This window comes from Embleya sp. NPDC008237 (assembly GCF_042956465.1).
Classification (GTDB): Bacteria; Actinomycetota; Actinomycetes; order Streptomycetales; family Streptomycetaceae; genus Embleya.
The window spans coordinates 115,344-173,014 of record NZ_JBIBGL010000001.1 but is presented as its reverse complement, the minus strand read 5'-3'; the positions used below and the strand labels follow the sequence as shown (position 1 = coordinate 173,014).

48 protein-coding genes and 1 pseudogene (2 of these 49 cut by a window edge) are annotated in these 57,671 nt (G+C 70.3%); 19 read left to right on the top strand and 30 right to left on the bottom strand.

Translation table 11 applies throughout. From position 1 onward, the window contains the following. Both meaB and ACFZBU_RS00675 read right to left on the bottom strand, forming a co-directional pair. Window positions 1-881 carry the 5' portion of a methylmalonyl Co-A mutase-associated GTPase MeaB gene (meaB, locus tag ACFZBU_RS00680; protein ID WP_391581265.1) on the bottom strand. 70 nt of this gene lie to the left of the window's left edge, so 881 of the gene's 951 nt are visible here — the first part of the coding sequence; its start codon is at window positions 879-881; the stop codon falls past the left edge of the window. A 191-nt stretch (window positions 882-1,072) separates the two neighbouring features. Beyond that, on the bottom strand, window positions 1,073-2,260 hold the full coding sequence (locus ACFZBU_RS00675) for an acetyl-CoA C-acetyltransferase (protein WP_391581264.1): 1,188 nt from the start codon (window positions 2,258-2,260) through the stop codon (window positions 1,073-1,075). A gap of 261 nt (window positions 2,261-2,521) precedes the next feature. On the opposite strand from ACFZBU_RS00675, the gene mce reads away from it, so the two are divergent. The 12 genes from mce (at window position 2,522) to ACFZBU_RS00615 (ending at window position 18,416) form a co-directional block, all read left to right on the top strand. Continuing rightward, on the top strand, window positions 2,522-2,962 hold the full coding sequence (mce, locus tag ACFZBU_RS00670) for a methylmalonyl-CoA epimerase (protein WP_391581776.1): 441 nt from the start codon (window positions 2,522-2,524) through the stop codon (window positions 2,960-2,962). Between the two features lie 248 nt (window positions 2,963-3,210). Beyond that, on the top strand, window positions 3,211-4,548 hold the full coding sequence (gene ccrA, locus ACFZBU_RS00665) for a crotonyl-CoA carboxylase/reductase (protein WP_391581263.1): 1,338 nt from the start codon (window positions 3,211-3,213) through the stop codon (window positions 4,546-4,548). Window positions 4,549-4,705: 157 nt separating this feature from the next. Further along, window positions 4,706-9,313: a hypothetical protein gene (locus ACFZBU_RS00660; protein WP_391581262.1), complete on the top strand. Its 4,608-nt coding sequence runs from the start codon at window positions 4,706-4,708 to the stop codon at window positions 9,311-9,313. Between the two features lie 109 nt (window positions 9,314-9,422). Beyond that, on the top strand, window positions 9,423-10,364 hold the full coding sequence (locus tag ACFZBU_RS00655; protein ID WP_391581261.1) for a cellulose-binding protein: 942 nt from the start codon (window positions 9,423-9,425) through the stop codon (window positions 10,362-10,364). A 187-nt stretch (window positions 10,365-10,551) separates the two neighbouring features. Then, entirely contained in the window at window positions 10,552-12,051 is a 1,500-nt protein-coding gene (locus ACFZBU_RS00650; RefSeq protein ID WP_391581260.1) for an AI-2E family transporter, read from the top strand. 167 nt (window positions 12,052-12,218) lie between these two features. Beyond that, a complete protein-coding gene (locus ACFZBU_RS00645; protein WP_391581259.1) occupies window positions 12,219-13,334 on the top strand; it encodes an ATP-binding cassette domain-containing protein in 1,116 nt (371 codons plus the stop codon). 27 nt (window positions 13,335-13,361) lie between these two features. Next, on the top strand, window positions 13,362-14,282 hold the full coding sequence (locus tag ACFZBU_RS00640; protein WP_391581258.1) for an ABC transporter permease: 921 nt from the start codon (window positions 13,362-13,364) through the stop codon (window positions 14,280-14,282). 315 nt (window positions 14,283-14,597) lie between these two features. Further along, complete coding sequence (locus ACFZBU_RS00635) at window positions 14,598-16,421, top strand: sensor histidine kinase (RefSeq protein ID WP_391581257.1); 1,824 nt, start codon at window positions 14,598-14,600, stop codon at window positions 16,419-16,421. After that, a complete protein-coding gene (locus ACFZBU_RS00630; protein ID WP_391581256.1) occupies window positions 16,418-16,873 on the top strand; it encodes a roadblock/LC7 domain-containing protein in 456 nt (151 codons plus the stop codon). Before ACFZBU_RS00635 ends, ACFZBU_RS00630 begins: the two co-directional genes overlap by 4 nt. Before the next feature lie 73 nt (window positions 16,874-16,946). After that, entirely contained in the window at window positions 16,947-17,267 is a 321-nt protein-coding gene (locus tag ACFZBU_RS00625; RefSeq protein ID WP_391581775.1) for a DUF742 domain-containing protein, read from the top strand. Between the two features lie 40 nt (window positions 17,268-17,307). After that, window positions 17,308-17,901, top strand: coding sequence for an ATP/GTP-binding protein (locus tag ACFZBU_RS00620; RefSeq protein WP_391581774.1), 594 nt, complete (start codon window positions 17,308-17,310; stop codon window positions 17,899-17,901). A 17-nt stretch (window positions 17,902-17,918) separates the two neighbouring features. Next, window positions 17,919-18,416 (top strand): SAM-dependent methyltransferase, encoded by a 498-nt coding sequence (locus ACFZBU_RS00615; RefSeq protein WP_391581255.1) that lies wholly within the window; start codon window positions 17,919-17,921, stop codon window positions 18,414-18,416. Between the two features lie 330 nt (window positions 18,417-18,746). Here the strand turns inward: ACFZBU_RS00615 and ACFZBU_RS00610 are convergent, their stop codons facing one another. Continuing rightward, window positions 18,747-19,316: a TetR/AcrR family transcriptional regulator gene (locus ACFZBU_RS00610; RefSeq protein WP_391581254.1), complete on the bottom strand. Its 570-nt coding sequence runs from the start codon at window positions 19,314-19,316 to the stop codon at window positions 18,747-18,749. A 91-nt stretch (window positions 19,317-19,407) separates the two neighbouring features. Here ACFZBU_RS00610 and ACFZBU_RS00605 point away from each other — a divergent pair, with 91 nt between their 5' ends. Together ACFZBU_RS00605 and ACFZBU_RS00600 are read left to right on the top strand one after the other, a co-directional pair. Next, window positions 19,408-20,880 (top strand): MDR family MFS transporter, encoded by a 1,473-nt coding sequence (locus tag ACFZBU_RS00605; protein WP_391581253.1) that lies wholly within the window; start codon window positions 19,408-19,410, stop codon window positions 20,878-20,880. Between the two features lie 323 nt (window positions 20,881-21,203). Beyond that, a pseudogene (locus ACFZBU_RS00600) lies at window positions 21,204-21,911 on the top strand (alpha/beta hydrolase); the annotation flags it as partial. A gap of 101 nt (window positions 21,912-22,012) precedes the next feature. On the opposite strand, the gene ACFZBU_RS00595 reads toward ACFZBU_RS00600, so the two are convergent. Next, the gene (locus tag ACFZBU_RS00595) at window positions 22,013-23,023 is read right to left on the bottom strand and encodes an LLM class flavin-dependent oxidoreductase (RefSeq protein WP_391581252.1); all 1,011 of its coding nucleotides are present in this window, start codon (window positions 23,021-23,023) and stop codon (window positions 22,013-22,015) included. 453 nt (window positions 23,024-23,476) lie between these two features. Here ACFZBU_RS00595 and ACFZBU_RS00590 point away from each other — a divergent pair, with 453 nt between their 5' ends. Both ACFZBU_RS00590 and ACFZBU_RS00585 read left to right on the top strand, forming a co-directional pair. Continuing rightward, complete coding sequence (locus ACFZBU_RS00590) at window positions 23,477-25,252, top strand: 3-hydroxyacyl-CoA dehydrogenase family protein (RefSeq protein WP_391581251.1); 1,776 nt, start codon at window positions 23,477-23,479, stop codon at window positions 25,250-25,252. A 151-nt stretch (window positions 25,253-25,403) separates the two neighbouring features. Then, on the top strand, window positions 25,404-25,703 hold the full coding sequence (locus ACFZBU_RS00585) for a hypothetical protein (protein WP_391581250.1): 300 nt from the start codon (window positions 25,404-25,406) through the stop codon (window positions 25,701-25,703). Here the strand turns inward: ACFZBU_RS00585 and ACFZBU_RS00580 are convergent. From ACFZBU_RS00580 to ACFZBU_RS00555, 6 genes are all read right to left on the bottom strand, one after another. Continuing rightward, on the bottom strand, window positions 25,687-26,151 hold the full coding sequence (locus ACFZBU_RS00580; protein WP_391581249.1) for a hypothetical protein: 465 nt from the start codon (window positions 26,149-26,151) through the stop codon (window positions 25,687-25,689). The genes ACFZBU_RS00585 and ACFZBU_RS00580 overlap by 17 nt on opposite strands. A gap of 237 nt (window positions 26,152-26,388) precedes the next feature. Beyond that, a complete protein-coding gene (locus ACFZBU_RS00575; RefSeq protein WP_391581248.1) occupies window positions 26,389-27,930 on the bottom strand; it encodes a long-chain-fatty-acid--CoA ligase in 1,542 nt (513 codons plus the stop codon). Window positions 27,931-28,112: 182 nt separating this feature from the next. Next, complete coding sequence (locus ACFZBU_RS00570) at window positions 28,113-28,505, bottom strand: SCO5389 family protein (protein ID WP_391581247.1); 393 nt, start codon at window positions 28,503-28,505, stop codon at window positions 28,113-28,115. 191 nt (window positions 28,506-28,696) lie between these two features. Then, window positions 28,697-29,260 carry a hypothetical protein gene (locus tag ACFZBU_RS00565; RefSeq protein WP_391581246.1) on the bottom strand — a complete coding sequence of 188 codons (564 nt, stop codon included), beginning with the start codon at window positions 29,258-29,260 and terminating at the stop codon, window positions 28,697-28,699. After that, the gene (locus tag ACFZBU_RS00560) at window positions 29,260-31,398 is read right to left on the bottom strand and encodes a hypothetical protein (protein ID WP_391581245.1); all 2,139 of its coding nucleotides are present in this window, start codon (window positions 31,396-31,398) and stop codon (window positions 29,260-29,262) included. The genes ACFZBU_RS00565 and ACFZBU_RS00560 overlap by 1 nt, the downstream gene beginning before the upstream one ends. A gap of 5 nt (window positions 31,399-31,403) precedes the next feature. After that, window positions 31,404-31,808 carry a WXG100 family type VII secretion target gene (locus tag ACFZBU_RS00555; RefSeq protein ID WP_391581244.1) on the bottom strand — a complete coding sequence of 135 codons (405 nt, stop codon included), beginning with the start codon at window positions 31,806-31,808 and terminating at the stop codon, window positions 31,404-31,406. A gap of 159 nt (window positions 31,809-31,967) precedes the next feature. Between ACFZBU_RS00555 and nucS the strand changes: the two genes are divergently transcribed. After that, window positions 31,968-32,627 carry an endonuclease NucS gene (nucS, locus tag ACFZBU_RS00550; RefSeq protein ID WP_391581243.1) on the top strand — a complete coding sequence of 220 codons (660 nt, stop codon included), beginning with the start codon at window positions 31,968-31,970 and terminating at the stop codon, window positions 32,625-32,627. A 54-nt stretch (window positions 32,628-32,681) separates the two neighbouring features. On the opposite strand, the gene ACFZBU_RS00545 is transcribed toward nucS, so the two are convergent. Continuing rightward, window positions 32,682-35,207, bottom strand: a complete 2,526-nt coding sequence (locus ACFZBU_RS00545; RefSeq protein ID WP_391581242.1) for a hypothetical protein — start codon at window positions 35,205-35,207, stop codon at window positions 32,682-32,684. 495 nt (window positions 35,208-35,702) lie between these two features. Here ACFZBU_RS00545 and ACFZBU_RS00540 point away from each other — a divergent pair, with 495 nt between their 5' ends. Beyond that, window positions 35,703-38,723 carry a LamG-like jellyroll fold domain-containing protein gene (locus tag ACFZBU_RS00540; protein ID WP_391581241.1) on the top strand — a complete coding sequence of 1,007 codons (3,021 nt, stop codon included), beginning with the start codon at window positions 35,703-35,705 and terminating at the stop codon, window positions 38,721-38,723. A gap of 315 nt (window positions 38,724-39,038) precedes the next feature. Here ACFZBU_RS00540 and ACFZBU_RS00535 read toward each other — a convergent pair whose 3' ends face one another. The 4 genes from ACFZBU_RS00535 to murA all read right to left on the bottom strand — a co-directional run bounded on the left by ACFZBU_RS00535 (window position 39,039) and on the right by murA (window position 44,169). Continuing rightward, window positions 39,039-41,027, bottom strand: coding sequence for a protein meaA (locus tag ACFZBU_RS00535; RefSeq protein ID WP_391581240.1), 1,989 nt, complete (start codon window positions 41,025-41,027; stop codon window positions 39,039-39,041). Between the two features lie 366 nt (window positions 41,028-41,393). Beyond that, complete coding sequence (locus tag ACFZBU_RS00530; RefSeq protein WP_391581239.1) at window positions 41,394-41,699, bottom strand: STAS domain-containing protein; 306 nt, start codon at window positions 41,697-41,699, stop codon at window positions 41,394-41,396. 229 nt (window positions 41,700-41,928) lie between these two features. Next, window positions 41,929-42,777: a 3-hydroxyacyl-CoA dehydrogenase family protein gene (locus ACFZBU_RS00525; RefSeq protein ID WP_391581238.1), complete on the bottom strand. Its 849-nt coding sequence runs from the start codon at window positions 42,775-42,777 to the stop codon at window positions 41,929-41,931. A gap of 111 nt (window positions 42,778-42,888) precedes the next feature. Continuing rightward, a complete protein-coding gene (murA, locus tag ACFZBU_RS00520; protein WP_391581237.1) occupies window positions 42,889-44,169 on the bottom strand; it encodes a UDP-N-acetylglucosamine 1-carboxyvinyltransferase in 1,281 nt (426 codons plus the stop codon). A 115-nt stretch (window positions 44,170-44,284) separates the two neighbouring features. Here murA and ACFZBU_RS00515 point away from each other — a divergent pair, with 115 nt between their 5' ends. Continuing rightward, window positions 44,285-44,857, top strand: a complete 573-nt coding sequence (locus tag ACFZBU_RS00515; protein ID WP_391581236.1) for a cob(I)yrinic acid a,c-diamide adenosyltransferase — start codon at window positions 44,285-44,287, stop codon at window positions 44,855-44,857. A gap of 51 nt (window positions 44,858-44,908) precedes the next feature. Here ACFZBU_RS00515 and ACFZBU_RS00510 read toward each other — a convergent pair whose 3' ends face one another. The 15 genes from ACFZBU_RS00510 to ACFZBU_RS00440 form a co-directional block, all read right to left on the bottom strand. After that, on the bottom strand, window positions 44,909-45,484 hold the full coding sequence (locus tag ACFZBU_RS00510; protein WP_391581235.1) for a DUF2550 domain-containing protein: 576 nt from the start codon (window positions 45,482-45,484) through the stop codon (window positions 44,909-44,911). Window positions 45,485-45,568: 84 nt separating this feature from the next. Then, entirely contained in the window at window positions 45,569-45,943 is a 375-nt protein-coding gene (locus ACFZBU_RS00505) for a F0F1 ATP synthase subunit epsilon (protein WP_360318886.1), read from the bottom strand. Between the two features lie 206 nt (window positions 45,944-46,149). Next, the gene (gene atpD / locus ACFZBU_RS00500; protein ID WP_391581234.1) at window positions 46,150-47,598 is read right to left on the bottom strand and encodes a F0F1 ATP synthase subunit beta; all 1,449 of its coding nucleotides are present in this window, start codon (window positions 47,596-47,598) and stop codon (window positions 46,150-46,152) included. A gap of 5 nt (window positions 47,599-47,603) precedes the next feature. After that, window positions 47,604-48,512 carry a F0F1 ATP synthase subunit gamma gene (locus ACFZBU_RS00495; RefSeq protein WP_355543075.1) on the bottom strand — a complete coding sequence of 303 codons (909 nt, stop codon included), beginning with the start codon at window positions 48,510-48,512 and terminating at the stop codon, window positions 47,604-47,606. A gap of 20 nt (window positions 48,513-48,532) precedes the next feature. Then, window positions 48,533-50,176 carry a F0F1 ATP synthase subunit alpha gene (gene atpA, locus ACFZBU_RS00490; protein ID WP_391581233.1) on the bottom strand — a complete coding sequence of 548 codons (1,644 nt, stop codon included), beginning with the start codon at window positions 50,174-50,176 and terminating at the stop codon, window positions 48,533-48,535. Between the two features lie 145 nt (window positions 50,177-50,321). Then, window positions 50,322-51,137: a F0F1 ATP synthase subunit delta gene (locus ACFZBU_RS00485; protein WP_391581232.1), complete on the bottom strand. Its 816-nt coding sequence runs from the start codon at window positions 51,135-51,137 to the stop codon at window positions 50,322-50,324. After that, entirely contained in the window at window positions 51,137-51,694 is a 558-nt protein-coding gene (locus ACFZBU_RS00480; protein ID WP_391581231.1) for a F0F1 ATP synthase subunit B, read from the bottom strand. Before ACFZBU_RS00480 ends, ACFZBU_RS00485 begins: the two co-directional genes overlap by 1 nt. A gap of 32 nt (window positions 51,695-51,726) precedes the next feature. After that, entirely contained in the window at window positions 51,727-51,960 is a 234-nt protein-coding gene (gene atpE / locus ACFZBU_RS00475) for an ATP synthase F0 subunit C (RefSeq protein WP_201260819.1), read from the bottom strand. Between the two features lie 78 nt (window positions 51,961-52,038). Then, the gene (gene atpB, locus ACFZBU_RS00470) at window positions 52,039-52,854 is read right to left on the bottom strand and encodes a F0F1 ATP synthase subunit A (RefSeq protein ID WP_391581230.1); all 816 of its coding nucleotides are present in this window, start codon (window positions 52,852-52,854) and stop codon (window positions 52,039-52,041) included. Window positions 52,855-52,940: 86 nt separating this feature from the next. Then, window positions 52,941-53,123 (bottom strand): AtpZ/AtpI family protein, encoded by a 183-nt coding sequence (locus tag ACFZBU_RS00465; RefSeq protein WP_020549132.1) that lies wholly within the window; start codon window positions 53,121-53,123, stop codon window positions 52,941-52,943. 133 nt (window positions 53,124-53,256) lie between these two features. Further along, entirely contained in the window at window positions 53,257-53,733 is a 477-nt protein-coding gene (locus ACFZBU_RS00460; protein ID WP_391581229.1) for a hypothetical protein, read from the bottom strand. 124 nt (window positions 53,734-53,857) lie between these two features. Further along, a complete protein-coding gene (locus tag ACFZBU_RS00455) occupies window positions 53,858-55,213 on the bottom strand; it encodes an MraY family glycosyltransferase (RefSeq protein ID WP_391581228.1) in 1,356 nt (451 codons plus the stop codon). Window positions 55,214-55,438: 225 nt separating this feature from the next. Further along, entirely contained in the window at window positions 55,439-56,722 is a 1,284-nt protein-coding gene (glyA, locus tag ACFZBU_RS00450; RefSeq protein WP_391581227.1) for a serine hydroxymethyltransferase, read from the bottom strand. A gap of 297 nt (window positions 56,723-57,019) precedes the next feature. After that, entirely contained in the window at window positions 57,020-57,670 is a 651-nt protein-coding gene (locus ACFZBU_RS00445) for a low molecular weight phosphatase family protein (RefSeq protein ID WP_379988075.1), read from the bottom strand. Next, window positions 57,667-57,671, bottom strand: partial view of an L-threonylcarbamoyladenylate synthase gene (locus ACFZBU_RS00440; RefSeq protein WP_391581226.1) — the final stretch only. 643 nt of this gene lie beyond the right edge of the window; the window shows 5 of its 648 coding nt (coding positions 644-648); its start codon lies off the right edge, out of view; the stop codon is at window positions 57,667-57,669. Before ACFZBU_RS00440 ends, ACFZBU_RS00445 begins: the two co-directional genes overlap by 4 nt.

Below are 57,671 nucleotides of genomic sequence, written 5' to 3'. Positions count from 1 at the left end.
GCAGCAAGCGCATCGAGCCGCAGGCCACCCCGCAGGTCGCCGATCCGCGCCCGCAACGCGGTGACCGCGATCGCCTCGACCTCGTCGGCCACCCGGCGCCGGCGCCGCCGGGTGAGCTCGCCGCCGGCCTCCATCCAGGCCCGGTGCTTCTCCAGCGCCTCGACCACCTCGTCGACACCCTCGCCGCGCGAGGCCACCGTCTTGACGATCGGCGGACGCCAGTCCCCCGGCCCGCGCGCCTCGCCCAGCGAGAGCATGTGGCCGAGTTCGCGCGCGGTGGTCGCCGCGCCGTCCCGGTCCGCCTTGTTGACCACGTACAGATCGCCGATCTCCAGGATCCCGGCCTTGGCCGCCTGGATCCCGTCCCCCATCCCGGGCGCGAGCAGCACCACCGTGCTGTCCGCCATCGAGGCGATCTCCACCTCGGACTGGCCCACCCCGACGGTCTCCACAATCACCACGTCACAGCCCGCCGCATCCAGCACCCGCAGGGCCTGCGGGGTGGACCAGGACAGGCCGCCCAGATGGCCGCGCGAGGCCATCGAGCGGATGTACACCCCGGGGTCGGTCGCGTGGTCCTGCATCCGCACCCGGTCGCCGAGCAGCGCACCGCCGGAGAACGGCGAGGACGGGTCCACCGCGAGCACGCCCACCCGCCGGCCCAGCCTGCGGTAGGCGCTCACCAGCGCGGTGGTGGAGGTCGACTTGCCCACACCGGGTGATCCGGTCAGCCCGACCACGTACGCGTTGCCGGCCAACGGCGCGAGCGCGGCCATCACCTCGCGCAGTTTCGGCGACGCGTCCTCGACCAGCGAGATCAACCGGGCGACCGCCCTCGGCCTGCCCTCCCGGGCCTGGGCCACCAACGTCGCGACATCCATCCCCGACCTCATGCGCCACCGCTTCCCTGCTCGGATATGCCGAAACGACCCCGCAGTCGGCGCGACGCACACCCAGGTGTGCGCCACGCGACTCCGAGATCGTTTCAGGTGGGTGTATCACCGGGAACCGCCCGGTCGGCACCACCCGCCGGGTCCGGGCGCGGGCCCGGGTGCGCGGCGACCGGATCGGCTCAGTTGCCCGGGACCGTGATGATCAGCGCGTCGCCCTGGCCACCGCCACCGCACAGCGCCGCCGCGCCGGTGCCGCCGCCGCGCCGCTTGAGTTCGAGCGCCAGGTGCAGCACCACTCGGGCGCCGGACATCCCGATCGGGTGACCCAGGGCGATCGCGCCGCCGTTGACGTTGACCTTGTCGGTGCCGACCCCGAGGTCGCGCATCGACTGCACGGCCACCGCCGCGAACGCCTCGTTGATCTCGATCAGGTCCAGGTCCTCGACGGTCAGACCCTGCTTGCCCAGCGCGTGCTTGATCGCGTTCGAGGGCTGCGACTGGAGCGAGTTGTCCGGGCCCGCGACGTTGCCGTGCGCGCCGATCTCGGCCAGCCACTCCAGGCCCAGCTCCTCGGCCTTGGCCTTGCTCATCACCACGACGGCGGCGGCGCCGTCGGAGATCTGCGAGGCCGAACCCGCGGTGATCGTGCCGTCCTTGGTGAACGCCGGGCGCAGCTTGCCCAGGGACTCCGCGGTGGTGTCCGGACGCACACCCTCGTCGGTGGCGAACGCGATCGGCTCGCCGCGCCGCTGCGGGATCTGCACCGGCACGATCTCCGCGTCGAAGACGCCGTTCTTCGCGGCGGCGGCGGCCCGCTGGTGCGACAGCGCCGCCACCTCGTCCTGCTCCGCGCGCGAGATGTTCAGCTTGCCGTTGTGGTGCTCGGTCGACTCGCCCATCGGGATGTTCTCGAACGCGTCGGTCAGCCCGTCGTAGGCCATCGCGTCGAGCATCTCGACCGCGCCGTACTTGAAGCCCTCCCGGGATTTCGGCAGCAGGTGCGGGGCGTTCGTCATGGACTCCATGCCGCCCGCGACCACGATGTCGAACTCGCCCGCGCGGATCAGCTGATCGGCCAGCGCGATCGCGTCCAGGCCGGAGAGACAGACCTTGTTGACGGTGAGGGAGGGCACGTTCATCGGGATGCCGGCCTTGACCGACGCCTGGCGGGCGGGCATCTGCCCGGCACCCGCCTGGAGCACCTGGCCCATGATCACGTACTGGACCTGGTCTCCGGTGATGCCCGCGCGCTCCAGCGCGGACTTGATCGCGATGGCGCCGAGGTCGGTGCCGGAGAAGCCCTTGAGGGATCCGAGCAGACGACCCATGGGCGTGCGGGCCCCGGCGACGATGACAGAACCGGCCATGAGGGTGGCCTCCACAACTTTATGGTCGGGGTGCCATCGCCAGGCGGTCCGGACGACGTGCGGCATCCCCGCGACGGACGTGAGGTTGTTCCGGAACCTACCCGGAAGGGCCGCGACCGTGGCAGGGGGCTCCGATGTGACGGAACCCACCATGTCGGGCCGCCCAAACCGAGTGGGCTCTCACCCATAGTCTCGTTTCGACGGACCGGGTATCTACTCGCAGGTAACCCGGGTATTTCCCAGAGGCCTTTGGAGGCCATGGTGCTCACGCGTATCGACCACATCGGCATCGCCTGCCACGACCTCGACGCGACGGTGGCGTTCTACACAACGACCTACGGTTTCGAGGTGTTCCACACCGAGGTCAACGAGGAGCAGGGCGTCCGCGAGGCGATGCTCAAGATCAACGAGACGTCGGACGGCGGCGCCTCCTACCTCCAGTTGCTGGAGCCCATCCGGGACGACTCCACCGTCGCCAAGTGGCTCGCCAAGAACGGCGAGGGCGTGCACCACATCGCCTTCGGCACCGCCGACGTCGATGCGGACTCGGCCGCGATCAAGGACAAGGGCGTGCGGGTGCTGTACGACGAGCCGCGTCGTGGTTCCATGGGCTCGCGCATCACTTTCCTGCACCCCAAGGACTGTCACGGTGTGCTCACCGAGCTGGTGACCTCGGCCGCGAAGCCCGACGCGGAGCACTGAGCCGAGCGCTCGACCCGCGCCGGCGCGCGGTATTCCGGCGACCGCCCGCGACATCCCGCACGCGGCGCCGGCCCCGACCATGCCCCTCCCCGCCCGACAACCCGTCAAGCGGGCGGCGCAGTTCCTGCGACTCCGCCTCTTGTCGGGTTTGTGCGGACCGCCTAGCGTTACCGGCGGGTAAGTTCAGCGAAGTTCAACAAACCCTCATGTTGTCCCATGCTTCACACGCCGACCCATGGAGGCCGACGATGAAGGAGATCCTCGACGCCATCCTCGCGGGGGACACCCCCAAGGAGGCGTACGCAGCGCTCCCGCTTCCCGACTCGTACCGCGCCGTCACCGTCCACAAGGACGAGGAGACGATGTTCGAGGGCATGGAATCGCGGGACAAGGATCCGCGTCAGTCGCTGCACGTCGAAGACGTGCCGCTGCCCGAACTCGGCCCCGGCGAAGCCCTCGTCGCCGTGATGGCCAGTGCAATCAACTACAACACCGTGTGGACCTCGCTCTTCGAGCCGGTCTCCACCTTCCGCTTCCTGGAGAAGTACGGCCGCAACTCGGAGCTGACCAAGCGGCACGACCTGCCCTACCACGTGGTCGGCTCCGACCTCGCGGGTGTCGTCCTGCGCACCGGCGCGGGGGTCAACGCCTGGAAGCCCGGCGACGAGGTGGTCGCGCACTGCCTGTCGGTCGAGCTGGAGAGCGCGGACGGGCACGCGGACACGATGCTCGACCCCGAGCAGCGCATCTGGGGCTTCGAGACCAACTTCGGCGGCCTCGCGCACATCGCCCTGGTCAAGAGCAACCAGCTGATGCCCAAGCCGGCACACCTGTCGTGGGAAGAGGCCGCCTCGCCGGGCCTGGTCAACTCGACGGCGTACCGCCAGCTCGTCTCGCGCAACGGCGCCGGCATGAAGCAGGGCGACAACGTGCTGATCTGGGGCGCCTCCGGCGGCCTGGGCTCGTACGCGACCCAGTTCGCCCTCGCCGGCGGCGCGACGCCGATCTGCGTGGTGTCCTCCGAGGACAAGGCGCAACTGTGTCGGGACATGGGCGCCGAGCTGGTGATCGACCGCCGGGCCGAGGACTTCCGCTTCTGGAAGGACGAGCGCACCCAGGACCCGCGCGAATGGAACCGGTTCGGCAAGCGCATCCGCGAACTCACCGGCGGCGAGGACGTGGACATCGTCTTCGAGCACCCGGGTCGCGAGACGTTCGGCGCCTCCGTGTACGTCACCCGCAAGGGCGGCACCATCGTGACCTGCGCATCGACGTCGGGTTACATGCACGAGTACGACAACCGTTATCTGTGGATGAGCCTGAAGCGCATCGTCGGCTCGCACTTCGCCAACTACCGGGAGGCGTGGGAGGCGAACCGTCTGGTGGCGAAGGGTAAGATTCACCCGACGTTGTCGCGCACCTACGCTCTGGAAGACACCGGCCAGGCGGCCCGGGACGTCCACCGGAACCTGCACCAGGGCAAGGTGGGCGTACTGTGTCTTGCACCGGAGGAGGGCCTGGGGGTTCGGGACGCCGAGATGCGAGCGCGGCATATCGACGCCATCAACCGCTTTCGTAACGTCTGACGGCGGTCCCTGGATCTGAGACCATTCTCCCTGGTAGTCAATGCGGTACGGGCGGTTCCGGATGTACATACGGGGTCGCGTCGTCACCAACCGGTCGGAAACGGCCGATTTGCAGTACTGAAACGTACGCGGCCAGGGGATGGAGTGGGACCCCACAGTGCGGGGCTACGACCGCTACCAAGTTGACGAGCACCTCGAACTGCTCGACGACGAGATCAAGCGGCTGAAGAAGGAGCGCGACGACACCGTCGCACACGCGGAGGACCTCGGCTATCAGGTCGAGGTTCTCCGCGCGAAGCTGCATGACCTTCGCCGCCAGCTCGCCACGCCCCGATTCGACAGCATCGGCGGCCAGGCCGAGCAGATGCTGCGCAATGCCCAGTTGCAGGCCGATCAGGTCCGCGCGGACGCCGAGCGCGAACTCCAGGAGTCGCGCGCGACCACGCAGCGCCTGCTCCAGGAGGCCGCCGCGCGCTCCGCCCGGCTGGAGGCCGACTGGCAGGCCGAGGTGATGGAGCGCCGCCGGCGCCTGGACGAGGAACTGGCCCAGGCACGCCAGGCCACCGAGGCCCGGGTCAACGAGAACGTCGCGTGGGCCGAGCAGTTGCGGGCCCAGGCCGAGGAGCGTTCGCGCCAACTCCTGGACAACGCCCGCGCCGAGGCCGAACGGATCGCCGCCGCCGCGCGCGAACAGGCCGTCGGTGCCGGCGAGAGCACCCGCGCCGAGGTCGAATCGCTGCTCTCCCGGGCGCAGAGCGACGCGGACCGGGTGATCGCCGAGGCCAAGGCCCGGGCGAGCGCGGCCGTGGACCAGTCCGAACAGCTGCGCACCGAGACCCGCACCCGTGCGGAGAGCCTGGTGGGCGACGCCCGGGTCGAGGCCGCCCGGATCATCGGCGAGGCACGATCCGAGGCCGAGCGGGTCACCGGCGAGGCCGGTGCCCGCGCACAGGGCGCCTCCGAGAACACCGCGAAACTGCTCGAATCCGCCCAGTTGGAGATCGAGCGGCTGCGCGCCGAGGCGGCCGGCGAGGCGGACCGCCGCCAGGCCGAGGCCCAGCGCCTGCTCCAGGACGCCGAGGTCGAGGCGAACGAGAAGCTCGGCAAGGCCGCCGGCGACGCCGAGGCGTACCTGGCCAAGGCCCGCGCGGAGGCGGACAAGGTCACCGCCGAGGCCCGCGCCGCGGCCGAGCGGCTGCGCGCCGAGGCACTCGCCGAGGCGGACCGGCTGCGCGACGAGGCCCGCACCGAAGTCGAGTCGCTGCGTACCGACACCCGCACCGAGTTGGACACCGCCCGCGAGGAAACCCTGGCCCGGGTCGACGAGTTGGAGGCCGGGGCGCGCGCGGAGATCGAGCGTCGCCGGCAGGAGGTGGACCGACTGCGGGCCGAGGCACAGCAGTTGCTCACCAACGCCGAGGCCGGCGCCGCCGAGCGCCTGGAGACCGCCGCGCGGGCCGCGGACGACCTGATGGCCAAGTCCCGGTCCGAGGCGGAGCGGCTGCAGAGCGAAGCCCGCACCGAGGCGGACGAGTTGCGGGCCCGCGCGCAGGCCGACGCCGAGGCGGTCGAGGTGCGCACCCGCGAGTCGAGCGATCGACTGGCCAACGAGGCCCGCGAGTACGCGGACCAGGTGCGCGCCAAGGCCGCGCAGAGCGCCGAGGAACTGCTGGAGACGGCCCGCGCCGAGACCGGCAAGCTGCGCGAGAAGGCGGTTGCCGACACACACCGCCTGCGCGAGCTCACGCAGCGCCAACAGGCGGAAGCCGTCGAGGAGTTGCAGCGCGCCCAGGACGAGGCGCAGAGCCTGCGCGAGGAGGCCGCGAGGGCCGCCGAGCAACTGCGCGAGGAATCGGCCGCGCAGGCCGCGGAGCGGATCGAGGCGGCCCGGGCCGAGGCGGAGCGGGTGCGCACCGAGGCCGCCGAGAACGCCGGTCGTTCGCACGCCGAGGCCGAGGAGCTGGTGGCCAAGGCCCGGACCGAGGCGCACAAGGCCGCGACCGACGCGTCCCGCGCGGCCGAGGAAATGATGCGTTCCGCCGAGCAGGCCGCCGTCGAGCTGCGTGAGCAGGCGATGGCGCAGGCCGAGGCGGTGCGCGCGGAGGCCGAGCGGCAGGCGGCCGAGCTGCGTACCCGTACCGAGGAACTGCGCGCCCGCGCCGAGCAGTCCGCCGGCGAGGCCGAGGCCGCGCTGGACCGGGCCCGGGCGGATGCCCAGGCCACCATGGAGCAGGCCCGCGCCGAGGCCGGGGCGCGCACCCAGTCGGCCGCGGTCAAGGCGGACGAGCTGATCGGCAAGGCCCGTGAGGAGGCCGAGAAGGTCCTCACCGACTCCCGTGAGGAGGCGGACGGGATGCGCTCGGCCGCCCGCCGGGACGCCGCCTCGATGCGCGAGGAGGCGGAGACCGAGGCGCGCACGCTGCGCGAGGAGACCGAGAGCACCGCACGTTCGGTGCGCGAGGCCGCCGAGAGCGCGGCGCTGACGCTGCGCGAGGAGAGCACCGAGACGGCCCGCACGCTGCTGGCCGGCGCGGAGGCGGACGCGACCCGGATGCGGACCGAGGCCGAGGCCGCCGCGCAGGCGCTGCGCGAGAAGACCACCGATACCGCGCGTTCGGTGCTGGAACAGGCCGACGCGGAGGCCGAGCGCATGCGCACGGAGGCCGAGACGGCCGCCCGCACGCTGCGCGAGGAGACCACCGAGACCGCACGTTCGGTGCTGGAGCAGGCGCACGCCGAGGCGGAGCGCATGCGTACCGAGGCCGAGGAGGCCGCCCGCACGCTGCGCACCGAGACGGCGGCGACCGTGCGTGCCGCGTTGGACAAGGCGGAGAAGGACGCCGCACGGATGCGCGCGGAGGGCGAGGAGACCGCACTCGGCATCCTCGAACAGGCCGACGGCGAGGCCCGCACCCTGCGCCAGGAGGCGACCGCGGCGCTGGCCGCGGCCAACGCCGACGCGGATGCGGCGCGGGCGCAGGGCGAGACCGACGCGGACCGGGCCAGGTCCGAGGCGCAGACCGCCGCCCGGGCGCTTCTGGAGCGGGCCGAGCGCGACGCGGAGCAGGTGCGCACCGAGGCCGACACCGCCGCCCGCACGCTGCGGCAGGAGGCCGCCGCCGCACTGGAGGCCGCGCGCGCCGAAGCCGAGCGGCTGCACGCCGAGGCGACCGCGACGCTGGCCGCGGCCAACCACGACGCGAGCACGCTGCGCGAGGAGGCCGCCACGGCGCTGGCGGAGGCGACGGCGGAGTCCGAGCGGCTGCGCAGCGAGGCCGAGACGGCCGCGCTGACCCAGCTCGAACAGGCGGACACCGACGCCGCCCGGATGCGCGAGGAGGCCGAGGCCGAGGCGACCCGGCTGCGGACCCAGGGCGCCCAGGCGCTGGAGGAAGCCCGCGACGAGGCGGCCGAGTTGCGCGACCGCACCAAGGCGCGGGCCCGCGAACTGCTGGAGAAGGCCGAGGCACGGGGCACCGATCTGCTCGAGAGTGCGACCACCCAGGCCCGGTTGGCCAAGGAGGACGCGGCTCGCGCGGTCGCAGAGGCGCAGGCCGAGGCGGAGGCCGTACGGGCCGCGGTGGTGGGCATCGAGGACGCCGCCCGCGAGGAGTCGGACCGGCTCACCGCGCTCGCCGAACGCGACCTGGCCAAGGCCCGCGACGACGCCGAGACCACGCTGGTCCGGGCCCGCGCGGAGGCGGACGCCACGGTCACCGCGGCGCGCAAGCACGCCGAGCGGATGAAGTCCGATTCCGACCGGGAGGCCGAGAAGACCCGAACGGCCGGACGGGAAGCGGCGAACAAGGAGCTGCGCGAGGCCGAGGAGGCCGCGACCGAACTGCGCGACCAGGCCCGCGCGGAGCTGGAGCGGGCCGCCAACGAGGCCGAGGATCTGCTGATTCGGGCGAAGGGTCGGGCCACCGAGATCGTCGGCACGGCCGAGCACAAGGCCGAACAGCGCCTCAACGAGGCCAACGACGCGGCGAACCGGCTGATCGCCGAGGCCGAGGCGGAGGACGAGCGGCTGCGCGCCGAGGCGACGGCGGTGATAGAGAAGGCGCGCAAGGACTCGGACGCGATGATCAGCGAGACGCGCCGGGACACCACCGCCACCCGCGAGCGCTCGGACAAGGAGGCCGAACAGGCCGTCGAACGCGCCCGCCGGCAGGCCGCGGAGGGCCTGAAGCAGGCCGGGAAGCGGGTCGACGACCTGGTCGCCGCCGCGGAGGAACAGGTGAGCGAGGCCCGCGTGGACGCCGAGAAGATGAAGGTGGCCGCGGCGGAGGAAGCCGAGCGAATTCGTGACAAGGCCGGTTCCGAGGCGGATAGGGTACGGATTGCCGCGGTGAAGAAGGCCGAGGCGTTGCTCTCGGAAGCGGAACAGCGCCTGGCCGACGCCCAGAAGGGCGCGGACGACCTGCGGGCGAAGGTGGCCGAACAGGTGGCCGCCGCCCAGCGGGAGGCGCAGGCGGTCCGTCGCAAGACCGCCGCGGACGCCGAGAAGGTTCTCGACGAGGCGCGGAAGGAGGCGGAGCGACTGCGCACCGAGGCGCGCAAGGACGCGGACCGTCATCGTGCCGACGGACAGCGCAAACTCGACGAGTTGAACCGCAGACGCAAGGACATCACCGCCGAGATGTCGCGCGTGCAGGGCGTGTTGGACGCGCTCGCCGCTCCCGCGGGTCTGTCCTCCGGCAAGGGCAACTCCTCGTCGGGCAAGGGCCCCGCGGCGAAGGGTGCCGGTTCGTCGTCATCCGATTGAGCGATGCCGGCCGGTTCTTATCCCCCGGTCAGGTCGATGCTCCGCCCGATTCGTGCCAGGATTCCACCCGTCACCTCATTCACCGCACCCGTCATACGACAGGAACCCCATGAGCGACACTAACTCTCCGCACGGCTTCGACATCGTCCGCCGTGGGTACGAGCGTTCGCAGGTCGACGACCGCATCACGAAGCTCGTGTCGGACCGTGACAGCGCGCTCGCGAGGATCTCGGCGCTGGAGAAGCGGATCGAGGAACTGCACCTCGAAAGCCAGAACGCGCAGGCCCAACTCGCCGACGCCGAACCGTCCTACGCGGGTCTCGGCGCCCGGGTGGAGAAGATCCTCCGCCTTGCCGAGGAAGAGGCCAAGGACCTGCGCGAGGAGGCCCGCCGCGCCGCCGATCAGCACCGCGAGTTGGCCGAGGCCGCCGCGCAGCAGGTCCGTTCCGACGCCGAGCAGTACGGCAAGGAGCGCAAGGCCAAGGCCGAGGACGAGGGTTCGCGGATCCTCGACAAGGCCAAGAGCGACGCGGCCCAGCTGCGCGGTGAGGCGGCCAAGGACGCGTCGGCCAAGCGTGAGGAGGCCGAGGCCCTCTTCGAGGAGACCCGGGCCAAGGCCGCCCAGGCCGCCGCCGACTTCGAGACCAACCTGGCCAAGCGCCGCGAGCAGTCCGAGCGCGACCTGGCGGCTCGTCAGGCCAAGGCCGAAAAGCGCCTGTCCGAGGTCGAGCACCGGGCCGAGCAACTGCGCCTGGAAGCCGAGAAGCTGCGTACCGACGCCGAGCGTCGCTCGCGTCAGACGATCGAGACAGCGCAGCGCCAGGCCGACGACATCGTCGCCGACGCGCGGGCCAAGGCCGACCGGATCCGCTCGGAGTCCGAGCGCGAGCTGGCCGCGCTGACCCACCGTCGGGACAGCATCAACGCGCAGCTGACCAACGTGCGCGAGATGTTGGCCACCCTCACCGGCGCGGCCGTCGCCGCCGCGGGTGTGAGCGTCGATGACGACGACGACAAGATGCCGGGTGTGCCGGCGCAGCAGAGCCGCTGACACTCCCGCGGGGAGTTTCGGCACGGGCCGTAGCGGCCGATTTCCGCGGCCGGGCGGCGGACGGGTTCCACGAGGACCCGCCCGCCGCCCGGCCGCATTTTCATGACGCAGTCTCGGGGCCCGTCGGCGGGATGCGATTCGTGTCGAATCGTCGGATCCGAGCAGGGTGAACGAGGAGCAACGGGGCATGGGTCGACTCGGCAACATCTGGCCGCGCCGCAGATCGGGGGCGCCCACCGGGAACGGCAGCGCCCCGGATGCGGGCGCGGGCACGGCGGCGGACGGGACCGGCGCACCCGCGCAGCCCGCGGACCCGACCGCAGGCGACCCGACGGCGCCGGGCAAACCGGGGGCCGCGCCGGGGACTTCGGCCGATCCGGCGCCGGTGCCGGTGCCGGTGCCCGTGCAGGCCCGGGTCGGCTCGGCCGACCCCGATCCCGATCCCGATCCGGCGGGCGCGGCCGATCCGGCGCCGCGACCGGACCCGGTCGGTGCCGCGGACGACCCCGCGGCCGACCCCGCCGCCGGCACCGCCGGCGCGCGCGTCGACGCGGGCACGGTCCTCCCGGCGCAGGCCGACGGCGAGGACCCGGCCTCGACCCAGGCCTCGGTCCGGCCGTGGACCGGCGTCGGCTCGCGGTTCGGCGACCCCGGTCAACCGCTGCGGCGTTCGTCGCCGTTCTACATCGGCTTCATCGGCGGCCTCGGGCTGATCACCGCGTGGTTCCTGGCCCAGGCCGTGCTGGGCATCCAGCACGTCCTGATCGTCATCCTGATCTCGTTCTTCCTGGCCGCGGGTCTGAACCCGTTCGTGGAGCGGCTGGAGCGTCGGGGCATGGCCCGGCGCTGGGCGGTGTGCACGGTCGCCCTGGGCTTCGTGGTGGTGACCGCCGGCTTCGCCACCGCGATCGCACAACCGCTGGTCGAACAGACGTCGAGTCTGATCAACTCCATCCCCGACAGCCTCACCGAACTGCGCAACAACGAGAGGTTCCGCAAGCTCGACGAGAAGTACGACATCGTCACCCGGGCCAAGGACTGGGCCGCGGACGCCAATACCGCGCAGAACGTGGCGGGCGGCCTGTGGGGCTTCGGCAAGATGGTGCTGACCTCGGTGTTCGACACGCTCACCGTGATCGTGTTGACGCTCTACTTCCTGGGCGCGCTGCCCAGCATCAAGAACCACCTGTACAACCTGTTCCCGAAGTCGCGCCGAGCCCGGGTGCGGCTGCTCGGCGACGAGATCCTGTCCGGGATCGGCGGCTACGTGAACGGCGCGCTGATCGTGGCCACCTGCGCGGGCCTGTCCTCGTTCATCTTCCTGATGGTCCTGGGCAACGACTACGCACTGCCGCTGGCGCTGGTGATCGCGTTCACCGACCTGATCCCGATGATCGGCGCCACCATCGGCGCCGCGGTGGTGTCGGTCGTGGTCTTCTTCGACTCCCCCGGCAAGGCGCTCACGTGCGTGATCTTCTTCCTGGCCTACCAGCAGTTCGAGAACTACCTGATCTATCCGCGGGTGATGAACCGCGCGGTGAACGTGCCGCCCGCGATCACGGTGATCGCGGCGCTGGTCGGTGGCGCGCTGCTCGGCGTGACGGGGGCATTGCTCGCAATTCCCATCGCAGCCGCCGTATTGCTCATACTCCGCGAAGTGGTCACACCTCGCCAGGATCAAGCCTGAGCTTGTCAATCATCCTGCGGGATGATTCGCGGGACTTCCCTCGAACCTGTGACCGGACCAGGGCCCGCCGTGCGGCTGCCGTCGGCAGCGGCCTTTCGGCCCTAAGCTCGAACCTCAACATCTCAACCAGCTCATGCACCGAAACCATCCTGGGAGTGCGGCAACAGATGATCGAAGCGAGAGGGCTCACCAAACGCTACGGAAACAAGCTGGCGGTGGATCAGCTTTCCTTCCAGGTGCGTCCGGGCTCGGTGACCGGCTTCCTCGGCCCCAACGGCGCCGGTAAATCGACCACCATGCGGATGATCCTCGGGTTGGACGCACCGACCGGCGGCAATGTCACGGTCAACGGCCGCCCGTACGACCACGTCCAGGCCCCGCTGCGGGAGATGGGCGCGCTGCTGGACGCCAAGGCGATGCACGGCGGCCGGACCGCGTACAACCATCTGCTGTGCCTCGCGCAGAGCAACGGCATCCCCAACCGCCGGGTGGACGAGGTGCTCGGGATGGTCGGCCTGACCCAGGTCGCCAAGAAGCGCGCGGGAGGCTTCTCGCTCGGCATGGGCCAGCGGCTGGGCATCGCGTCCGCGCTGCTCGGCGACCCCGGCATCCTGATGTTCGACGAGCCGGTCAACGGGCTCGACCCCGAGGGCATCCTGTGGATCCGCAACCTGATGAAGCAGCTCGCTTCGGAGGGTCGCACCGTCTTCGTCTCCAGCCACCTGATGAGCGAGATGGAGGTGACCGCCGACCACCTGATCGTGATCGGGCAGGGGCGGATGATCGCCGACACCTCGATGCGCGACTTCATCGAGACGAACTCGCAGTCGTTCACGGTGGTGCGCTCGCCGCAGGCGGAGAAGCTCAACACGCTGCTCCAGGGCAAGGGCGCAACGATCACCCCGGACCAGACGGTGCCGGGCGCCTTTCGCGTGCACGAGTTGCCGCCGGCGACGATCGGCGACCTCGCCGCCGAGCACGGCATCGCGCTGCACGAGCTCTCGCCGCGCTTCGACTCGCTCGAAGAGGTCTACATGCGGATGACCCAGCACAGCGTGGAGTACCGCGCCGGGCTGCCGGGCGGCCCGCCGCCCGGATGGGGTGCACCCGGGATGGCACCGCCGCCCGGCTATCCGCAGCAGGGCGGTCCGCAGTTCGCCGGTCCGCCGCCGGGATACCCGCAGCAGGGTGCGCCCGGTGCGCCGTGGGGAGCCCCCGTCGGGGCCCCGGGCGCCGGCGCCCCGAACCTGTCCAAGCCGCAGTCCAACGGAAGCGAGGGCTGAGCGATGGCACAGAACACTCCGCCCCCCATGCCGCAGAACCAACCGCACGTGCCGCAGCAGCCGCACGTGATGGCGCCCGCGCACATGGCCCCTCCGCAGCAGGCACTCCAGCAGCCGGGCGGGCAGTTCGCGTCGCCCGCGCAGCAGGCGCCGTACCCGCCGGTGCAGCAGGTGCAGCTCGGCGGCCAGGTCGGTGGCGGCAACGCGGGCTTCGGTCGGGTGCTGCTGTCCGAGTGGACCAAGATCCGCACGGTCCGCTCGACCATGTGGACGCTGGCCGTGATGGTGCTGCTGATCCTGGGCCTGGGTGTGCTGCTGGCCGGCACGGTCAATCCGGACACCGACGACGACTACGTGAGCATCGCGCTGATCGGCGTGATCATCGCCCAGCTCGCCGCCGCGACGCTGGGCGTGCTGACCATCTCCGCCGAGTACACGACGGGCATGATCCGCACCACGCTGACCGCGTACCCGCGCCGGCTCCAGGTGTTGGTCGCCAAGGGCGTGGTCTTCGCGGGCCTGATGTTCGGGGTCGGTGTGGTCACGATGGGCCTGACCGCCGTGATCGGCAAGTCGATGCTGACCTCGCGGATCGGCGAGTCCAGCGCCGACGTCGACCTGCTCCGCAGCATCGTCGGCGGCTCGCTCTACCTGGCCGTGATCGGTCTGTTCGGCCTCGGCCTGGGCGTGTTGTTGCGGCATTCGGCGGGTGCGATCACCGCGCTGATGGGCGTGATCCTGCTGCCCATGATCATCGGTCCGTTCCTGCCGCACTCGGTCGGCGAGAAGGTCATGGAGTACTCGCCGATGTTCGCGCTCGGAAAGCTGATCGGTGGCGGTGGCGACGACGGCGGCCCGGGCCCGTGGCCCTCGTTGCTGCTGATCGCGGCGTACGCGTCGATCGCGCTGATCGCGGGCGGGATCCGGCTGCGTTCGCGCGACGTGTGACCGGCGCGGTCCACCGGTCCGCCCGGCCGCTCGGCGGGGCGCTCGGCCGGCCGCCTGTCGCGGCGATCGGCTGACCGTTCGTCAAAAATGTTGGTCCGTATACCGAAAAGGTCTCGCTCGACAGTCGTCGGGCGGGGCCTTTCGGCCGTTTTCGGGGCGACTCGCACAGCCACTGAGGGCACATCGAAAGATGGTCCGACGATATGCTCACGTCTCATGTATGGGCAGGGGGATCCAGGAACACCCAACGCAGCGGACGCGGCACCTGTGCGCGTTCCCGCTCCCGTTCACCAGAGCCGGCGCTCGGGGGGCGGAGTGGCTGCGGGGCTCGGTTCCGCGGCGGCCGTCTTCGCATTGGCGGGGATCGCGACCGCCGTCGTCCTGCTGGGCGATTCGGACACCGTGTGGCAGTCGGTACTCGCCGGCACGCTGCTCACCACCGCCGTCGCGCTGTCCTCGATCGCCGCGTGGTTGCGGCACCGGGTCTCCGAGCGGCGCATCGCCCGACTGCGTGAACTGACCGTGCGTCAGGCCGCGGAGGGCGCCCGGCTGGAGGCCGAACGCGCCCGCCTGGAGGCAGAACACGACGAGCTGTTGCGCGGACGCGCCGCACTCGCCGACGAGGAGACCCTGATGCGCGGCCGGGTCCACGACGTGTTCGTGAACCTGTCGATGCGCACACTGACCCTGGTCGAGCGGCAACTGGACCTGATCGAGAAGCTCGAACACGGCGAGGACGAACCCCAGCGGCTCCAGGACCTGTTCCGGCTCGATCACCTCGCCACCCGGATGCGCCGCAACAGCGAGAACCTGCTCGTGCTCGCGGACGCGGACGAGCGACGCGGCCGACGCCCACCGATCCCGCTGCTGGACGTGGTCCGCGCCGGTGTCTCCGAGATCGAGCGCTACGAGCGGATCGACGTCGGCCACGTGCCGCGCGCCGAGGTACTCGGCCGCGCCGCCGACGACGTCGGCCACCTGCTCGCCGAACTCCTGGAGAACGCCGCGGCCTACTCGGCGCCCGAGTCCCGGGTGGAGATCGGCGGCTGGACGCTGGAGAACGGCGAGGTCGTGTTGTCGGTGGACGACAACGGGATCGGCGTACCGGCGGACCGGCTCACCGAGTTGAACTCGCAGATCGAACGGGACAGCACCGAGGAGGAGGCCGCCGGCGGCGCGGGCGGCCTGGGCGTGTTCGTGGTCGGCCGGCTGGCGCGCCGGCACGGCATCAGGGTGCAACTGCGCCCGCGCCCGCAGGGCGGCCTGAGTGCGGTCGTGGTGATCCCGGCGACGGCGTTCAACGGCCTGGGCCCCTCACCCGCCGAGTTCTCCGCCGAGCGGGACCGGGAGCAGGAGCGCGAGCGGGACCGAATGGCCATCCCGGGCGTCGCCCCCGGCGCACGGGCCATCCCGCCCGGCGCCGCCCGCCTGGCGCTGCCGGCACGGCCGGCCGAGGCCGCTGCGACGCCCGCCGTCGCGGTCGAGGCGGCCGGGGTCGAGGCCGTCGCGCCCCCTCGGACCACGTCCGCCGCATCGCGCGGTCCGGTGGTGCCGCGCGAGGATGCCGCGCCGCCCGCCCGGACGCCGAAGGGGCTGCCCAAGCGCACGCCGGCCGCCAACCCCGCGCCGGCGCCGGAGGAGGCTGCGGCGAAGCTGCTCGCCCCGGGCGCACTGTTCGCGGACGCCGAAGCGGGCGAGGCCGCGGTGGCGGAGGCCACCGACCCGCCCCGGGCCGGTACACCGCCGACCGCCGCGCCGGCCGCCACGGTCACCCCGCCGGCCCGGCGCACCGCGGCGCCGAAGCCGCAACCGGCCGCTCCCGCGAAGCCGCACACGGCCGCCGGCGGGGACGGCACGGGGCCCGCCGTCTCCGCGGTCGGCCGCACCCGGCGCGGCCTGCCCAAGCGCCTCGTGGTGGGCGACAACAGCGGTGCGGTGCGCGTGGTTCCCGCCGCGGACACGTCCCGGGACACCGGCGCGCTCTCCGCCGCCGAACTGCGCAAGCGGCTGACCGGCTTCCAGGAAGGTCTGGAGGCGGCCCGCCGGGAGGGCGAGGCAACCGACCCGGTCGCCCCGTCCGACGAAGAACCCACCTTCCCGCCGCCCGCGCGGGAGGAGACAGGAGGTGGAGACCGGTGACCGGGTCGAATGGCACCACGGCACGCGACGTCGACTGGCTGGTGGCCGGCCTGGCCGGGGATGTCCCGGGGGTCCGCGAGGTCGTCCTGGTCTCCTCCGACGGCCTGATGCTGGCCAGCGCGCGCGGCCCGGACGCGACCGCCGCCGCGGCGGACGCGGAGGAGCAACTCGGCGCGATCGTCAGCGGCCTGGTCGCCCTGGCCGAGGGCACCTCGCGCGTGCTCGACATGGGCGCGGTCCGCCAGGAGATCGTCACGATGGCCGAGGGCTACGTCGTGGCGATGTCCATCAGCGACGGCTCCTGCTTGGGCGTACACGCGGGCGGATCCGCCGACTTGGGCGTGATCGCGTACCAGATGACCTCGTTCGTACGGCGCGCCGGCCACGTCCTGACGCCGGCCCTGCGCGCACAGATGCACCAGGACCGTGGAGGTGGTCGCGTTGGCTCCTGACGGCGGTTATTCCGACTACGACGCAGAGCGGGGGTACGCGTCCCGACCCGACACGGGCGGCCGTACCTCGCGCGTGCGCCCCTACACGCTGACCCGGGGCCGCACCCGGTACGGCCACGTGTTGCTCGTGGAGACGCTGGTCACCACGCTGGACTGCCCCCAGGACGAGAGCGGCGACATGCCGGAGGTCGCCCGGATCGTGCACCTGTGCCGAGGGGTTCGGTCGGTGGCCGAGGTGGCCGCGATCCTGCACATGCCGCTCGGCGTGGTGCGGGTACTGATCAGCGACCTGGCCTCGCAGGGCCGAATCAGCGTGTACCAGGCCGAGCACGAGGCCGGCCGACCCGATCGCGCGCTGCTGGAGAGGGTGCTCGGTGGACTACGCAAGATTTGATCTCGGCGGACTCGCCGGACTCGGCGACGAGGTCCCGGCCATCCCGCTGCCCGCCGCGGGTGCGGGCGGTCGGCGGATCGGCGAGGGGCCGCCGATCACCTCGACGAAGATCGTCGTCGCGGGCGGCTTCGGGGTCGGCAAGACCACGCTGGTGGCGGCCGTCTCGGAAATCCCGCCGCTGACCACCGAATCGGTCATGACGGTGCTGAGCGAGGACGTCGACGACCTGTCCGGCCTGCCGGAGAAGCGCACCACGACGGTCGCGATGGACTTCGGCCGAATCACCCTGGAATCCGACCTGGTCCTGTACCTGTTCGGCACCCCGGGGCAGAACCGGTTCTGGTTCATGTGGGACGACCTGGTGCGCGGTGCGGTGGGCGCGATCGTCCTGGTGGACACCCGGCGGCTGGAGGACAGCTTCCCGGCGGTGGACTACTTCGAGCGCTCCGGCATTCCGTTCGTGGTCGCGGTCAACCTCTTCGACGACGCACCGCGCTATCCCGAGGAGGATCTGCGCGACGCCCTGTCGATCAGCCCGCGCACCCCGATGACCGAATGCGACGCCCGAGTCCGGGAAAGCGCGGTCGACGCACTGGCCGAACTGGTCGTGCACGCACTGGAACTCACGCCGTAGGACGGAGGATGGCACCGATGGAGCAGCCGGAGCCGACGTGGCCGGCGGCGGAGATCACCCTGCGCCCGATCGGGTGGGTGTCCTGCCCGCGCGTGGAACTCCTCGACGACCACTGGGGAGACGTGCCCTCGGTGATCCACCTGGACGCCGACCGCTTCGGCCCGGAGGCGCTGGCCGGCCTGTCCGACTTCTCCCACCTGGAGGTGGTCTTCCACTTCCACCGGGTACCGGACGAGGCCATCGAAACCGGCGCCCGCCACCCCCGCGGCAACCCGGACTGGCCACGGGTCGGCATCTTCGCCCAACGCGGCAAGAACCGCCCCAACCGCCTGGCGGTATCGAGATGCTCCATCGAACAGGTCGACAACCTCACCATCCACGTCCGCGGCCTGGACGCCATCGACCACACCCCCGTCCTCGACCTCAAGCCCTACCTGACCGAATTCGCCCCCCGAGGCCAACTCCACCAGCCCCCCTGGTCAACGGCCTTGATGACCAACTACTACACACCCTGACCCACCCAGGCCCACCCACAAGCCACCCCAACGGGGCGGGCACTCAAGGCAAGTCGGCCCGCCCGACGCTTGAGGCCACCCAGCCCCGCCGGCGCTTGAGGCGAACCAGCCCGGCCGGCGCTTGAGGCCACTCAGCCCCGCCGGCGCTTGAGGCGAATAGCCCGGCCGGCGCTTGAGGCCACTCAGCCCCGCCGGCGCATGAGGCGAATAGCCCGGCCGGCGCTTGAGGCCACTCAGCCCCGCCGGCGCATGAGGCGAGCAGCCCGGCCGGCGCATGAGGCCAAACAGCCCCGCCGGCGCATGAGGCGAACCAGCCCGCCCCACCCGAGCTCACCGCACCAAAGGCAGGAAGATCCCGTCCACGATCTCCTCGAGGTCACGATCGTGCGCAGGGGCGAAGGTCGTCAAAAATTCGTGCCGCAACAGGTCGAAGGGAAGTGACTTGATGCGCTCGGTGAGACGTTCCGGGTCGACCTCACCGCGCTCGACGGCTCGGTCGAAGAGCGTGTCCACAGCTTCCTTGCGCCCGGTCGTGAGCGGATCGGTCAGGTCGCTGGGGCGAGTCCCGGTCGCCTGGTAGTAGGCGGCCAGGTGCGCGATCATGACGGTCGCGAGCTGGACACGGGTGGCGTTGATCGCCCGCATGAGGGTGAGGACGTCCCCACGCAGACTTCCCGTGTCGGGAATCTCCAGGCGGGACTCCTTCAGGGTGTGCGCGATGGCCGCCCGGACGAGTTCGTCGCGATCGGACCAGCGGCGGTACAGGACGGGCGGGCTGGTACCCGCGCGCTTGACGACGGCGTCCATCGTGAACTTGGCGTAGCCGTGGATGGTCAGCTCTTCCCAGGCCGCATCGAGGAGAGCCTTCTCCAATGCCGCCCCGCGGCGCCGCTCCGTCATCCGCAACCTTCCCTTGGATAGATTTGCCTATCTTATTCTAGCGCCCTACCCTGACCTCCATAAGATAGACGCGTTATCTTAAGGAGCGTTCATGAAGGCCGACAGCACTCGGTTGCCTTCCGTTGCCGCAGACCCCGACCGCATCGACCCGGCCCTGCGCCGCATGACCTTCACCCTGATCATCGGCGCGCTCGCGGTCATCTTCGACACCACGATCATGAGCGTCGCCATCGACGACCTCGCCGGACGGATGCACGCCTCCCTGGCCACCGTCCAGTGGGTGAGCACCGCCTACCTGCTGGCCCTGGCCACCGTGATGCCCGCCGTCGGCTGGCTACAGGCGGCCCTGGGCGGCAAACGCCTGTGGATCGCGGCGCTCGGCCTGTTCCTCGTCGGGTCGCTGCTGTGCGCCACGGCCTGGAACGCCCCGAGCCTGATCGTCTTCCGGGTGGTCCAGGGCTTCGGCGGCGGCATCATGATGGTGCTGATGACCACGCTGATCATGCAGGCGGCCAAGGGCCGCAACATCGGCAGGATCATGTCCTTGATCACCGTGCCCACCGCCCTCGGCCCGGTCCTCGGCCCGGTGATCGGCGGCGCCATCCTGCACCTGGGCGACTGGCGCTGGATCTTCCTGTTCAACGTGCCCTTCTGCGTCGTCGGCGCCTACCTCGCCGCCCGCAACCTGCCCCGGGACCGGCCCGGTCCCCGCCCTCGCCTCGACGTCGTGGGCATGCTGCTGCTCTCACCCGGAATCGCCGCCGTCATCTACGCCCTGACCCGGATCGGCGGCTCCGAGGGGCCGGCCGGCCTCACCGTGGGTCTGCCCCTCGTCGCCGGGCTCGCCCTCCTGCTCGGCTACCTCGGCTGGGCGCTGCGGCGCGGACCGCACGCCCTGATCGACGTGAGGCTGTTCCGCCACCGCGCCCTCGCCTCCTCGTCGGTGCTGGTCTTCCTGTCCGGCGCGGCCCTGTACGGCACCATGATGCTGCTGCCGCTGTACTGGCAGCAGGTACGCGGCGAGGACGCCCTCGGCGCCGCACTGCTCCTCATCCCGCAGGGCGTGGGCACGCTCCTCTCCCGCTCGCTCGCCGGCCGGTACATGGACCGCTTCGGACCGCGCCCGGTCGCCATCGCCGCCTTCACCCTCACCTGCGCGGCCACCGTGCCGTTCGGCTTCGTCACCGCCTCCACCGACAACACGGCACTGATGGCCGTGCTGTTCGTGCGCGGCATCGGACTGGGCGCCGCCATGATCACGATCATGGGCGCCGCCTTCGTCGGCCTGAAGCCCGAGGAGATCCCCCAGGGCTCCGGCATCAGCCGGGTCGCCCAGCAGATCGGCGGCTCGGCGGGCACCGCCCTGCTCGCCGTGATCCTGCAGCGCACCTCCACCGGCGCCCGCACCCCCTCCGCCCTGGCCTCGGGATTCGGCAACGCCTTCTGGTGGGCCACCGCCTTCACCGCCGCCGCCATCCCGCTCTGCCTCCTCCTCCCGGGCCGCCCCGGCGGACAACCCCCGAACCGAGACACCGCACCCACCAAGGAGCCCACCGAAGTCTGACCACCCGCCACAACCACACCCACCCCACGCAGAACCCCACCGCAGGGCGGGCCGCCAACCGCAGTGCAACCGAGCGCGCGGCAACCGAACTCCCCGCGATTCAAACCTCTTTCCGATCGGCGACCCAGGAGGCCGAAGCCTCGGGACTCCGAGTGATCGAGAACCCCGGAGGATTAACTGTGCAGGCGGCAGTAACCCGGGAGCCCCATAATCTGACTCCTGCAGATTCAGCGAGACAGCAGAGCGTAATCGACAGCTATGTCGCCCGGTTCAATACACCCGTACGCCAGGCAAATGAAGCCGACTCCAAATTCGCCGCGGTCATGACCACATTGCTGCCCGGCGACGTCGCGGAGACTCGGCTGAATTCCTGGCAGAACAGCGTCGAAGACAGCCGGCGCGTAGCCGGTCCGTATGGCGTCGGGCCCGTTCCGAAACTGGATCCCACCCAGACGGCGGGCTGGTGGCGAGGGCTGTCCGAAGAGCACCGAGCCCTATACTTGGCCGCATATCCAAAACAGCTGGGAAGCATGGACGGCCTGCCGGCGGCCGTCCGCAACAAGGCAAATCGCACGGCTCCGGATCAACGCTTGACCGAGCTGTCACCTGCACTGGCCGACGGCAGATCTCCCAATCACGACAAACGCGAATGGGACAATCTCACGGCTGCCAACAAAGCTTTGGTTGTCGGGTATGCCCGGCCGCCCGGCAAGGAGTTGATGCTGCTCAAGTTCGGCGACAGGTTCCTTGACGGCCAGGTGGTCATGTCCATCGGCGACCCTGACAAAGCGAAGCATGTCTCTGTTTCGGCACCCGGGACCGGCGCGACCGTCACCGACGGCCTGGAAGGAGGAATCAAGCGGATCGACGCAATGCAATTCGTGGCCGGAAAACTGACCCCGGGCGCAGGCAACGATTTGGCATCGGTCTTCCGGCTCGACTACGACGCGCCGGAGAATGGGGCAACAGGGCTTTCCGGCAGCATGGTCAAGTGGGATCGGTCTCAAGAGGGAGCGCCGCGTCTTGACTCTTTCCGGGGCACTGTCGTCCCCGCTCCCGTCGAAGCCGAGTACTCACCGCAGGGCCGAACACTCACCGCGGAGCCACGCACTCACCGCGGAGCCGAGTGTGCTCAGCGCGCCAGTTCCGGGAGTACCTCCTTCCCCAAGCGGTTCACGTTCTCCAACGTCGTCGACGGCACGCCCGCGCCCTCGGTGAACAGGAGGAAGCGGGTGATGCCCGTGCGTTCGGCGGTGCGGGAGAGGCGGCGGACGCAGTCGGTCGGGGAGCCGACCGGGTGGATGCGGCACAGGAAGTCGGTGTACTCGGCGGGGTCGCGCATGTGGCGCTGGCGGTCGTCCACGGTCACGTGCGCGGACAGGCCCCGGCGCAGCCACCGGGGCATCGCGCGGCGCAGGGTGTCGGCGGCCTCGCGGTGGGTGTCCGCGACAAAGGCGACGCTCGCGGCGGCATGCTCGACCGCCTTGGGGTCCCGGCCGCACGCGGATGCGGCGCACTCGTAGGTGCGGACCATCGCGGCCTTCTCCGCGTCGTCGGCGTGCATGCCCAGGAGCATCGGCAGGCCGTGTCGGGCGGCCAGCGAGGCGCTCTCCCGCGAGGTGCAGGCGACGATCACCGGCGGGTGCGGGTAGGTGTGCGGGCGCGGCACCACCGGCACCTTGCGGAACGCGAAGTGCTCGCCCTCCGCGCCCACCCGCTGGTGGGTGAGCCAGCGCATCAGCAGGTCCAGCGATTCGGGGAAGGCCTCCTCGTACCGGCGCAGACCGGTGCCGAAGACCTCCAGGTCCACCCACGGCCCGCCGCGCCCGACGCCCAGGGTGAATCGGCCTCCGGACAGTTGGTCCAGCAGGGCGGCCTGCTCACCGAGAGCGACCGGATGCTGGTTCGACAGCACGCTGATGGCCGTCCCCACCCCGATTCGGTGCGTACGCCCCAGTAGCATGGAGGCGAAGGTGACCGCCGACGGGCACAACCCATACGGCACGAAATGGTGTTCGGCGATCCACGCCTCGTCGAACCCGGCCTCCTCCGCGGCGATTCCCGCGTCCATGGCAGCGGTGAGCACCTCACCGTGATCGCCCGCGTCGAACTGTGCCGCCAGCAGGAAGATGCCCAACTTCATCGCGTCCTCCTCGTCGTGACCCCGTCGGCCCAGCGGCCGGACGAGGCCGACGGCGGCGGAACGGGGCGTGGGGCGGGGCGCCCACGACAACACAACGCTCGAAGGACCTCGGAGGTAATCCTTCACCGCTGATGGTTTTCCGCCCGACCGGGCGGCTATCGGCAGGGCACACCGGCGGCCGACCGCCGATCACCGGCGGGCGGCCACCGCGTACCGATCGACGACCGAGGGTCGACGATCACACCCACCGCCGATCGACGACCGTCGACCGGAATGCCCGAGTGCGCACCCGAACACCCATTCGGGACGGACCGAGGCGAACGGCACATCCCACCGGCCTGTGCCTGTCCGACAGGGGCTGCCATACTCCTGGAACCCCGCGGTACTACTTCGCAGTAACCAAGGCGTACTCCCGCTCGGGAGACGCCATTTCAGCAGCGAGGAGCACAGCAGATGACCCGTGACATCAGCACGGTTGGCGTGGTCGGCCTGGGCACCATGGGCGCCGGCATCGTCGAGGTTCTGGCCCGGGCGGGAATCACCGTCGTGGGAGTGGACGTCTCGGACGAGGCCGTCGCGCGCGGCCGGGCCCGGATCGCCGAGTCGACCGCCCGCGCCACGGCGCGCGGCAAGCTGACCGAGGACCAGCAGCGAGACATCTTCGACCGCATCACCCTCGGCACCGACCTGAACGCGGTCGCCGCGGCGGACCTGGTCCTGGAGGCGATACCCGAGCAGCTGGAGCAGAAGCAGGAGCTCTTCGCCCGGCTCGACAAGATCTGTGGGCCGGAGACCATCCTGGCCACCAACACCTCCTCGCTGTCGGTCACCGAGCTCTCGGTGTCCACCGCGCGCTCCTCGCGCGTCGTGGGACTGCACTTCTTCAACCCCGCCCCGGTGATGAAGCTGGTCGAGGTGGTGCGCACGGTGGTCACCGAACCCGAGGTGCTCGCCGACGTCGTCGCGCTCGCCGAGCGGCTGGGCAAGTCGCCGGTGGTGGCCGGCGACCGGGCCGGGTTCATCGCCAACGGGCTGCTGTTCGCGTACCTCAACCACGCGGCGTCGATGTACGAGCAGAAGTACGCCACGCGCGAGGACATCGACGCGGCGATGCGCTTCGGCTGCGGTCTGCCGATGGGCCCGCTCGCGGTGCTCGACCTGGTCGGGATCGACACCGCGTACGAGATCCTGGAGCAGATGTATCGCCAGTCGCGCGATCGCCTGCACGCGCCCGCGCCGATCCTCAAGCAGATGCGTACCGCAGGCCTGCTCGGGCGCAAGAGCGGCCGCGGCTTCTACACCTACGAGCAGGCCGGCTCTCCGGTCGTGGTCGCCGAGGCCGGCGAGTCCGCGGCGGTCGCCGGTACTCCGCGCGACGTGCGCGCGGTGGGCGTGGTGGGCACCGGGACGATGGCCACGGGCATCGTCGAGGTGTTCGCCAAGTCCGGCTACGACGTGGTCTACGTCGCGCGCAGCCAGGAGAAGGTCGAGCGGGTGCGTACGGCGCTGGTCCGCTCGCTGGACAAGCAGATCCAGCGCGGCCGGCTGACCGAGGAGGCCAAGGCCGAGGCGCTGGCCCGGGTGATCGGCTCGACCCGGCTCGACGACCTCGCCTTCGCGGATCTGGTCGTGGAGGCCGTGGTCGAGGAACTGTCGGTCAAGCAGGCCCTGTTCGAGAACTTCGACGAGATCTGCAAGCCCGGCGCGATCCTGGCCACCACCACCTCCTCGCTGCCGGTGATCGACTGCGCGGTGGCCACCTCGCGGCCCGGCGACGTGGTCGGCATGCACTTCTTCAACCCGGCGCCGGTGATGAAGCTGGTCGAGGTGGTGCGTACGGTCGCCACCACGGACGACGTGGTGGCCACCATCCACGAGGTCTGTCGCCGGACCCGGAAGCACGCGGTGGACTGCGGGGACCGCGCGGGCTTCATCGTCAACGCGCTGTTGTTCCCGTACCTGAACGACGCGGTGCGCATGCTCCAGGCCAACTACGCGACGGCCGAGGACATCGACACCGCGATCAAGCTGGGCGCCGGTTACCCGATGGGTCCGTTCGAACTGCTCGACGTGGTCGGGCTGGACGTCTCGCTGGCCATCCAGAAGGTGCTGTTCGCCGAGTTCCGCGAGCCGGGCTGGTCGCCGGTGCCGCTGCTGGAGCACCTGGTGACGGCGGGCTATCTCGGCCGCAAGACCGGTCGCGGCTTCCGGGACTACGCGAAGCGGTAGGGCGGGGCGGACCGGCGCGGGCGTCGCGAGGCCGGGACGTCGGGACGTCGGGACGTCGGGACGTCGGAACGTCGGAACGTCGGAACGTCGGAAGTAAGTAGTACGAGAGGGGTACGGGCGTACGCACCGCGTGCACCCGTACCCTTTTTGTGTGCCGCGTCGTAACAAGCCCACCAGCCGCTCCCGGACCGTAGACCGGGACGAGCCCCGCGACCCCAGCCTCGGCTTCGAGGAGCGCGAGTCGGGGGCCGACGGGGAATGGCTGGTGCGTCCGATCAGCGGTCAGGCGGCGACCAAGACCTATCGATGTCCCGGATGCGACCACGAGATCCCGCCGGGCGTCCCGCACGTGGTCGCGTGGTCCGCGGACGGGCGGGTCGAGGAGCGTCGGCACTGGCATCGTCCGTGCTGGAACAGCCGCGGGCAGCGGCGAATCACCCGGCGACGGTAGAGCCGCGCCCGGCGGCGGCGTCGCGCCCCGTGGCCATCCGCCGACCGGACGGGCGCCGGGAGCGGGTCACGAAGGTCGCCGCGAGCAGCAGCGCCAGGGCCGGCAGGGTCACCGCGAGCACGAGCGGGACGAGCAGCGCGACCGCCGAGCCCGCCACGTGCAGGCCGGCCGCGCCGATCAGGCCGACCCGGGAGGACGAGCCGGTGTGCAGCCGTTCCCGCAGATTGTTCACCGCCCACACCGACCAGATCACGATCACCAGGCCGAGCAGGGCGAAGAAGGCGATGCCGAGGCCGCTCACCAGGGGTCGGCTGTCCACTTCCCGGTCCCGGGTGACACGCAGGACCAACATCGGCGCGACCACGCCGCAACAGGCGACCGCCGCCACCGCCTCGGCGCACAAGGTCACGATGGCCGCGTACGTCACGATGCCCCGGGTCAACGTCATAAGCCGCGATCGTGCCCGCTGGGCGCGGGTTTGTCGAGAGTTCGTTCGAGTCGGGCGCGAGTGACGCCGTCCGGCCCGGCGGGCGGACGGGCCCGGAGGTATCGGGTCGGGTCCGTCCGGCGCACCGGCCCGGTCCACCGCCGCGCGCACGTGCTCGGTGTCGTGGATCGGGTGGCGGGCCGGCCCCTTGCCGGTGGCCGGATCGAACGATGCGGAGGTCTGCCTCCAGGGTCGTGATCACGGCTGGTTCGTTCTTTCGCGCAACACGGACTTCTGCACCTTGCCGGCCGCGGTCAGCGGCAGCGCGTCGACGAACTCGACGCTCCTGGGCGCCTTGTAGCCGGCGATCAACGTCTTCACGTGGGCCCGCAGCAGCTCGGCCGTGAGCTCGCGGCCCGGGTGCAGGACCACGACGGCGTGCACTCGCTCGCCCCACTCGGGGTCGGGCAGGCCGATCACGGCGCAGCCCGCGACGTCCGGGTGTGCGTTGACCGCGTTCTCGACCTCGGCGCTGTACACGTTCTCCGCGCCGGTGACGATCATGTCCTTGAGCCGGTCGACCACCGTGACGTAACCCTCGGCGTCCATGAAGCCCAGATCGCCGGTGTGCATCCAGCCGCCGCGCAGCGCCTGTCCGGTCTCCTCCGGTCGGTTCCAGTACCCCTGCATCACGTGGTCCCCGCGCGAAACGATCTCGCCGACCTCACCGCGGGCGAGTTCCCGCTCGTCCGGGCCGACGATCCGCACCTCCGCGTGGAAACACGGGCGGCCCGCCGAGCGCAGCTTCGCCGGATCCGCGTCCAGATGGTCCCGTGGCAACAACAGCGTTGCCAACGGTGAGAGTTCGGTCTGTCCGTAGGCCTGGATCAGGGCGGTCCCGGGCAGTGCCGCGAGCACCCGGTCGAGCAGCGCGGCGGTGATCGGGGACGCACCATAGGTGAGCAATCGCAGTGAGGACAGGTCATGGTCGGCGAACTTCCGTTGCTCCAGCATCATTTGCAACATCGTCGGGGCCAGGAAGACCTCGGTGATGCGTTCGCGCTCGATGGTCGCGGCGACCTGTTCGGGGTCGAAGAAGGGCAGCACCACCTGCGGTATGCCGACGATCGAGGTCATCAGCGAGACGCCGAACCCGGCGATGTGGAACAGCGGGGCCGCGTGCAGGACGCGGGCGTCCGGGGCGAGCCGGTAGGCCGCGGTGACGATCAGGCCGCCCATCGCGGAGGCGAGCACGTTGTCGTGCGAGAGCATCACGCCCTTGGGGAATCCGGTGGTGCCGCCGGTGTAGAAGATCCCGGCGAGGTCGTCACCACCGCGGTTCGCGTCCGGGATCGGCTCGGCCGCGGCGAGCAGCGCCTCGTAGTCGTGCATCCCGGGCCCGGTCGGCGCGTTGCCCATGTGCACGACCTCGCGCAGGCTCGACGAGGCGGCGCGCAGCGCGGGTACCAGACCGGCGAACGTGTCGTCGACGATCAGTACCGAGGTCTGCGAGTCGTCCAGCGAGAAGGCGACCTCGGCCGCGCTCCAGCGGATGTTCACCGGGTTCAGCACGCCACCGGCCCACGGGATCGCGCTCAGACACTCCAGGTAGCGGGCCGAGTTCAGGGCCAGGATCGCGACCCGGTCGTCCGGCCCGACCCCCAGCCCGCGCAACGCACCGGCGAACCCGGCCACCCGCTCCCGCAGTTCGCGAAACGTGGTGCCGGCGGCGCCGTCGATCACGGCCGTGCGCTCCGGCGTCTGTTGGGCCCATCGGTGCACTGGCTGGGTGATGCCCATGGACTGCTCCTCGCGTGGGAGGGGAGGGGTGCGGCCGTGCGGGACGGCCGAGGCGGGAGGACGACCGGGCGGCAACCGGCCGGGGCGCCGGCGGGCGCGGGAGCGGGAGCGGGAGCGGGTATGCGGAGGCGCGGGCACGCCGTCCAGGCCCGCCCGCGCCGCCGAAGGGTTTCGCCGAGGTCTCAGCAGTCGCGCAACGTCGGTGACTGGTTGAGCAGTTGCCCCCGGATGGAGGTGAACTTGGCGTACCGGTCCGCGTCCGGATTCTCGACCGGGAAGACCGCCACGCGGTGGCAGTTCTGGAACGCCAGCTTGACGCCGAAATGCCGTTCCATCGAGCCGCGAATGGCATCCGAGGCCAACGCGCGCAGCAGTTGCCCGCGCTCGGTCTCGGTGCTGGGCGGCACTTGATTGTCCGCGAACGGGCCGCCATCCACCTGGAGTCGCGTCACCAGCGAGGAGACGAGATTCCAGGCGTACGGCAGCGAGGTGCGCACACAGTCGACGAACTCGGCCTCGTCCACGTCACCGCGTTCGGCCTGTTCCAACAGCTTCGCAGGCACATCGAGCGACATCGGTGCTCCTTCCGGCCGGGGCGTACGCAAGTTCGCCCGGCGGTTCGGGTCGTGTCTCGTACGTGGCAGATGGCGCCCATGCAGCGATCACGACACGCCCGAACGCCCATCCGCTCGGCCCGCACCGTCTCCCGACTCACCGTAGGACATCCGACACACATTGCTCCATAGCGAACCGTCGACGAACCCACCTACGCCCCGGGCAGCCGCCCGGCGGTACAACCGGCCTTGTCCAGGGCCGCGTTGGCGATCCGGACGAGGGTGTCGACGAGGAGAGCACGGTTTCCGGGCCTGGCGGGTGCCACCGGTTCGTCGGCTCGCGGAATCAGTGAGGCGGTCAGGGCACCCTGGGTCGTCGGTCCGCCCTCGAGACACGGCGGCATCTGCACCCATGCCCAGCGGTCGCCGGCGAATCCCACCAATCCGCGTCCGAGCGGGTCGGCATGCTCAGCCTCGATTTCCTCCCCCGTCGGCTCCGATCGAATCGTCCCGGGACCGAAGGTGAAGCTGAAGGCCTTCTCCCGATCGCCGTCCTTCATGCGCACGCTGCACTGGTCGCCGAATTGCGGAAACAGCAGCTTTCCCCCTCCCTCGCGCTGTATCTCGCCGGATCCCAGCAGGTCCCGGACGACCTTGGTATCGACGAGTCCCTTACAACTCCGGGTCTCCACGAAGGATGATGTGCCACCCGAGGAACACCCGCTCAGGACGATCACCCCCACCACTGCAAGGACACCGCGACCGATCGATGGCATCAGGGCTCCAATCCGAGGGCACCGCGCAGGATCTCGCCACCCGACGAATAGGAAGAATCCACCTGATATACCGGGATCCTCGTGCCGGTCGCGTCGAGCCACTGGTCCGACAAACCGAACACATACTCGCGTCCGTTGCCGAAGACCTGGGCGATCTGCCGTCGAGCCTGTTCCGAGGTGTCGGTTTGATGCTTGGCCACGAGCCACTCGACTCCGATATTGACGCCGCGTTCGATGACGTCACCGGCGTTGTCGCCGACGAGCGAAACCACACCACCGAAGATGGACCCGGCCGTCTTGGTGTAGAGCGCGAACTTGTCGTTGGCAGCCTTGTCGCCGGTGATCTGATCGATGCTGATGTTGTGCGCCGTCGCCGCGTCGAAGAGTCCGAAAACCTTGGCGGAGTCGCCGAGGAAGCCCTCCGCGGTGACACCGGGTGGATGCTGCTCCGCGATCGCCCGCAGGCCGAGCCCGGTGAACGCGCTCTCCTTCTCGACCAGTTCCGCCATGCTGCCCGGGTTCCTTGCGATCTCCGAGATGACGCGGGCCAAATCGCTTCGGTCCACGGGAGCGAGATAGTCAGGGGCGCCGGGGAACAGCGGGTCGTGGATCGGCTGTCGCCTGTCCGTCGGATTGCTCATCGTCGCGTGCACCGACTGGATGTTGTTGCCCACCATCTCGACGACGCCGGCTTCGAGTTCCGGTGCGAGGCTCTTCGGCGGCACGTGCTCACCGAGCACGTGCACCGAACTTGCGAACACCTTGGCCATCTCCTCCGTCACCGGCCTGCCGCCGGTCGCCGCGACGAGCGCGTCGCCGGTGGCCGTGACCGAGGACCGCCACGGCTTGCCGGATTCGTCGCGGGCGATCGAGTCCGCCGCGGGGTCGCGTTCGGTGAGGAGATACCGCATGCGCTCGTCGCCACCCGTGGCGAAGAACGAGGACGCGGCGTCCGGGTTGTTGGCCAAGGCCTTCATCAGGCCGGTGATCGGGTCGTACCCGAGGTCCTCGTTACCCAGTCCTTGCAGTTTGATCGTGCCGTCCGCGGCCCACGCCCCCGCGAAGGGGGATACACCAGGCGGGGCGAGGACGCGCATCCAGATCTTGCCTCGGTCGCCTTCCTTGTCCATCCGGAGCATGTCCGTGCCGACCTGTTCCAGGAAGGACCGGTCGTACACACCGCTCCGCAGCAGCACCCCCAGACTCTGGTAGCCGAAAATCGGACCGCCGGACCGCCCGAACGGCCCGGCGGTGGGCCCGGAGATCGTGCCACGCCCGGCGGCGAGCAGCCTGCGCATCCAGTCCGGCTCCTTGGCCAGCGCCGGACTCGCGGTGGCGAGTGTGCTGCCGAGCAGACTCTGGGCCATGCTGGAGTTCTCACCGGTGGGCCAGGAGGCCAGAGTCGTCTGCGCACCGAGCAGCCGCTCGGGACCCAGGTCACGCACGAGCGCCTCGGCGAACACCTCGTCGCCGTCGTATGTGGCCAAGAGCGTGGTGAGTTGCTCCAATTCGGCGGCATCCAGGTCGGGCTTGCGCAGTAGCGTCGTGGCCTGGGCGATGTCCGGCGCGATGCTCCGGTCGGGCGTCGCGTTGAAGTCCTTCGGGTCGCCTCCGACGTTCATCCGCAGCGCGGCGGCGGTCTCGGTGTCTATTCGAGCCGCTTCCTGGAGGATCCGAGTGATGTCGGCCGTGAGGTCGGCGGCGGCCCGAGCCCGCTCCGCCTGGTAGGCGACGACCGCTTCGGGGGTCGCCGGTTCGCCGCCTGCGGACTCCAACGGTCCCCAGGTCACCGCGCCGGTCTCCCGTGAGACTGCCAACTTCCGGGCGGCGGCTTCCTGAAGCACGCCGTCGAGTCTGCGCTGCAGGTCGCGGAGCCGGTCGGCCGCCGTGCTCATGGTCCGGGCCACGGCGTGGATCTCCGCACCGGCTGCGTCGAACTGCTCGCCGGAGCGGCCGATCTCGCGCTGGGCCAAGGGTGCGGCGATGCCGCCGCGCCACGCGCCCGAGACCTGGCGGGTGACGTCGCCGGCCAAGCGCTCGCCCAGGTCGCTCACCACTCGGCCCACCCGTTCCCAGGTCAGCGCGGCCTGCTCCAGGCCGGCCGACCTGGCGTCCAGCACTTGCGCGATCGTCGGCATGCCGGTCACCACCAACCCGCGAACTCGTCGGCCGACCGCTCGTCGACTTCCTTGTACGTACGCGCGCCCTCGGCGAGCTTCGCCGCTCCGGCGGACAACATGGCGCCCAGGTCGCCCGATTGGCTGCGCCAGCGTTGCGCGACGTACAGCAGGGCGACCGCGGTCTCCCAGCCCGGCAGGCCGCTCGCGGCGCTCTCGGCCGATTCGCCGGGCTGCGTCGCGACCGTGGAGAACTCGCCGCGCAGCCCCTCCAGCGCAGTGGCCGCGGCCTGCACCAGTTCGGGCGTGACCCGAAGTGGCTTGCCCGCCGTAATGCTCGTTTCGGTCGCGCGGGCGGGCGGCGAGACCGGATCCCGGGCTGTCTGCGGATCCCGTCCCGGATCCAACACGCGCAGTATGTCGTCCTTCATGCGGCCGCCGCCCCCATTCATCGTCGCGCTGCGTTCGCGACGCTAAACCATGCGTTGGTTTCGAGTCGGTCGGATGGGCGATGAGGTGCGTCACACGAGTCGGGCCAGGGGTGCGGGGGTGGCGGGGGGAGGGGCTTCGGAGGCGGTAGCGTCGGGGGTATGCGTCTCGTCATCGCCCGTTGCTCCGTGGACTACGTCGGGCGACTCACCGCCCACCTGCCGTCCGCTCCCAGGCTCATCCTCGTCAAGCGGGACGGAAGCGTGTCCGTGCACGCCGACGACCGCGCGTACAAGCCGCTGAACTGGATGAGTCCGCCGTGCTCCCTCAAGGAGGGGGACGGTGTGTGGACGGTGATCAACAAGGCCGGCGAGAAGCTGATCATCACGATCGAGGAAGTCCTGCACGACACCTCGCACGAACTGGGCGTCGACCCCGGCCTGGTCAAGGACGGCGTCGAGGCGCATCTCCAGGAACTGCTGGCCGACCGGCTCGACGCACTCGGCGCCGGCTGGACGCTGATCCGGCGCGAATACCCGACGCCGATCGGCCCGGTGGACATCCTGTGCCGGGACGCCGACGGCACCACCGTCGCGGTCGAGATCAAGCGCCGCGGCGAGATCGACGGCGTCGAGCAGCTCACCCGCTATCTGGAGTTGCTCAACCGGGACACCCTGATCGCCCCGGTCAAGGGCGTCTTCGCCGCGCAGGAGATCAAGCCCCAGGCCCGCGTGCTCGCGGTGGACCGGGGCATCGCGTGCGTGACGCTGGACTACAACGCGCTGCGCGGCACCGAGGACGACAAGCTCAAGCTGTTCTGATCCGATCGTCGTCGGATCCCGCAACGGGGATCCGACGACGATCGGCGGCCCGGATCACAACGGATCGACGCCTGCCGGTGGCAGCGCCGGGGCCGACGAGGTGGGCGGGGGCGTGGTCGCCGTCGGCGGTGGTGCCGACGTCGACGTTGCCGGGGCCGAAGTGCTGCCCTGGGACGTGGAGTTGGCCGGGCTCGACGATCGCGGCGGGTTCGCCGGCGCCGAGGTCGTGGCCATGGTCGTCTCCCGTGCCGTCGTGGTGGTCGTGGCCGTCGTCCCGGTCGAGCCCGGTTTGTGGCTGCCGGTCGGCGGAGCGGGCTTGTCCCGGTCGGCCTTGGGGTCGACCTCGGCGCCTCGGTTGGGCGTGTTCGGGTCGAAGGCCGCCGAGCCGGTGGAGCCCACCGGCCTGCGGTGGTCGCCCTTGTCCGGCGAGTCCGAGCCCATCGCGACCACCGCGGCCAGGGTGACCACCAGGACCACCGCCGCACCCGCCGTCATCAGCACACCGCGTCGGCCGATCCCGCCGCGCGACGCGCCGGCTCCGCCCTCCGTGGTCGCCGCGACCACCGTCCGGTCGCCGCCGGCCAGGGCCAACACTCGGCGGTCCGCCGCGAGTCCGCGCTTGTCCGAGCCGACGTCGCGCATCCGGGTCGCGGCGGCGGCCTCCTCGCGCGCGCCCTGCGGATCGCCCGTGCACAGCGCCAGGATGGCCAACTCGTGCCGGAACCAGGCATGATCGGACGCCGCCGAGGCCCCCGCGTCGCGCGCCGAGGACAGCCCCAGATCGAGCACCTCGCCCCACGCGTCCCAGCGGGCCGAGGCGCCGAACGCGGGCGCCGAGGCCCGCGCCAGCGCGCGCGCCGAGCCGGCCTTGCCCAGCCGCTCGGACTCGCGCAGGCAGGCCAGGATCGTGTCCGCCTCACGGGCGATCTCGGCGGGGGTGACCGACGGGTGCGAGACCCACCAGGTGAAGTGCTGTATCGCCGCGACCGCCCACGAGGACGGCCCGCGCACGATCGCGGCGACCGCCTCGGCGGTGCCCCCGGTGAGCCGATACCGGCCGAACTCGTGCGCCGCCAGCCCGGCTTCGACCAGCTCGTCGGCGGCCCCCACCGCGTCCACCGCGCCGGTCAGGGCGGGCAGGTGTACCGGGTCCGGCAGTTCGCCCTCCAGGGCCGAGGCCAGCCGCAGCACCTGCTGTGCCGACGCGGACACCAGCGGGACCAGGCGCGGTACGAACTGCCGCGGCTCGCCGGGCGAGGGCAACTCGCCCGAGTTGTCCGCCGCGCCGTCGTCGAGCAGCCCGTAGCCGGCCCGCCCGCGCTCACGCCGCCCGAGCAACGCTCCGGCCTGGACGAACCGCCCCGGATGGCCGCCGACCTGGAACCACAGCGCGGAGGCCCAGGCGAGTTCCTCGTCGTCGAGTTCGCGCCCGGCGGTGCGCCGCAGCAGGTCGAAGGACGCCTCCTGCGGGAGCCCGCCCAGGGTGATCTCGTGCAGCGGCGAATCCCGGCGCACGATCGGATCGACCACCTCCGGACCGGCCACCAGAAACGCGCATTCGGGTGCCATCCGCAGGAGTTCGACCACGTCCTCCTGACCCAGCTCCAGGTCGTCCACGACCACGAGCGCGGCCACGTCGGCCAGGATCCCGACCAGTTGCTCGCGGGTGGGTCGGTACGCCGGCCCGGCGAAGCACGCGTCGTGCAGCTGCTGCAACAGGTCGTCCAGGCCGCGGCGCCGGCCGTCGAGCAGGATCACCCCGTCGGGTGCACCCGCGGGATCGAGCGCGGCGAGGTGGCGCAGCAGCGTGCTGCGCCCGCTCGACGACGGCCCGCCGATCCGAACCGACGTGCCGCGCTGCAACAGACCGGTCAGCTCGGCGATCTCGACGCCGCGTCCCAGCGGCGGCGGATCGCTCGAGGGCACCGAACCGGGCAGCCTGGACGGGCGCGGCGACCGGGTCCCGGCGGGCATCGGCCCGACGTCGGTGCCGTCCACCCCGCCGAAGGTGAGCAGCAGGTCGCCCGCGATCAGCTGGAGCACCCCCGGCGCGGACTCCCCGGCCCCGCCCCGATCGGCCTCGGAGGCCGGGTCCGACCAGTCGTCGATCCGAATCGGCTCGCCCCGACCGATCCGAGGTGCGGAGGACGATGCGGAGGAAGACGCGGAAGCGTGTGCGGAGAAGGGTGCGGAGGAGGATCCGAACGAGGCAGCGGGGAACTCCCCGAACGAAGGCGGAAACCCATCCGCGGCCCCCGACGCGGGCGGCTCGGCCGCACCCCCGGCCCCGAACTCGGCCGCCGACTCCGCCGCCGACGGCTCGAACCCGGCCCCACCCGACCCACTCCCCTGCGACCCGCCCTGCGCGCCCTGCGCACCCGCGCCCGGACGCGGCCCGAACAGCTCGTCCAAATAGGCGTCGTCACCCCACGAACCACCGACGGAGTCCGTCGAATCGCCGTAGGCGTCCATCGAGTCGCCGACGGAATCCGTCGGCGCACCGGCCGGGGGCGCGAGCGGGTCGTCCTCGACGCGCTTTTCGCCGTCGTCTTCCGGCCGTTGCCTGCCGCCGCCGTTCATGCCACTCCCTGTGCTCCCCGTCGTGGTTCCTCGACGCACCGGTGCGGCCGGGGACGAAGCCCGGGCACTCGGGGGCGGAAACCGGTGATCAGTGTGCCGGGCGCGGCCGGCACACCGATACCCGGCGCCGGGTTCGTGACAAGATCGTTGAGCACCGACGCGTCGAACGGCGGGGCGGCCGACCATGGGCCGCGCATACCCCCGCCGTACCACGTCCCACCTTGCCACCTCCTGCCGTCGAGCGGACCGGGTCCGGGCCGACCTTCGCTCCCTCTTCACAACAACGCGCGCGCCTTCGAGTGGTCACGGGACGATCCTGCCGAGCCGCTCCCGGGGGCGTCGTGGGCTTACCGAAAAGTCGGTGCATGCCCGCCGAGTCGCCCTATGGTGCACAAGGGGCGCCACAACAGTCGGGCGTCCAGGGGGAACAGGGGGACATGCATGTCCGGTTCCAGCACGTCCGGCTCCATAGGATTGCGACGCACGGGACGGCGGGTGAACCGGCACCGGACCCGGTTCGCCTGCGCCGCCGCGCTGCTCGCCTCACTGGCACTGTCGATACCCTCGGCCGGCGCGTCGCCGGCCTCGTCCGCAGTCGTCTCCGACACATCGTCCCGCCCACTCGGCCCGGAACTGTTCGGCTCGACACCGACCGCGCGTGCCGCCTCCGCGCAGGCCGGCACGGTGCCGCCGAAGTTCTCCGACGATTCGGTGATCACCGGCCTGACCCAGCCGGTCGACGTGGCCTTCGCCGGGGACGGACGGGTCTTCGTCGCCGAGAAATCCGGCGTCGTCAAGGTGTTCGACTCGCTCACCGACCCCACGCCCACGGTGTTCACCGACCTGCGGGCGAAGGTGCACAACTTCTGGGACCGCGGCCTGCTCGGCCTGGCCCTGGCCCCGAACTTCCCGACGGATCCGTCGGTCTACGTGATGTACGCGCACGACGCGCGCCCCGGCGGCTCGGCCCCCTACTGGGGCACCGCCACCGGTCTGGACGACGGTTGCCCGGACCCGCCCGGCGCACAGGCCAAGGGCTGTCTGATCACCGGTCGGATCGCCAAACTGACCGCGACCGGCGACACCGCGGGCCCCGAGCAGGTGCTGGTCGAGGGCTGGTGCCAGCAGTTCCCGTCGCACGCCACCGGCAGCCTCGCCTTCGGCCCGGACGGCTACCTCTACGCATCCGCCGGGGACGGCGCCAGCTTCGACTGGGCGGACTACGGCCAGAGCACCGCGAGCGGCCCGATCCCGGGCAAGGAACCGATTCCGGCGAACCCGTGTGCCGACGGCACCAGTGCGGTCGGCACCGTACTGACCGCACCGACCGCCGAGGGCGGCGCGCTGCGCGCACAGGACTTCCGCACCTCGGGTGACCCGTTCGCGCTCAACGGCAGCATCATCCGGATCGACCCGAGCACCGGTGCCGGCGCGCCCGGCAACCCGCTCGCGGGCAACGCCGACGCCAACGCCCGCCGCCTGGTGGCGGCCGGCCTGCGCAATCCGTTCCGATTCGGCTTCCGGCCCGGCACGAACGAGCTGTGGGTGGGCGACGTCGGCTGGGGCAGCTGGGAGGAGATCGACCGGCTCACGCCCTCCGGCAGCGCCGTGGCCAACTTCGGCTGGCCCTGCTACGAGGGCTCGGCCCGCCAGGGCGGCTACGAGTCGATCGGCCTGAACCTGTGCAACAACCTGTACGCCGACGGTCCGGGCGCGGTGAAGACGCCCTACTACGCCTACCGGCACGGCGCCGTGGTGGTCCCGGGCGAGAGCTGCCCGACCGGCAACGGCTCGGCGATCTCCGGGGTGACCTTCTACTCGGGACAGCGCTACCCGGCGGCCTACCGCAACGCCATGTTCTTCGCCGACCACAGCCGGCGCTGCGTGTGGAGCATGCTGGCCGGTCCCGACGGGCTCCCCGACCCGTCCACGCGCCAGGTGTTCGTGAGCAACGCGAACCCGGTCCAGCTGACCACCGGCCCGGACGGCGACGTGTACTACATCGGCTTCGAGGACGGCGCGATCCACCGGATCCGCTACACCGGCAGCGCGCCCAACGCGGTCGCCTCGGCCACCCCGACCACCGGTACGACGCCGCTGACCGTGGCGTTCACCGGCTCGGCCTCGACCGATCCGGACCCGGGCGAGACCCTCACCCACGCCTGGGACCTGGACGGCGACGGCGCGTTCGACGACTCGACCGCGGCGAACCCGTCGTACACGTACACCACGCCCGGCAGCTACACCGTCAGACTGCGGGTCACCGATCCGGTGGGCCTGACCGGGGTTTCCGCGCCGATCACCATCTCGGCGGGCAACGCACCACCGACGCCGGTGATCGACACCCCGACCGCGACGCTGACCTGGAAGGTGGGCGACCCGATCGCCTTCAGCGGACACGCGAGCGACCCGCAGGACGGCACCATCCCGGGCACCGGGCTGAACTGGCAGATCATCATGCATCACTGCACCACGCCCACCAACTGCCACGAGCACCAGATCACCGGTCAGGGCGGCGCCTCGGGCACCTTCACGGCGGTCGACCACGAGTATCCGTCGTGGCTCGAACTGCGGCTGACCGCCACCGATTCCGGCGGCCTGACCGGCACCACCAGCGTGCGCCTGAACCCGAAGACCGTGGACATCACGCTCGCCTCCGACCCGCCGGGCCTGACCCTGGGCCTGTTCTCCTCGCAACGCCCGGCGCCGTTCACCAGCACGGTGATCGTCGGCGGCACATCCTCGATCGCCGCGCCGACGACACAGACCCTGAACGGCAGGAACTACGAATTCGTCTCCTGGTCGGACGGTGGCACCGCCGCGCACAACATCACCGCACCCGCGACGCCGATCACGTTGACCGCCACCTATCGCGAGGTCGACGGACCGCCGGCCGGTCTGATGGCCGCGTACGGCTTCAACGCCACGAGCGGCACGATCGTCACGGACGACGCCGGCCAGGGCAACAACGGCACCGTCACCGGCGGCACCTGGGTCACCGGCCATTCCGGCAACGCGCTTTCCTTCAACGGCACTTCATCGATGGTGACGGTGCCGCACAGCGCCCGCCTCACGCTCACCGGCGGAATGACCCTGGAGGCATGGGTCAAACCCGCGGCGATCACGAACTGGCGCACCGTCCTGCTCAAGGAACGCGGCGGCGGCCTGTCCTACGCGCTGTACGCGAACGGCACCGCCGCGCCCAACACGTCCATCAATACGACCGGCACCAACAACGACACCTACGCCGACGGCACCGCACCGCTGCCCACCGGCGCGTGGGCGCACATCGCGGCCACCTACGACGGCACCACGCTGCGCCTGTACGTCAACGGCGTCCAGGTCGGAGCCACCGCACACACCGGCCCGATCGTGGACGCGGGCGGCGCACTCCGGATCGGCGGCAACAGCGTCTGGGGCGAATACTTCGCCGGCCTGATCGACGACGTCCGCATCTACAACCGCCCCCTGACCCCCACCGAAATCACCACCGACATGGGCCACCCGGTCCCGTAGTCCAAGCCCACCCCAACCGCCGGACGGGCCGAACAACCCGTCCACAGCAACCCGGCCCGGTGCAATTCCAGCCCGTCCGGCGTTTGAGGACACCCGTAAAGCCCCGCAACCCGCAACCCCAGCCGCATCCCTCAACCGCCGGACGGGCCGACCCAGCCCGTCCACGCCAACTCCAGCCCGTCCGGCGTTCGAGGACACCCGTAAAGCCACACAACCCGCAAACCCGAGCCACATCGCTCAAGCTCGGCCACAGCAAAGCCGACCCGTCCGGCGTTCGAGGACAAGCCACAGCCGCAGCAGCGCAGGCGCGAGCGCTCAGCCCACCGACACCGCAGCCTCGGCCGCCAGGCCGTTCGCCTCCCGAATGACCTCCACGATCCGCCCCATGATGTCCGTGATCCCGAAGTCCTTCGGCGTGAAGACGGCAGCGACCCCCTGCGACCGCAACACCACCGCATCAGCGGACGGAATGATCCCGCCCACGATCACCGGCACATCCCCGATCCCCGCGTCGCGCATGCGCGAGAGCACGTCCGGGATCAGCTCCAGGTGCGACCCGGACAGGATGGACAGCCCCACGCAGTGCACATCCTCCTCGGCCGCCGCCGCGACGATCTGCTCCGGAGTGAGCCGAATCCCCTGGTAGACCACCTCGAAGCCGACATCGCGCGCCCGCACCGCGATCTGCTCGGCCCCGTTCGAGTGCCCGTCCAGCCCCGGCTTGCCGACCAACAGCCGCAACCGGCCGCCCAGTTCCTCGCCGGTCCGCCGCACGGCCCCGCGCACCTCGGTGAGCCCCGCGCCATCCTGCACACCGACCACCCCGGACACCCCGGTCGGCGCCCGGTACTCGCCGAACTCCTCGCGCAGCGCCTGCGACCACTCCCCCGTGGTCACCCCGGCCCGTACGCACGCCAGCGTGGCCGGCATCAGGTTGACCGCCGAGGCCGCCTTCCACGACCGTGCGTCGTCGCGCAGCCGGGCCATCGCCGCGTCCACCGCCTCCGGGTCGCGGCCGGTGCGCCAGGCCTTGATCTTCTCGATCGCCGAGCGCTCGGCGTCCGGGTCGGCGCTCATGATCGCCGCGTCCAGGTCGGCGGTGAGCGGGTTCTCCTCGGTGGTCTCGAACCGGTTCACCCCGACCACCACCTCCTCGCCCGCCTCGATCCGGGCCCGCCGGGCCGCGTGCGAGCCGACCAGCTGCGACTTCATGTAGCCCGACTCGATCGCCGAAACCGCGCCGCCCATCGCCTGGACCCGGTCGATCTCCTCGCGCGCGCCCGCCACCAGGTCGGCGACCTTGGCCTCGATCACGTGTGAACCGTTGAAGATGTCGCCGTATTCGAGCAGGTCCGACTCGTAGGCCAGGACCTGCTGGATCCGCAACGACCACTGCTGGTCCCACGGCCGAGGCAGGCCCAGCGCCTCGTTCCAGGCGGGCAGCTGCACCGCCCGCGCCCGGGCGTCCTTGGACAGCGTCACGGCCAGCATCTCCAGCACGATGCGCTGGACGTTGTTCTCCGGCTGCGCCTCGGTCAGGCCGAGCGAGTTGACCTGCACGCCGTAGCGGAACCGGCGCTGCTTGGCGTCCTGTACGCCGTAGCGCTCCAGCGTCAGCTCGTCCCACAGCTGCACGAACGCCCGCATCTTGCACATCTCTTCGACGAACCGCACCCCGGCGTTGACGAAGAAGGAGATCCGCTGGACCACCTCGCCCATCCGGTCCGCCGGCACCTGCCCCGAGTCGCGGACCGCATCCAGCACGGCGATCGCGGTGCACATCGCGTACGCGATCTCCTGCACCGGCGTCGCGCCCGCCTCCTGGAGGTGGTAGCTGCAGATGTTGGTGGGGTTCCACTTGGGGATGTGCGAGACCGTGTACGCGACGGTGTCGGTGATCAACTTGAGCGAGGGCCCGGGCGGGAAGACGTAGGTCCCGCGCGACAGGTATTCCTTGATGATGTCGTTCTGCGTGGTGCCGGTGAGCTTGGCGATGTCCGCGCCCTGCTCCTCGGCGACGACCTGGTAGAGCGCGAGCATCCACAGCGCGGTCGCGTTGATCGTCATCGAGGTGTTCATCTCCTCGACGGGGATGCCGTCGAGAAGCTGCCGCATGTCGCCGATGTGCGAGATCGGCACGCCGACCTTGCCGACCTCGCCGCGCGAGAGCACGTGGTCGGGGTCGTAGCCGGTCTGCGTCGGCAGGTCGAAGGCCACCGACAGGCCGGTCTGGCCCTTGGCGAGGTTGCGCCGGTAGAGCGCGTTGGAGGCGGTGGCCGAGGAGTGACCGGCGTAGGTGCGCATGACCCAGGGACGATCACGCTTGGCCGAAGCCCGCCCGGTCGGTGAGGCCTGCTCGTTCGGGGCCTGCTCGATCGGAGAAGTGGTCGGCCGACCGGCCGGGGACGGCGTGGCCGGCTGCGAGGGCTGAGCTGAGGGCGTCTGGCTCGCCACGGAATACCTCCGGAGGGTTCCGGACCGACCGATGCTCGGCGACTACCGGCCTGGGCTGTCCCGCTGGTCCGCTGTCACCGCGCCTGGTGCGGCCCTGCTTACCACGGAGTGTACTGACGGGTAACCGCTGCGGACAGGGTGTGCTCGGCCACAGCACGCAAGTCGTTGCCCGGCCGGCCTGACACTGTGTCGCCCGGGTCGGCCCGATCGGCCGGATCAGACCGCGGCGAGCTGGCGGAGCGTGAGGATGCGGTGCAATCGAGTCAGCACGAGCACCCGGTACACGTCCGGACCGACCCCGGTCAGCACGAGGCGACGCTCGCGCCGACCCGCACGCCGATGTGCGCCGACGATCAGGCCCAGGCCGGTGGTGTCCAGGGCGGGCACCCGGGTGAGGTTGAGAATCAGGTCGCCGTCTCCGTGGTCCAGCGCATCGTGCAGCGCCAGTCGGACGTCGGCGGTGGCCCGTACGTCGAGCACACCGTCCAAGTGCAGTTCGCGCGGGTCGCCCCAAACGCGCATCGTCTCCTCCTGGGGAATCCGTCCGTTCGATGACGGTTCGGCTTCCCAGAAGAACACCCAAAACCCGATAATCCTCACTCATCACATCGGACTTCACTCGTACAGGTGACGAATCATCAGATGATGCGCCGATTGCCCCCGGCCCATCGGACCGACGGCCGCCCCGCGCCTCCGGAGCCCCTGGAAGCCCGGTCGCGGAGCGGCCGTCGTGCACGACTCGATCGACGACTCAGTAGTCGTAGAAACCCTTGCCGGTCTTGCGACCCAGATCGCCCGCAGCGACCATGCGGTTGAGCAGCTCCGGCGGGGCGAACTTCTCGTCCTTGCTCTCGGTGTAGATGTTGTTCGTCGCGTTGCGCATGATGTCCACGCCGGTCAGGTCGGCGGTGGCCAGCGGGCCCATCGCGTGCCCGAAGCCCAGCTTGCAGGCGATGTCGATGTCCTCGGCGGTGGCCACGCCCGCCTCGTACAGCTTCACCGCCTCGACCGTGAGCGCGGTGATCAGCCGAGTGGTCACGAAGCCGGCCACGTCCCGGTTGACCACGATGCACGTCTTGCCCATCGCCTCGGCCAGTTCGCGCGCGGCGGCCAGCGTGGCGTCCGAGGTCTTGAAGCCGCGAACCAGCTCGCACAGGCTCATCAGCGGCACCGGCGAGAAGAAGTGCATGCCCACGACCGACTCGGGCCGGCCGGTGACGGCGGCGATCTCGGTGATCGGGATCGCCGAGGTGTTGCTGGCAAGTACCGCGCCGGGCTTGCAGATCCGGTCCAGCTCGCCGAAGACCGCCTGCTTGACCTCGACCTTCTCGAACACCGCCTCGACCACGACGTCCGCGTCCGCGACGTCTTCCAGGTCGGTGGTGGTGGTGATCCGGGCCAGTGCCGCCGAGGCGTCCTGGGCGGTCAGCCTGCCCTTGGCGACGAACTTGTCGTACGAGGCCGCGATCCCGCTCAGCCCGCGCTCCAGGGCGGCGTCGGTGACATCGCGCAGGACGACGTCGTAGCCGGCCTGCGCGGCGACCTGGGCGATGCCCGACCCCATGAGCCCGGCCCCGATGACGGCGATCTTGTTGGTCACTGCGCTACCTCTCCAGTACACGATCCCGAACCGACGTCATGCGGACGCCGGTGCTCTCGGGAGCGTAGCCGGGCCCTCGACGGCACCGACGCACCCCTACCTGACGACCCGTCAGAAACGCGAGGTACTCTCCGGCTCCGGCTCCCGGACGATCTTCGCGCCGAGCGACTGGAGCTGCACCTCCAGGCCGGTGTAGCCGCGGTCGATGTGGTGCACCCCGCTGACCGTGGTGTCCCCGTCGGCCACCAGGCCGGCCAGCACCAGTCCCGCCCCGGCCCGGATGTCCGCGGTCAACACCGGGGCGCCGGAGAGCTGTTCGACCCCGCGCACGATCGCGTGGTGTCCGTCGGTGCGAATCGAGGCACCCAGCCGGAGCAGTTCCTGAAGGAACACGAACCGTGCCTCGAAGAGGTTCTCGGTGATCATCGCGGAGCCCTCGGCGATCGAGTTCATCGCGGCGAAGAACGGCTGCATGTCGGTGGCGAACCCGGGGTACGGCAGGGTGACCACGTCCACGGCCCTGGGCCGTCGGTCCATCACCACGCGGAAGCCGTCCCGCACGTGCGACACCTCGGCGCCGGCCAGCGTCAGCTTGTCGAGCGCGATCTCCAGATGCTCGGGGTGCGCGTTGCGTACCGTCACGTCGCCGAGCGTCATCGCGGCCGCGACCGCGAACGTGCAGGCCACGATCCGGTCCGGCACCGTGCGGTGGCGCACCGGCTTGAGCCCCTCGACGCCCTCGATCTCGATCGTGGACGAGCCCGCGCCCTCGATCCGCGCGCCCATCTCGGTGAGCATCGAGCAGATGTCCACGATCTCCGGCTCGCGTGCCGCGTTGTCGATCACCGTGTGGCCCTCGGCGAGCACCGCGGCCATCAGGATGTTCTCGGTCGCACCCACGCTCGGGAAGTCCAGCCAGACGGTGGTGCCCTTCAGGCCGTTCGGCGCCTTGGCGATCAGCACCCCGTGCGAGTTCTCCACGGTCGCGCCGAGCTTGACCAGGCCCTCGATGTGCATGTCGAGACCGCGCGAACCGATCGCGTCCCCACCCGGGTACGCGACGTGCACCTCGCCGCAGCGCGCGAGCAGCGGGCCCAGCACACAGATCGACGCCCGCATGCTGCGCACCAGGTCGTAGTCCGCCTCGAAGCGCGGCGCCGCCGGCACCCCGATCCGCACCGTCCCGGTGGTCTCCCCCTCGACCTCACAACCGAGCCGCCGCAGCAGCTCGCTCATGATCTCCACGTCGAGGATCCGGGGTGCTTCCTCGAGCACCGTGGTGCCCTCCGCGAGCAGTGCGGCAGCCATCAATTTGAGCGCGCTGTTCTTCGCGCCCGTGATCCGCACCTCGCCGACGAGTCGCTGACCACCTGTCACCCGGAACCTGTCCATCGGAGAATCGTACTGATTCCCGGACCCGGCCACGGACCACGCCAAGCACGGACAAAGCGTGCGCCCAGGGCCTGTTCCGGACGATCCGCAGGCCACACGCCCTAATCTTGCCGTCATGGTCAACCTCACCCGGATTTACACCCGCACCGGCGACGACGGCACCACCGCGCTCGGGGACATGTCGCGCACCGCCAAGACCGATCCTCGACTCGCGGCATACGCCGACGTGGACGAGACCAACGCGGTGATCGGCGTCGCGCTCTCGCTCGGCAACCTGGACGAGGATGTGGTCAAGCTGCTGACCCGCATCCAGAACGACCTGTTCGACCTTGGCGCCGACCTGTCCACCCCGGTGGTCGAGGACCCGAAGTACCCGCCGCTGCGGGTGGAGCAGAGCTACATCGACGCCCTGGAGGCGGCCTGCGACGAATACAACGAGAACCTGGAGAAACTGCGCAGCTTCATCCTCAACGGCGGCACTCCCGGCGCCGCGCTGCTGCACCAGGCCCGCACCGTCGCCCGTCGCGCCGAGCGCACCACGTGGGGCGCCCTGGAGGTGCACGGCGACTCGATGAACCCGCTGACGGTGAAGTACCTCAACCGCCTGTCCGACCTGCTGTTCATCCTGGCCAGGCACGCGAACCGCGAAGTCGGCGACGTGCTGTGGGTGCCGGGCGCCAACCGCTGAGCCCGCGCACCGTCGAAGCGGCGCCGCTAGGCCGTGTCCACCGGACACGGCCTAGGCCACGTTGACCCGTTGCCCCGGCGGCGCCGCTTCCAGCCAGGCCAGGAAGCCGGTCAACGCGTCGTCGCTGAGGGCGAGTTCGATCCGCGCGCCGTCGTGTTCGCAGACCAGGATGACCGCGCCCGCAAGCAGCGCCAACTCCTCCTGGCCGGCCGGTTCCCGGCGACCGATCACGTGGATCCCGCCGCGTTGCAACACCCGGCGCGGGCGCGGCGCGTAACTGAACACGCGGAACCATTCGATCCGGTCGCCGCTGTATCGGGCGATCCCGAAGACCCAGCCCTTGCCGTGGTCGGGATCGGCCGACGGCGCGGCCGGATCCGCCGTGGAACCGTGCTCGGCCGCCTCCGGGGACGACGACGCGGCGCCCCCCGGGGCCTGTTGCCCGGGTGACGCCGCGGTGTTCGATCCGGCTTCGCCGGCCTGGGATACCGGTGGCCGCATGCGAAGCGAACAGTCGAAGGTGCCCCCGGGTCGCTGGATCAGCCGGCGACGCAGCGCGAATGCCGCGACGCCGACCACCAATACGACGACAACGGCCAGAATCACGCTCAGCACGACGAGGACCATCCGGATCGACCTCCTCGTTCGCGCGTTGAGCAGTGGTCCCGGCCGTGTGTCGGTCCGGGCTCTGGTGCTGCGACTGTCTTCTGGCTAGTCCCGCCGCTGGGCGGCGAGCAGCCGCGTCTCCGCGCGCCGCTCGGCGCTGGAGTCCTTCGCCGCGCCGGCGCGCTCGAGCGCCCGCTCCGCGCGGGCGACATCGATCTCGTCGGCCAGCTCGGTGATCTCGGCAAGCAGCGAGAGGTTGTTGTCCGCGAACGAGATGAACCCGCCGTGGACCGCCGCGATGACGACCGAACCGTCGGCCTGACGGATCGTCACCGGGCCGGATTCGAGCACTCCGAGAACCGGCTGGTGACCGGCCTGGATGCCGATGTCGCCGTCCGCGGTGCGTGCGATGACGATGGTGGCCTCGCCGGACCACACCTTGCGGTCGGCCGCGACCAGCTCGACGTGCAGCTCAGCCAACGTGGCTCCTCATGTCGGGTCGAAGACACGCTGGTCTTCGCCTCCGCCCTCACGGGACGGGTGGTGTTCAAGGATAGTGGCCCGGACGGGCCTGGCTCCAACCGACTCAAACGCCGGCGGGTTTCCGGAAGGGCCGCAGGGCCCTGCCGGGAACCGACACGAGGGGCGGACCCGTTCGGGACCGCCCCTCGTCGATCAGGCGATCGTCAGCCCTTGTTGAGCTCGGCGATCTTCTTCTCGAGGTCGTCCAGCCCACCGAGCATGAAGAATGCCTGCTCGGGAGCGTGGTCGTACTTGCCGTCGGCGATCGCGTTGAACGCCTCGATGGTCTCGGACAGCGGAACGTCCGAGCCGTCGAGCCCCGTGAACTGCTTCGCCACGTGGGTGTTCTGCGACAGGAAGCGCTGGATGCGACGCGCGCGGTGCACGGTGAGCTTGTCCTCTTCGGACAGCTCGTCCATACCCAGAATCGCGATGATGTCCTGGAGGTCCTTGTACTTCTGCAGGATGCTCTTGACCCGCATCGCGCAGTCGTAGTGGTCCTGCGCGACGTAGCGCGGGTCCAGGATCCGGGACGTCGAGTCCAGCGGGTCCACGGCCGGGTAGATGCCCAGCTCGGAGATCGGACGCGAGAGCACCGTCGTGGCGTCGAGGTGCGCGAACGTCGTGGCCGGGGCCGGGTCGGTCAGGTCGTCCGCGGGGACGTAGATCGCCTGCATCGAGGTGATCGAGTGACCGCGGGTCGAGGTGATGCGCTCCTGGAGGGTGCCCATCTCGTCGGCGAGCGTCGGCTGGTAACCCACCGCGGAGGGCATCCGGCCGAGCAGCGTCGACACCTCGGAACCGGCCTGGGTGAACCGGAAGATGTTGTCGATGAAGAGCAGCACGTCCTGCTTCTGCACATCGCGGAAGTACTCCGCCATGGTCAGGCCGGACAGAGCCACGCGCAGACGGGTGCCCGGGGGCTCGTCCATCTGCCCGAAGACGAGCGCCGTCTGCTCGAAGACGCCCGCTTCCTTCATTTCCTCGATCAGGTCGTTGCCCTCACGAGTGCGCTCGCCGACGCCGGCGAACACCGACACACCCTCGTGCAGACGGGCGACACGGACGATCATTTCCTGGATGAGCACCGTCTTGCCGACGCCCGCACCACCGAACAGACCGATCTTGCCACCCTTGACGTACGGGGTGAGCAGGTCGATGACCTTGATGCCGGTCTCGAACATCTCGGTCTTCGAGTCGAGCTGGTCGAAGGCCGGCGCCTGCCGGTGGATCGGCCAGCGCTCGGTGACCTCGAAGGTCGCCGCATCCGTGTCGAGGACCTCGCCGAGGGCGTTGAACACGTGGCCCTTGGTGACGTCGCCCACGGGCACGGAGATCTGCGAGCCGGTGTTCGTGACGATGGCGCCGCGAACGAGGCCGTCGGTGGGCTGCATCGAGATCGCACGCACGATGCCGTCGGCAAGGTGCTGCTCGACCTCGAGGGTGAGCGTGGTCTTGCCCTCCCCCTCGCCCTGGCCCGAGAGGTCCAGGTCGACGTGCAGCGCGTTGTACATCTCCGGCATCGCGTCGACGGGGAACTCCACGTCGACGACCGGGCCGATGACGCGGGCGACGCGGCCCGTGGCAGCGGCCGTCTCAACAGTGGCAGTCATGATGTCTAATCACTCCCCGCGGTCGCGTCGGCCAAGGCGTTGGCGCCACCGACGATCTCGCTGATTTCCTGGGTGATCTCGGACTGGCGAGCATTGTTCGCCAGGCGAGAGAGGGTCCGGATGAGGTCTTCGGCGTTCTCGGTCGCCGACTTCATCGCCCGTCGGCGGGCCGCGTGCTCGGAAGCGGCGGACTGCAGCAGGGCGTTGAAGATGCGGCTTTCGACGTACCGCGGCAGCAGTGCGTCGAGAACACCCTCGGCCGAGGGCTCGAAGTCGTAGAGCGGGAAGGGGCCGCCGGCCGGCGGCTCGTCCGTCTCCTCGACCGCCAACGGGAGCACCCGCACCGCGACCGGGCTCTGCGTGAGCATGGAGACGAACTCGGTGCTGACGAGGTGAATCTCGTCCACACCGCCCTCGTCGGTGGGCGTCACGAACGCGTCGATCAGCTCACCTGCCACCTTCTTGGCGTCGGAGTACTCGGGGCGGTCGGAGAATCCCTTCCACTGCCCGGCCAGGTCCACGTCGCGGAACTGGAAAAACCCGATGCCCTTGGACCCGATCACGTAGCGGCTGACCGTCTTGCCCTCGTCCTCGAGCAGCTTGGTGAGCTGCTCGGCGGCCTTGATGGCATTCGAGTTGTAGCCGCCCGCGAAACCGCGGTCACTGGTTACCAACAGCACCGCGGCCCGGGTGGGCCGCTCCACCGAGGTGGTCAACGGGTGCTGCGTGCTGGAGAAGGTGGCGACCGCGGAAACGGCGCGCGTCAGCTCGTCGGCGTACGGCTTGGAGGCCGCGACGCGCTGCTGCGCCTTCACGATCCGCGACGCCGCGATGAGCTCCTGGGCGCGCGTGATCTTCTTGGTCGCCGACACGGAACGGATCCGACGCCGGTAGACCCGAAGTTGGGCTCCCATTGGTCAGGGTTCTCCGTTCTTTACTCGGACTTGGCCACGTGACGGGTGATCTTCTCCTGGCCGACGTCTTCCTTCGTCAGCCCGGCAGGCGTCACGTCCTGGATCAACGGCTCGCCGTCGAACTTGGTGAACGTCTGCTTGAAGGCATCCACCGCGTCGGTGAGCGCCATCACGGTGTCGTCTTCCAGCTTGCCGGTCTCGACGATCCCGGTCAGCAGGGCCGCGTGCTTGTGCTGCACGTACTCGTGCAGCTCCTTCTCGAAGCGGCGGATGTCCTGCACCGGCACGTCGTCCAGCTTGCCGGTGGTGCCGGCCCAGATCGAGACGACCTGGAGCTCGATCGCGAACGGCTCGAACTGCCCCTGCTTGAGCAGCTCGACCATGCGCGCACCGCGCTGGAGCGAGGCCTTGGAGGTGGCGTCCAGGTCGGAACCGAAGGACGCGAACGCCTCCAGCTCGCGGTACTGGGCCAGGTCGACGCGAAGTCGACCCGCGACGCTCTTCATCGCCTTGATCTGCGCGGAGCCACCGACTCGCGAGACCGAGATACCGACGTTGACCGCGGGGCGCACGCCCTGCAGGAACAGGTCGGACTCCAGGAAGCACTGGCCGTCGGTGATCGAGATGACGTTGGTCGGAATGTACGCCGACACGTCGTTCGCCTTGGTCTCGATGATCGGGAGACCCGTCATCGAACCGCCGCCGAGGTCGTCCGACAACTTCGCGCAACGCTCGAGCAGACGCGAGTGCAGGTAGAAGACGTCACCGGGGTACGCCTCGCGCCCCGGCGGACGACGCAGCAGCAGGGACACGGCGCGGTACGCCTCGGCCTGCTTCGACAGGTCGTCGAACACGATGAGGACGTGCTTGCCCTGGTACATCCAGTGCTGGCCGATGGCCGAACCGGTGTACGGGGCCAGGTACTTGAAGCCGGCCGGGTCGGACGCCGGGGCGGCGACGATCGTCGTGTACTCCAGCGCGCCGGCCTCTTCGAGCGAGCGGCGCACGGACGCGATGGTCGTGCCCTTCTGGCCGATCGCGACGTAGATGCAGCGAACCTGCTTCTTCGGGTCGCCCGAGCGCCAGTTGTCGCGCTGGTTGATGATCGTGTCCAGGCAGACCGCGGTCTTGCCGGTCTGCCGGTCGCCGATGATCAGCTGACGCTGGCCGCGGCCGATCGGGGTCATCGCGTCGATCGCCTTGATGCCGGTCTGCATCGGCTCGTGCACCGACTTGCGCATCATCACGCCGGGGGCCTGCAGTTCGAGGGCGCGACGGCCCTCGGACGCGATCTCGCCTCGGCCGTCGATCGGCTGGCCCAGCGGGTCGACGACGCGACCCAGGTAGCCGTCACCGATCGGAACCGACAAAACCTCGCCCGTACGACGGACCTTCTGGCCCTCTTCGATGCCGCTGAAGTCACCGAGGATGACGACACCGATCTCGCGGACGTCGAGGTTCTGCGCCAGACCGAGGGTGCCGTCCTCGAACTTGAGCAGCTCGTTCGTCATGACCGAGGGCAGGCCCTCGACCTTGGCGATACCGTCGTACGCCTCGGTGACGGTACCGACCTCTTCGCGCGCGGCCGTCTCCGGCTCGTACGAGGCGACGAAGCGCTCCAGCGCGTCCCGGATCTCCTCCGGCCGGATCGTGAGCTCCGCCATCTGGTGTCCCTGCTCTCCTAGGTGGTGGGGTTAACGGTCCGCTGTCCGTCGCTTGTCGTACGGAACCGCGGTGCTGCTGTGGGGGCCGCTGTGCCGCTCGGGGGTTTTCCCCGGGCGGACGACGACGCCCCTGTCGTCCGGTGTCTCAGCCGGCGAGCCGTCGGCCCGCTTCTTCGAGACGTGTGGTCACGGTGCCGTCGATGACGTCGTCACCGATCTCCACGCGGACCCCGCCGATGACGTCGGCATCGATTTCCACGTTCAGGTGGACCTCGCGGCCGTACATCCGGCCCAGCGCCGCGGCCAAGCGAGTGCGCTGCTCCTCGGTGAGGGGCAGTGCGACCGTGACCAACGCGACCATGCGACGCCGACGATCGGCGGCGAGGCGCGCGTACGACTCCAGCCCGTGTTCAAGGTTACGGCTGCGCGGGTGTGCGACAAGCCTGGTGATCAGCCGCCGGGTGACGGGCTGGGCCCGGCCGTCCAGCAGTCCGGAAACCAGTTCCGCCTTGCGCGCGTTCGCCACGCTCGGGTCGCTCAGCGCCGAGCGCAATTCGCGCTCGCCGATCACGATCCGACCGAAACGGAACAGCTCGTCCTCCAGGTCGTCGAGCTTCCCGTCGCGCTCGGCGGCGATCAGCTCGGCGGACACCGAGAGTTCGTCGATCGCGTCGACCAGGTCGCGCGGGCTCGACCAACGCGTGCGGACGAGTCCGCCGAGCAGGTCCGCCGTGGTACCGGAGATCTGACCGGAGAGGAGCTGCGCCAGGAAGGCCGCGCGGGCCTCCCCGGAGCGCGTCGAGTCGGTGAGGACTCGACGCAGCGACACCGTCTGGTCGAGCAGGATGACCACGGAGTCGAGCTCCTGGGCCAACTGGACCATGTCGGTACCGGTCGCGGTCGCGAGCGCATCGAGGCGCTCACGAGCCGCGGCGAGGGATTCCCTGCTGGCGCCCTGCATCAGCGCACCTTCTCCGAGGTCGCCGTTGCGGAAGCCTTGGCCTCCAGCTCCTCGAGGAAGCGGTCGACGACCCGACGCTGACGCGCCTCGTCCTCGAGCGACTCCCCGACGATGCGCGACGCGAGGTCGACGGCCAGCTTGCCGACGTCCTGACGCAGCGCGTTCTGGGCCTGGTTGCGGTCGGCCTCGATCTGGGTGTGGCCGGCGGTGACGATCTCGTCCTTGATCCGCAGACCCTCGGCGCGCATCTCGGCGATGGCGACGGCACCCTGTTCGCGGGCGTCCTCCGTGAGGCGGCCGGCCTCACGACGGGCTTCGGCGAGCTGGTCGCGGTAACGCTCCAGCTCGGCCTGGGCCTCGGCCTGCGCCTCTTCGGCACGCTTGAGACCGCCCTCGATGGCGTCCGTACGGTCCGCCAGCGTCTTGGCGATCTTGGGAAGGAGCATCTTCCACAGGAAGCCGAAGACGATGAGGAACGCCACGCCACCGATGATGATCTCGTCGAGCGGCGGGAGAAGAGGGTTCATCTTCTCTTCGCTGTTGGCGAGGAAAATCACGGTGTGAGGACCTTCCGTCCGTAGCGGATGAATCAGGTGCCGTAGACGAACGGCATGACAACGCCGATGAGGGCGAGCGCCTCGGCGAGGGCGAAGCCCAGCAGCATGTTCTGGCGGACCAGACCGGCAGCTTCGGGCTGACGGGCCATGGCCTGGACACCGTTACCGAAGATGATGCCGATACCGATACCGGGGCCGATGGCGGCGAGGCCGTAACCGATGGAACCGAGGCTGCCCGAAACGCCTTCGGCGGCGAGGTTCATCATGGGAACTGATCCTTTTTTCGAGGCCGATGGACGATCCACCGGACGACGGTCGAGGAGGGAAGGGGGTCTGCGGGTCTCTCAGTGCTCGGCTTCGAGCGAGCTGGAGATGTAGGAGGCCGCGAGCAGCGTGATGATGTACGCCTGCAGCGCCTGGATCATCAGCTCGAAGGCGGTCAGGATGACGACCACGAGGAACGAGGTCGCCGAGAAGAGCGCCCCGACGTGGAAGCCGAGCAGGTACCAGGCACCGACGCTGAAGGTGACGATCAGCATGTGTCCGGCGAACATGTTCGCGAACAGTCGGACCGCCATGGTGAACGGCCGGGTGATCAGACCCTGCAGCAGCTCGATCGGCGCGAGGAGGAAGTAGATCGCCTTCGGCAGACCGGGCGGGAACATCATGTTCTTGAAGTAACCGACGAAGCCCTGGTTCTTGATGCCCAGGACCAGGTAGGTCACGTACACGATGCCGACGATCGATGCCGGGAAGGCGATCCGCGAAGTCGCGGGGAACTGGGCGAACGGGATGATCGCCATCACGTTCATGATCCACACGAAGAAGAAGATCGAGAACAGGAAGGGGACGTAGGGGTCGCCCTTCTTGCCCATCGTCTCCCGCGAGATGTTGTCGCGAACGAACAGGTAGCCCAACTCGCCGACGTTCTGCGCGCCGCGCGGCACCATCTTGGGCTTGGCGAACGCGCTCCAGAAGAAGCCGATCACCAGCAGCATCGAGATGAGCGCGAGCAACATCGGCTTCGTGAAGTCGAAGGCCCCGATGGAGAAGATCGGCTTGAACTCGAAGACGTTCAGCCCGGGCGAGGGGAAGCCGCACCCGGAGAACAGGTGACATCCGCTCTCGCTGGCGAGCGTCTGGACGTCAGCAGTCACCACCGACTCCTTCGTCGTGAAGCATGATTTCGGCTACCTCGATGTGTCGGCGTGGCGAGGGCCACGGAGCGGCACGCAACAGGGCCCGGTCAGGAGGACCTGCCGTGGCGGACAAAGACAAGAACCAGGGACAGAGCGATTCCGACGACCAGGCCGATCGGCAGGAACAGGGCGGAGTGGCCCGTCCACCGGTCGATCAGCCAGCCGATGCCGCCGTAGAACAGCATGCCGCTCAGCAGGTAACCGACACTCGACCATGCGGCACCGTCCATCGCCCGATTCTCTCGGTCCGGTGGACGGGGGCCTCTCTCGCTCATGACGCCCCGGACATTAGCAGTACCTGCGTCGCGTCTACATACCCGGTCCGCGAACCCCGTGCCGCTCTCGACCGACGACGTTCGTATGTCATCGCTCTCCGTCCGGTTCGACATAGGCGATCTTCAGCCGGGTGAAGACCCAGACCTGCGAGGCGACCCAGACGAGCGTGGCCCCGAGAATCGTGAGTCCGAACACCTTCGTGTCGAACGCCTCGGTGTCCTTGAACAGGAACAAAACCAACCCCAACAGCAGGATCTGCACGATGTACGTGAAGAGCGCCATGTTCATCATCATGAGGGGGTTGTTGCGCGAGATACGCCCGATCGCCAACTGGCCGATCGCGAAGAAGGCCAGGACGACGACGGTGGCGAACACCGCGCCGAGAAGTCCTTTGCCACCGGCCGCGAAGAAGGCCGCGATGGCCGCGATTACTCCGGCTGCGGTCGTGCACACGACCGAACCACGGAGAAGGCGGACGTCATTGGCCTGCATGTCGGTGACTCCGGCATCAGTGGGGGGCAAGGGGTGGATCAGCCGCCCGAACACGCGCTCGGGACGACGCAACGCTCGGGAATGGCCGTGGGGGGTCAGAACCCTCGTTGCTGGGGGTTCATCGGCCGTTGATCCTGGTTCGTGAACGATATCACAAACTATTTGAGCAGAGCTTTACCCGTTCGTGTGTACAAGCTCACAGCCTTCCACCACCCTTTCGCGACCCTCTACCCACCGGCAAATCCGCAGGTCGGGAGGGATCTTCGGGATTTCCTGTGGAGCCTGTGGCGGGTGTGGCGGATGCTCCGTTCAGCCGTACGCCGTCTGATTCGCCGGGAACCATCCGGTCGACCGGAACGTTCGCGCCGCGCCCGCGCCGACGGAGCCGGCGATAGCGCGGCGGAACCACGTTGTGCAGCTCGGTGGGCACGTGCGGCTTGAACCGCGGCAACATCAGGATCACCAGTCCCAGGGCGATCAGACCCAGGCCCACGTAGACGATCGGACGCCGTTCCGGGCGGACCGAGATGAGCACGGTGAACGACGCGATCAGGCCGGACCAGAAGTACATGATCAGCACCGCACGGCTGTGCGAGTGGCCGATCTCCAGGAGCCGATGGTGCAGGTGGCCCTTGTCCGCGGCGAACGGCGAGCGACCCGCCCAACCGCGCCGGCCGACCGCCATCACCAGGTCCATCAGCGGCACCACCAGCACCGCGAAGGGCAGCACCAAGGGGATGTAGACCGGCACCAGCTTGTGCGTGGTGAAGGTCAGCGAGCCGTCGTTCTGCGCCATGATCGCGCCCGGGTCGATCCGACCGGTGACGGTGACCGCCGCGGCGGCCAGCATCAGGCCGATCAGCATCGAGCCGGAGTCGCCCATGAAGATCCGCGCGGGGTGCAGGTTGTGCGGCAGGAAGCCCAGACACATCCCGATCAGCAGCGCGGTGAACAGCGTCGGCGCGGCGGCGCCGGAGACGCCGTAACCGAACCAGAGCCGGTAGGAGTAGCCGAAGAAGGCGAGCGCGGCGATGCACACCATGCCGGCCGCGAGGCCGTCCAGGCCGTCCACGAAGTTCACCGCGTTGATCGTGATGACCACTATCCCGATGGTCAGCAGCGTGCCCTGGGTCGGCGTCAACCCGACCGTGCCGTAACCGGGGATGGGCAGCCACAGGATCACGATGCCCTGCCAGACCATCACGCCCGCGGCGAGCGCCTGACCGAGCAGCTTGATGATCGCGTCGACGCCCCACTTGTCGTCGATCACCCCGAGCACCGAGATCAGCGTGCAGCCGGACAGCAGCGCCTGTACGTCGGTCGAGGAGGTGAACACGTCCTGGAGCACCGGCAGATGCCGCGCGAACAACAGACCCGCACACAGGCCGCCGAACATCGCCAACCCGCCGAGCCGCGGGGTCGGCTCCTTGTGCACGTCGCGCGCGCGAATCTCGGGCATCGCACCCGCGGCGATGGCGAACCGGCGGACCGCGCCCGTCAGCAGGTAGGTCACCGCAGCGGCGACGAACAGCGTGAGCAGGTATTCGCGCAAGACTCAACCGTCCCCGGCTTCGGCACATCCCAGCGGCAGCACGGGCATCAGACTAGAGGTGCCGCCGCTCCCCGGGAGAATCGCCAATCTTCACCGGCGAGGGACGATCGCACAATGCTCGGTGGCGCCGCCACCGGCCCGTCGCCCCACACGTAACCACAGTCCCCCCGGTCCCAGCCACCCCGGGGCGGGTTTGTCGGAACCGGGTCCGCCGAAATCCGCCCCTCACCGGCGCGGGTACGCCGGGCGGGTCGCGACGAGTTCGGCCACCGCCACCCGCACCTCGCGCAGCACGCCCTCGTCGTCCTCGCGCACCGCCCGGCCGATCAGCAGGGCGATCTCCTTCATGTCCGTCTCGGTCATGCCCTGCGTGGTCACCGCGGCCGTGCCGACCCGGATCCCGGACGCGATCATCGGCTTGGCCGGATCGAACGGGACGGCGTTCTTGTTCAGCGTGATGCCCGCCCGCTCGCAGCGGCGTTCCGCGTCACTGCCGCTGACCCCGATCGGCCGCAGATCCAACAGCGCGAGGTGGGTGTCGGTACCCCCGGAGACCGCCCGCAGACCTTCGGCCTGCAGGCCCTGCGTCAGGGCCTGCGCGTTGGCCACCACACGACGTGCGTACACCCGGTACGCGGGAGTCGCCGCCTCACCGAGCGCGACCGCCTTGGCGGCCACCGCGTGCATGTGCGGGCCGCCCTGGCTGAACGGGAACACCGCCCGGTCGATCCGGTCGGCGAATTCCTCCCGGCACAGGATCAACCCGCCGCGCGGACCGCGCAGCACCTTGTGCGTGGTGCACGTGACGATGTCCGCGAACGGGATCGGCGAGGGCACCGCGTCGCCCGCGACCAGGCCGATGAAGTGGGCCGCGTCCACCATCAGGTAGGCACCCACCTCGTCGGCGATCTGTCGAAATGCCGCGAAATCGACAAGTCGGGGATATGCGGTGGCGCCGCACACGATCAATCGCGGCCGGTGCGCCAGGGCCAGGTCCCGGACCTGGTCGTAGTCGATGCGTTCGTCGCTCTCCCGGACCCCGTAGGCGACCGCGTGGAACCAGCGGCCGGAGAAATTCACCCGGGAACCGTGGGTGAGGTGCCCGCCGTGCGGCAGCGACATGGCCAGGATCATGTCGCCCGGTGCCAGCACCGCCGCGTACGCCGCCAGGTTCGCGGCGGTACCCGAATGCGGCTGTACGTTGGCATGCCCGGCGCCGAACAGGGCGCGGGCCCGGTGTACGGCCAGTTCCTCGGCACGGTCCACCTCGGCGCAACCGCCGTAGTAGCGCCGCCCGGGGTAACCCTCGGCGTACTTGTTGGCGAGCGTGCTGCCGAGCGCGGCCAGCACCGCCGGGGAGGTGAAGTTCTCGCCGGCGATCAGTTGCAGGCCGCCGCGCTGCCGGGCCAACTCGCCCAGGAGCACCTCGGCGATCTCCGGATCCGCCTCGTGGAGGGCGCCGAAGTCCGGTCCCCAGAAGGGAGTCGACGTGGAGTCGGGAGTGCCCATGGGACTGCGCCTCCAGTGCCGCGCTCGGCAACGTTTGCCCCGTCGCGGTGTTCGGTGCGGTGCATCGGCGTGCCGCCGGAACGTTCGTGTACCGGACGTACTCGGAGTCGGCGGGGCGACGAAGTGCCGTACCGGGCGCCGTGGCGGGGTGAACGTCGCCGGGCGTGGCACCGGGCCGCAGGGACGCCTCCACCATATGCCGGGGGTCCGGACACGGACAGGCTCTTCCCGGGTCGATTCCGGCCCGTTGCCGACCGCGCGGCGCACCTGCTCGCGACCCGCAAGACGACCCGTCGGTCAGAGGCTGTGCGCGGGGTGTCCGGTGAGCGCGGTGAGCACCGGATCCAGGGCCGAGCCGATGTCGGAGGCACAGGCCCGGAAGACGCTCAGCGGCGCGCCGTACGGGTCGGCCACCTCGTCCCACTCCGGATCGGGCGCGGCCAACCGGCCGCGCAGCGCCGCGGCGGCGCGCACCAGCGAGCGACCGCGCTGGACCAGATCGCGTTCGGGGTAGGGCGCCCGCTCCAGCACCGCGACCAGCCGGGTGAACTCCTTGAGCGTGAACGTACGCAGCCCCGAGGCATGCCCCATGGACACCACGTGCGCGCGGTGGTCCAGCGTCGCGGTGAGCACCAGGTCCGCCTCGGCGACGTGCTCGTCGAGCAGCTCGCGGCCGTGGAAGTCGCCCGGATCGGCGCCGTATTCGAGCAGCACCTCGGCCGCGTGCGGCTCCATCGGCGCACCCTCGTGCCCCCAGGTCCCGGCGCTTTGCACGCTGAGCCGGACCGCGTCGTCGGCGGCCAGCCGGCGCTCCAGGCCGAGTCGGGCGAGCCGCTCGGCGATCGGCGAGCGACAGATGCTCCCCGTGCACACGAACAGGATCCGAAACGAGTCGGCCGCGGACCCGTACGGCCCGTAGGAGTGCCCCACGGGTGGTGGCGGGGTCAAT

Excerpts from the sequence above, each read along its gene's own strand:
- ACFZBU_RS00580 (WP_391581249.1), bottom strand. The coding sequence starts at position 26,151 with ATGACGTTGACCCGGGGCATCGTGACGTACGCGGCCATCGTGACCTTG.
- ACFZBU_RS00565 (WP_391581246.1), bottom strand. The coding sequence starts at position 29,260 with ATGCCATCGATCGGTCGCGGTGTCCTTGCAGTGGTGGGGGTGATCGTC.
- ACFZBU_RS00610 (WP_391581254.1), bottom strand. The coding sequence starts at position 19,316 with ATGACGGAGCGGCGCCGCGGGGCGGCATTGGAGAAGGCTCTCCTCGAT.
- ACFZBU_RS00570 (WP_391581247.1), bottom strand. The coding sequence starts at position 28,505 with ATGTCGCTCGATGTGCCTGCGAAGCTGTTGGAACAGGCCGAACGCGGT.
- ACFZBU_RS00485 (WP_391581232.1), bottom strand. The coding sequence starts at position 51,137 with ATGCAGGGCGCCAGCAGGGAATCCCTCGCCGCGGCTCGTGAGCGCCTC.
- ACFZBU_RS00545 (WP_391581242.1), bottom strand. The coding sequence starts at position 35,207 with ATGAACGGCGGCGGCAGGCAACGGCCGGAAGACGACGGCGAAAAGCGC.
- ACFZBU_RS00530 (WP_391581239.1), bottom strand. The coding sequence starts at position 41,699 with ATGCGCGTTTGGGGCGACCCGCGCGAACTGCACTTGGACGGTGTGCTC.
- ACFZBU_RS00595 (WP_391581252.1), bottom strand. The coding sequence starts at position 23,023 with ATGAAGTTGGGCATCTTCCTGCTGGCGGCACAGTTCGACGCGGGCGAT.
- nucS (WP_391581243.1), top strand. The coding sequence starts at position 31,968 with ATGCGTCTCGTCATCGCCCGTTGCTCCGTGGACTACGTCGGGCGACTC.
- ACFZBU_RS00645 (WP_391581259.1), top strand. The coding sequence starts at position 12,219 with ATGATCGAAGCGAGAGGGCTCACCAAACGCTACGGAAACAAGCTGGCG.
- ACFZBU_RS00555 (WP_391581244.1), bottom strand. The coding sequence starts at position 31,808 with ATGAAGGACGACATACTGCGCGTGTTGGATCCGGGACGGGATCCGCAG.
- ACFZBU_RS00465 (WP_020549132.1), bottom strand. The coding sequence starts at position 53,123 with ATGGACGGTGCCGCATGGTCGAGTGTCGGTTACCTGCTGAGCGGCATG.
- ACFZBU_RS00515 (WP_391581236.1), top strand. The coding sequence starts at position 44,285 with ATGGTCAACCTCACCCGGATTTACACCCGCACCGGCGACGACGGCACC.
- atpD (WP_391581234.1), bottom strand. The coding sequence starts at position 47,598 with ATGACTGCCACTGTTGAGACGGCCGCTGCCACGGGCCGCGTCGCCCGC.
- ACFZBU_RS00560 (WP_391581245.1), bottom strand. The coding sequence starts at position 31,398 with ATGCCGACGATCGCGCAAGTGCTGGACGCCAGGTCGGCCGGCCTGGAG.
- glyA (WP_391581227.1), bottom strand. The coding sequence starts at position 56,722 with ATGGGCACTCCCGACTCCACGTCGACTCCCTTCTGGGGACCGGACTTC.
- ACFZBU_RS00605 (WP_391581253.1), top strand. The coding sequence starts at position 19,408 with ATGAAGGCCGACAGCACTCGGTTGCCTTCCGTTGCCGCAGACCCCGAC.
- ccrA (WP_391581263.1), top strand. The coding sequence starts at position 3,211 with ATGAAGGAGATCCTCGACGCCATCCTCGCGGGGGACACCCCCAAGGAG.
- atpA (WP_391581233.1), bottom strand. The coding sequence starts at position 50,176 with ATGGCGGAGCTCACGATCCGGCCGGAGGAGATCCGGGACGCGCTGGAG.
- ACFZBU_RS00590 (WP_391581251.1), top strand. The coding sequence starts at position 23,477 with ATGACCCGTGACATCAGCACGGTTGGCGTGGTCGGCCTGGGCACCATG.
- atpE (WP_201260819.1), bottom strand. The coding sequence starts at position 51,960 with ATGATGAACCTCGCCGCCGAAGGCGTTTCGGGCAGCCTCGGTTCCATC.
- ACFZBU_RS00575 (WP_391581248.1), bottom strand. The coding sequence starts at position 27,930 with ATGGGCATCACCCAGCCAGTGCACCGATGGGCCCAACAGACGCCGGAG.
- ACFZBU_RS00675 (WP_391581264.1), bottom strand. The coding sequence starts at position 2,260 with ATGGCCGGTTCTGTCATCGTCGCCGGGGCCCGCACGCCCATGGGTCGT.
- murA (WP_391581237.1), bottom strand. The coding sequence starts at position 44,169 with ATGGACAGGTTCCGGGTGACAGGTGGTCAGCGACTCGTCGGCGAGGTG.
- ACFZBU_RS00640 (WP_391581258.1), top strand. The coding sequence starts at position 13,362 with ATGCCGCAGAACCAACCGCACGTGCCGCAGCAGCCGCACGTGATGGCG.
- ACFZBU_RS00495 (WP_355543075.1), bottom strand. The coding sequence starts at position 48,512 with ATGGGAGCCCAACTTCGGGTCTACCGGCGTCGGATCCGTTCCGTGTCG.
- ACFZBU_RS00615 (WP_391581255.1), top strand. The coding sequence starts at position 17,919 with ATGGAGCAGCCGGAGCCGACGTGGCCGGCGGCGGAGATCACCCTGCGC.
- ACFZBU_RS00650 (WP_391581260.1), top strand. The coding sequence starts at position 10,552 with ATGGGTCGACTCGGCAACATCTGGCCGCGCCGCAGATCGGGGGCGCCC.
- ACFZBU_RS00655 (WP_391581261.1), top strand. The coding sequence starts at position 9,423 with ATGAGCGACACTAACTCTCCGCACGGCTTCGACATCGTCCGCCGTGGG.
- ACFZBU_RS00535 (WP_391581240.1), bottom strand. The coding sequence starts at position 41,027 with ATGCGCACCTACGCCGGTCACTCCTCGGCCACCGCCTCCAACGCGCTC.
- ACFZBU_RS00510 (WP_391581235.1), bottom strand. The coding sequence starts at position 45,484 with ATGGTCCTCGTCGTGCTGAGCGTGATTCTGGCCGTTGTCGTCGTATTG.